Annotated in this window: 57 protein-coding genes, 9 tRNA genes, 1 rRNA gene, 2 riboswitches and 1 other annotated feature; of the genes, 20 read left to right on the top strand and 47 right to left on the bottom strand. The window is 42.2% G+C overall.

Features of this window, described 5'->3' with window-relative positions:
* The first annotated feature begins 126 nt into the window (after positions 1 to 126).
* Together ACOSV2_RS20830 and ACOSV2_RS20825 are read left to right on the top strand one after the other, a co-directional pair.
* Complete coding sequence (locus ACOSV2_RS20830) at positions 127 to 678, top strand: GNAT family N-acetyltransferase (RefSeq protein WP_428976728.1); 552 nt, start codon at positions 127 to 129, stop codon at positions 676 to 678.
* Positions 679 to 690: 12 nt separating this feature from the next.
* Entirely contained in the window at positions 691 to 1,779 is a 1,089-nt protein-coding gene (locus ACOSV2_RS20825; RefSeq protein WP_428976727.1) for an NAD(P)/FAD-dependent oxidoreductase, read from the top strand.
* Here ACOSV2_RS20825 and ACOSV2_RS20820 read toward each other — a convergent pair.
* From ACOSV2_RS20820 to ACOSV2_RS20785, 8 genes are all read right to left on the bottom strand, one after another.
* Positions 1,712 to 2,731, bottom strand: coding sequence for a nuclease-related domain-containing protein (locus tag ACOSV2_RS20820; protein WP_428976726.1), 1,020 nt, complete (start codon positions 2,729 to 2,731; stop codon positions 1,712 to 1,714). The genes ACOSV2_RS20825 and ACOSV2_RS20820 overlap by 68 nt on opposite strands.
* 295 nt (positions 2,732 to 3,026) lie before the next feature.
* Positions 3,027 to 4,451, bottom strand: a complete 1,425-nt coding sequence (locus tag ACOSV2_RS20815; protein ID WP_428976725.1) for a dihydrolipoyl dehydrogenase family protein — start codon at positions 4,449 to 4,451, stop codon at positions 3,027 to 3,029.
* Between the two features lie 12 nt (positions 4,452 to 4,463).
* Positions 4,464 to 5,045, bottom strand: coding sequence for a CDP-alcohol phosphatidyltransferase family protein (locus tag ACOSV2_RS20810; protein ID WP_428976724.1), 582 nt, complete (start codon positions 5,043 to 5,045; stop codon positions 4,464 to 4,466).
* Positions 5,046 to 5,059: 14 nt separating this feature from the next.
* A complete protein-coding gene (locus ACOSV2_RS20805; RefSeq protein ID WP_428976723.1) occupies positions 5,060 to 5,719 on the bottom strand; it encodes a TVP38/TMEM64 family protein in 660 nt (219 codons plus the stop codon).
* Between the two features lie 12 nt (positions 5,720 to 5,731).
* Positions 5,732 to 6,700, bottom strand: a complete 969-nt coding sequence (locus ACOSV2_RS20800) for an ABC transporter ATP-binding protein (protein WP_428976722.1) — start codon at positions 6,698 to 6,700, stop codon at positions 5,732 to 5,734.
* Complete coding sequence (locus tag ACOSV2_RS20795) at positions 6,697 to 7,332, bottom strand: ABC transporter permease (RefSeq protein WP_428976721.1); 636 nt, start codon at positions 7,330 to 7,332, stop codon at positions 6,697 to 6,699. Before ACOSV2_RS20795 ends, ACOSV2_RS20800 begins: the two co-directional genes overlap by 4 nt.
* 172 nt (positions 7,333 to 7,504) lie before the next feature.
* The gene (locus ACOSV2_RS20790; RefSeq protein ID WP_428976720.1) at positions 7,505 to 8,368 is read right to left on the bottom strand and encodes an ABC transporter permease; all 864 of its coding nucleotides are present in this window, start codon (positions 8,366 to 8,368) and stop codon (positions 7,505 to 7,507) included.
* Positions 8,346 to 9,578, bottom strand: a complete 1,233-nt coding sequence (locus ACOSV2_RS20785) for an ABC transporter substrate-binding protein (protein ID WP_428976719.1) — start codon at positions 9,576 to 9,578, stop codon at positions 8,346 to 8,348. The genes ACOSV2_RS20790 and ACOSV2_RS20785 overlap by 23 nt, the downstream gene beginning before the upstream one ends.
* Before the next feature lie 214 nt (positions 9,579 to 9,792).
* Between ACOSV2_RS20785 and ACOSV2_RS20780 the strand changes: the two genes are divergently transcribed.
* A complete protein-coding gene (locus ACOSV2_RS20780) occupies positions 9,793 to 10,284 on the top strand; it encodes a BsuPI-related putative proteinase inhibitor (protein WP_428976718.1) in 492 nt (163 codons plus the stop codon).
* Positions 10,285 to 10,329: 45 nt separating this feature from the next.
* Here ACOSV2_RS20780 and sfsA read toward each other — a convergent pair whose 3' ends face one another.
* Both sfsA and ACOSV2_RS20770 read right to left on the bottom strand, forming a co-directional pair.
* The gene (gene sfsA, locus ACOSV2_RS20775; protein ID WP_428976717.1) at positions 10,330 to 11,055 is read right to left on the bottom strand and encodes a DNA/RNA nuclease SfsA; all 726 of its coding nucleotides are present in this window, start codon (positions 11,053 to 11,055) and stop codon (positions 10,330 to 10,332) included.
* Positions 11,056 to 11,079: 24 nt separating this feature from the next.
* Positions 11,080 to 11,859 (bottom strand): hypothetical protein, encoded by a 780-nt coding sequence (locus ACOSV2_RS20770; RefSeq protein ID WP_428976716.1) that lies wholly within the window; start codon positions 11,857 to 11,859, stop codon positions 11,080 to 11,082.
* Positions 11,860 to 12,317: 458 nt separating this feature from the next.
* Between ACOSV2_RS20770 and ACOSV2_RS20765 the strand changes: the two genes are divergently transcribed.
* The 3 genes from ACOSV2_RS20765 (at position 12,318) to ACOSV2_RS20755 (ending at position 16,287) form a co-directional block, all read left to right on the top strand.
* A complete protein-coding gene (locus ACOSV2_RS20765; RefSeq protein ID WP_428976715.1) occupies positions 12,318 to 13,493 on the top strand; it encodes an FtsW/RodA/SpoVE family cell cycle protein in 1,176 nt (391 codons plus the stop codon).
* 51 nt (positions 13,494 to 13,544) lie between these two features.
* Positions 13,545 to 13,748 (top strand) — a binding site (T-box leader).
* A gap of 51 nt (positions 13,749 to 13,799) precedes the next feature.
* Positions 13,800 to 15,482 carry an arginine--tRNA ligase gene (gene argS, locus ACOSV2_RS20760; RefSeq protein ID WP_428976748.1) on the top strand — a complete coding sequence of 561 codons (1,683 nt, stop codon included), beginning with the start codon at positions 13,800 to 13,802 and terminating at the stop codon, positions 15,480 to 15,482.
* 223 nt (positions 15,483 to 15,705) lie between these two features.
* The gene (locus ACOSV2_RS20755) at positions 15,706 to 16,287 is read left to right on the top strand and encodes a YqaA family protein (protein ID WP_428976714.1); all 582 of its coding nucleotides are present in this window, start codon (positions 15,706 to 15,708) and stop codon (positions 16,285 to 16,287) included.
* A gap of 48 nt (positions 16,288 to 16,335) precedes the next feature.
* On the opposite strand, the gene ACOSV2_RS20750 is transcribed toward ACOSV2_RS20755, so the two are convergent.
* From ACOSV2_RS20750 to ACOSV2_RS20740, 3 genes are all read right to left on the bottom strand, one after another.
* Entirely contained in the window at positions 16,336 to 17,235 is a 900-nt protein-coding gene (locus ACOSV2_RS20750; protein ID WP_428976713.1) for a diacylglycerol/lipid kinase family protein, read from the bottom strand.
* Positions 17,236 to 17,401: 166 nt separating this feature from the next.
* Positions 17,402 to 17,683: a hypothetical protein gene (locus tag ACOSV2_RS20745; RefSeq protein ID WP_397554412.1), complete on the bottom strand. Its 282-nt coding sequence runs from the start codon at positions 17,681 to 17,683 to the stop codon at positions 17,402 to 17,404.
* Between the two features lie 83 nt (positions 17,684 to 17,766).
* On the bottom strand, positions 17,767 to 17,916 hold the full coding sequence (locus tag ACOSV2_RS20740) for an Lmo0850 family protein (protein WP_181778163.1): 150 nt from the start codon (positions 17,914 to 17,916) through the stop codon (positions 17,767 to 17,769).
* 166 nt (positions 17,917 to 18,082) lie between these two features.
* Here ACOSV2_RS20740 and safA point away from each other — a divergent pair, with 166 nt between their 5' ends.
* From safA to ACOSV2_RS20705, 7 genes are all read left to right on the top strand, one after another.
* Entirely contained in the window at positions 18,083 to 18,703 is a 621-nt protein-coding gene (gene safA / locus ACOSV2_RS20735; RefSeq protein WP_428976712.1) for a SafA/ExsA family spore coat assembly protein, read from the top strand.
* Between the two features lie 130 nt (positions 18,704 to 18,833).
* Positions 18,834 to 19,247: a CBS domain-containing protein gene (locus ACOSV2_RS20730; protein WP_113970217.1), complete on the top strand. Its 414-nt coding sequence runs from the start codon at positions 18,834 to 18,836 to the stop codon at positions 19,245 to 19,247.
* Between the two features lie 222 nt (positions 19,248 to 19,469).
* Complete coding sequence (locus tag ACOSV2_RS20725; RefSeq protein ID WP_181778162.1) at positions 19,470 to 19,637, top strand: hypothetical protein; 168 nt, start codon at positions 19,470 to 19,472, stop codon at positions 19,635 to 19,637.
* 261 nt (positions 19,638 to 19,898) lie between these two features.
* Positions 19,899 to 21,101, top strand: coding sequence for a DUF819 family protein (locus tag ACOSV2_RS20720; RefSeq protein ID WP_397554414.1), 1,203 nt, complete (start codon positions 19,899 to 19,901; stop codon positions 21,099 to 21,101).
* A 309-nt stretch (positions 21,102 to 21,410) separates the two neighbouring features.
* Complete coding sequence (locus ACOSV2_RS20715) at positions 21,411 to 22,844, top strand: alanine/glycine:cation symporter family protein (protein ID WP_428976711.1); 1,434 nt, start codon at positions 21,411 to 21,413, stop codon at positions 22,842 to 22,844.
* A 117-nt stretch (positions 22,845 to 22,961) separates the two neighbouring features.
* Entirely contained in the window at positions 22,962 to 24,410 is a 1,449-nt protein-coding gene (cls, locus tag ACOSV2_RS20710; RefSeq protein ID WP_428976710.1) for a cardiolipin synthase, read from the top strand.
* Positions 24,411 to 24,498: 88 nt separating this feature from the next.
* Complete coding sequence (locus tag ACOSV2_RS20705; RefSeq protein WP_428976709.1) at positions 24,499 to 24,765, top strand: YpbS family protein; 267 nt, start codon at positions 24,499 to 24,501, stop codon at positions 24,763 to 24,765.
* Positions 24,766 to 24,875: 110 nt separating this feature from the next.
* Here the strand turns inward: ACOSV2_RS20705 and ACOSV2_RS20700 are convergent, their stop codons facing one another.
* The 3 genes from ACOSV2_RS20700 to ACOSV2_RS20690 all read right to left on the bottom strand — a co-directional run bounded on the left by ACOSV2_RS20700 (position 24,876) and on the right by ACOSV2_RS20690 (position 26,886).
* Positions 24,876 to 25,148, bottom strand: a complete 273-nt coding sequence (locus ACOSV2_RS20700) for a DUF2187 family protein (RefSeq protein WP_113970213.1) — start codon at positions 25,146 to 25,148, stop codon at positions 24,876 to 24,878.
* A gap of 238 nt (positions 25,149 to 25,386) precedes the next feature.
* The gene (locus tag ACOSV2_RS20695; RefSeq protein WP_428976747.1) at positions 25,387 to 25,581 is read right to left on the bottom strand and encodes a hypothetical protein; all 195 of its coding nucleotides are present in this window, start codon (positions 25,579 to 25,581) and stop codon (positions 25,387 to 25,389) included.
* Positions 25,582 to 25,713: 132 nt separating this feature from the next.
* Positions 25,714 to 26,886 (bottom strand): MFS transporter, encoded by a 1,173-nt coding sequence (locus ACOSV2_RS20690; RefSeq protein ID WP_428976708.1) that lies wholly within the window; start codon positions 26,884 to 26,886, stop codon positions 25,714 to 25,716.
* A gap of 461 nt (positions 26,887 to 27,347) precedes the next feature.
* Positions 27,348 to 27,452: riboswitch (SAM riboswitch) on the top strand.
* Positions 27,453 to 27,538: 86 nt separating this feature from the next.
* On the opposite strand from ACOSV2_RS20690, the gene ACOSV2_RS20685 reads away from it, so the two are divergent.
* Entirely contained in the window at positions 27,539 to 28,855 is a 1,317-nt protein-coding gene (locus tag ACOSV2_RS20685) for a Na+/H+ antiporter NhaC family protein (protein WP_428976707.1), read from the top strand.
* An 84-nt stretch (positions 28,856 to 28,939) separates the two neighbouring features.
* On the opposite strand, the gene ACOSV2_RS20680 is transcribed toward ACOSV2_RS20685, so the two are convergent.
* The 8 genes from ACOSV2_RS20680 to ACOSV2_RS20645 form a co-directional block, all read right to left on the bottom strand.
* Positions 28,940 to 29,695: a (S)-benzoin forming benzil reductase gene (locus tag ACOSV2_RS20680; RefSeq protein ID WP_428976706.1), complete on the bottom strand. Its 756-nt coding sequence runs from the start codon at positions 29,693 to 29,695 to the stop codon at positions 28,940 to 28,942.
* 163 nt (positions 29,696 to 29,858) lie between these two features.
* A complete protein-coding gene (locus tag ACOSV2_RS20675; RefSeq protein WP_428976705.1) occupies positions 29,859 to 31,226 on the bottom strand; it encodes an LVIVD repeat-containing protein in 1,368 nt (455 codons plus the stop codon).
* A 201-nt stretch (positions 31,227 to 31,427) separates the two neighbouring features.
* Positions 31,428 to 32,213, bottom strand: a complete 786-nt coding sequence (locus tag ACOSV2_RS20670; protein WP_428976704.1) for a divergent polysaccharide deacetylase family protein — start codon at positions 32,211 to 32,213, stop codon at positions 31,428 to 31,430.
* 125 nt (positions 32,214 to 32,338) lie between these two features.
* Entirely contained in the window at positions 32,339 to 32,812 is a 474-nt protein-coding gene (locus ACOSV2_RS20665) for a helix-hairpin-helix domain-containing protein (protein ID WP_428976703.1), read from the bottom strand.
* Between the two features lie 15 nt (positions 32,813 to 32,827).
* The gene (locus tag ACOSV2_RS20660; RefSeq protein WP_428976702.1) at positions 32,828 to 34,804 is read right to left on the bottom strand and encodes an ABC transporter permease subunit; all 1,977 of its coding nucleotides are present in this window, start codon (positions 34,802 to 34,804) and stop codon (positions 32,828 to 32,830) included.
* Positions 34,805 to 34,944: 140 nt separating this feature from the next.
* Entirely contained in the window at positions 34,945 to 35,655 is a 711-nt protein-coding gene (locus tag ACOSV2_RS20655) for an EAL domain-containing protein (protein ID WP_428976701.1), read from the bottom strand.
* Between the two features lie 58 nt (positions 35,656 to 35,713).
* A riboswitch (cyclic di-GMP riboswitch) is annotated at positions 35,714 to 35,794 on the bottom strand.
* A gap of 98 nt (positions 35,795 to 35,892) precedes the next feature.
* Positions 35,893 to 36,477, bottom strand: coding sequence for a DNA-3-methyladenine glycosylase (locus tag ACOSV2_RS20650; RefSeq protein WP_428976700.1), 585 nt, complete (start codon positions 36,475 to 36,477; stop codon positions 35,893 to 35,895).
* 116 nt (positions 36,478 to 36,593) lie between these two features.
* On the bottom strand, positions 36,594 to 37,646 hold the full coding sequence (locus ACOSV2_RS20645) for a DmpA family aminopeptidase (protein ID WP_428976699.1): 1,053 nt from the start codon (positions 37,644 to 37,646) through the stop codon (positions 36,594 to 36,596).
* A gap of 172 nt (positions 37,647 to 37,818) precedes the next feature.
* Between ACOSV2_RS20645 and ACOSV2_RS20640 the strand changes: the two genes are divergently transcribed.
* Together ACOSV2_RS20640 and liaG are read left to right on the top strand one after the other, a co-directional pair.
* Positions 37,819 to 38,580 carry a CAP domain-containing protein gene (locus ACOSV2_RS20640; protein WP_428976698.1) on the top strand — a complete coding sequence of 254 codons (762 nt, stop codon included), beginning with the start codon at positions 37,819 to 37,821 and terminating at the stop codon, positions 38,578 to 38,580.
* A 167-nt stretch (positions 38,581 to 38,747) separates the two neighbouring features.
* Entirely contained in the window at positions 38,748 to 39,611 is an 864-nt protein-coding gene (liaG, locus tag ACOSV2_RS20635) for a LiaG family protein (protein WP_428976697.1), read from the top strand.
* Between the two features lie 39 nt (positions 39,612 to 39,650).
* Here the strand turns inward: liaG and ACOSV2_RS20630 are convergent, their stop codons facing one another.
* On the bottom strand, positions 39,651 to 40,382 hold the full coding sequence (locus tag ACOSV2_RS20630; protein ID WP_428976696.1) for a YqcI/YcgG family protein: 732 nt from the start codon (positions 40,380 to 40,382) through the stop codon (positions 39,651 to 39,653).
* Between the two features lie 156 nt (positions 40,383 to 40,538).
* Entirely contained in the window at positions 40,539 to 42,737 is a 2,199-nt protein-coding gene (locus ACOSV2_RS20625; RefSeq protein WP_428976695.1) for an FUSC family protein, read from the bottom strand.
* Between the two features lie 534 nt (positions 42,738 to 43,271).
* Between ACOSV2_RS20625 and ACOSV2_RS20620 the strand changes: the two genes are divergently transcribed.
* The 3 genes from ACOSV2_RS20620 to ACOSV2_RS20610 are packed head-to-tail and all read left to right on the top strand — an operon-like array spanning position 43,272 to position 45,032.
* The gene (locus ACOSV2_RS20620) at positions 43,272 to 43,586 is read left to right on the top strand and encodes an NIPSNAP family protein (protein ID WP_428976694.1); all 315 of its coding nucleotides are present in this window, start codon (positions 43,272 to 43,274) and stop codon (positions 43,584 to 43,586) included.
* A gap of 19 nt (positions 43,587 to 43,605) precedes the next feature.
* Positions 43,606 to 44,391, top strand: a complete 786-nt coding sequence (locus ACOSV2_RS20615; RefSeq protein ID WP_428976693.1) for a DeoR/GlpR family DNA-binding transcription regulator — start codon at positions 43,606 to 43,608, stop codon at positions 44,389 to 44,391.
* On the top strand, positions 44,391 to 45,032 hold the full coding sequence (locus ACOSV2_RS20610) for a YdcF family protein (RefSeq protein WP_428976692.1): 642 nt from the start codon (positions 44,391 to 44,393) through the stop codon (positions 45,030 to 45,032). Before ACOSV2_RS20615 ends, ACOSV2_RS20610 begins: the two co-directional genes overlap by 1 nt.
* 48 nt (positions 45,033 to 45,080) lie before the next feature.
* Here the strand turns inward: ACOSV2_RS20610 and ACOSV2_RS20605 are convergent, their stop codons facing one another.
* From ACOSV2_RS20605 to sigW, 10 genes are all read right to left on the bottom strand, one after another.
* Positions 45,081 to 45,959 (bottom strand): TnsD family Tn7-like transposition protein, encoded by an 879-nt coding sequence (locus tag ACOSV2_RS20605; RefSeq protein WP_428976746.1) that lies wholly within the window; start codon positions 45,957 to 45,959, stop codon positions 45,081 to 45,083.
* Positions 45,956 to 46,105, bottom strand: coding sequence for a TnsD family Tn7-like transposition protein (locus ACOSV2_RS20600; RefSeq protein WP_428976745.1), 150 nt, complete (start codon positions 46,103 to 46,105; stop codon positions 45,956 to 45,958). The genes ACOSV2_RS20605 and ACOSV2_RS20600 overlap by 4 nt, the downstream gene beginning before the upstream one ends.
* Before the next feature lie 283 nt (positions 46,106 to 46,388).
* Positions 46,389 to 46,571, bottom strand: coding sequence for a TniQ family protein (locus ACOSV2_RS20595; protein WP_428976691.1), 183 nt, complete (start codon positions 46,569 to 46,571; stop codon positions 46,389 to 46,391).
* Positions 46,540 to 46,950 (bottom strand): hypothetical protein, encoded by a 411-nt coding sequence (locus tag ACOSV2_RS20590; protein ID WP_428976690.1) that lies wholly within the window; start codon positions 46,948 to 46,950, stop codon positions 46,540 to 46,542. The genes ACOSV2_RS20595 and ACOSV2_RS20590 overlap by 32 nt, the downstream gene beginning before the upstream one ends.
* Before the next feature lie 150 nt (positions 46,951 to 47,100).
* The gene (gene glmS / locus ACOSV2_RS20585) at positions 47,101 to 48,903 is read right to left on the bottom strand and encodes a glutamine--fructose-6-phosphate transaminase (isomerizing) (RefSeq protein WP_428976689.1); all 1,803 of its coding nucleotides are present in this window, start codon (positions 48,901 to 48,903) and stop codon (positions 47,101 to 47,103) included.
* 547 nt (positions 48,904 to 49,450) lie between these two features.
* Positions 49,451 to 50,800 carry a phosphoglucosamine mutase gene (glmM, locus tag ACOSV2_RS20580; protein WP_428976688.1) on the bottom strand — a complete coding sequence of 450 codons (1,350 nt, stop codon included), beginning with the start codon at positions 50,798 to 50,800 and terminating at the stop codon, positions 49,451 to 49,453.
* Between the two features lie 25 nt (positions 50,801 to 50,825).
* Positions 50,826 to 52,067 carry a CdaR family protein gene (locus ACOSV2_RS20575; protein ID WP_428976687.1) on the bottom strand — a complete coding sequence of 414 codons (1,242 nt, stop codon included), beginning with the start codon at positions 52,065 to 52,067 and terminating at the stop codon, positions 50,826 to 50,828.
* A complete protein-coding gene (gene cdaA, locus ACOSV2_RS20570; RefSeq protein WP_113970160.1) occupies positions 52,060 to 52,896 on the bottom strand; it encodes a diadenylate cyclase CdaA in 837 nt (278 codons plus the stop codon). Before cdaA ends, ACOSV2_RS20575 begins: the two co-directional genes overlap by 8 nt.
* 235 nt (positions 52,897 to 53,131) lie before the next feature.
* Positions 53,132 to 53,764 carry an anti-sigma factor family protein gene (locus ACOSV2_RS20565; protein ID WP_428976686.1) on the bottom strand — a complete coding sequence of 211 codons (633 nt, stop codon included), beginning with the start codon at positions 53,762 to 53,764 and terminating at the stop codon, positions 53,132 to 53,134.
* A gap of 15 nt (positions 53,765 to 53,779) precedes the next feature.
* On the bottom strand, positions 53,780 to 54,343 hold the full coding sequence (sigW, locus tag ACOSV2_RS20560; RefSeq protein WP_113970158.1) for an RNA polymerase sigma factor SigW: 564 nt from the start codon (positions 54,341 to 54,343) through the stop codon (positions 53,780 to 53,782).
* Positions 54,344 to 54,513: 170 nt separating this feature from the next.
* Here sigW and ACOSV2_RS20555 point away from each other — a divergent pair, with 170 nt between their 5' ends.
* On the top strand, positions 54,514 to 54,675 hold the full coding sequence (locus tag ACOSV2_RS20555) for an aspartyl-phosphate phosphatase Spo0E family protein (RefSeq protein WP_098351124.1): 162 nt from the start codon (positions 54,514 to 54,516) through the stop codon (positions 54,673 to 54,675).
* A gap of 61 nt (positions 54,676 to 54,736) precedes the next feature.
* Here ACOSV2_RS20555 and rocF read toward each other — a convergent pair whose 3' ends face one another.
* The 11 genes from rocF to rrf all read right to left on the bottom strand — a co-directional run bounded on the left by rocF (position 54,737) and on the right by rrf (position 57,090).
* Positions 54,737 to 55,639, bottom strand: a complete 903-nt coding sequence (rocF, locus tag ACOSV2_RS20550) for an arginase (protein ID WP_113970156.1) — start codon at positions 55,637 to 55,639, stop codon at positions 54,737 to 54,739.
* A 397-nt stretch (positions 55,640 to 56,036) separates the two neighbouring features.
* Positions 56,037 to 56,112, bottom strand: a tRNA-Ala gene (locus tag ACOSV2_RS20545).
* 56 nt (positions 56,113 to 56,168) lie between these two features.
* Positions 56,169 to 56,241 (bottom strand) — tRNA-Lys (locus tag ACOSV2_RS20540).
* 4 nt (positions 56,242 to 56,245) lie between these two features.
* Positions 56,246 to 56,320 (bottom strand) — tRNA-Gln (locus ACOSV2_RS20535).
* Positions 56,321 to 56,386: 66 nt separating this feature from the next.
* Positions 56,387 to 56,470, bottom strand: a tRNA-Tyr gene (locus ACOSV2_RS20530).
* A 12-nt stretch (positions 56,471 to 56,482) separates the two neighbouring features.
* Positions 56,483 to 56,558, bottom strand: a tRNA-Thr gene (locus tag ACOSV2_RS20525).
* A 61-nt stretch (positions 56,559 to 56,619) separates the two neighbouring features.
* Positions 56,620 to 56,695, bottom strand: a tRNA-Val gene (locus tag ACOSV2_RS20520).
* Positions 56,696 to 56,720: 25 nt separating this feature from the next.
* Positions 56,721 to 56,795: transfer RNA gene (locus ACOSV2_RS20515), tRNA-Glu, on the bottom strand.
* A 20-nt stretch (positions 56,796 to 56,815) separates the two neighbouring features.
* Positions 56,816 to 56,888 (bottom strand) — tRNA-Thr (locus ACOSV2_RS20510).
* A gap of 2 nt (positions 56,889 to 56,890) precedes the next feature.
* Positions 56,891 to 56,965, bottom strand: a tRNA-Asn gene (locus tag ACOSV2_RS20505).
* Between the two features lie 8 nt (positions 56,966 to 56,973).
* Positions 56,974 to 57,090 (bottom strand): 5S ribosomal RNA (gene rrf / locus ACOSV2_RS20500).
* Positions 57,091 to 57,341 lie beyond the last annotated feature (251 nt).

Genomic DNA, 57,341 nt, shown 5'->3' with positions numbered 1-57,341 from the left:
ATCCTACAACAGTGATTCGTTCATATCTGGCACCCTTTCTTTTTATTCGATTAAACGAGCTTTCCTCATGAGAACGCTATTTTCTGTATAATGGAAATATTAACATATTAAAGGAGTGCTCATGAATTGAAAATAACCGGTCAGCGTGTAACACTTAGAAAAATAGAAGAAAGAGATCTTTCTACTCTATGGGACTATATTTATAGGGATCCTTCTCCTGAATGGAAAAAATGGGATGCCCCTTATTTTGAACATAAACGCTTAACACGTGAAGAGTACATAGAATCATCCATAAAAAATAAAGGTCGCAGCGATGAATTCCAGCGCATCATTGAAGTAGACGGAACCATCATTGGAACCATCGGATATTATTGGGAGTACGAACCCAGCAGATGGCTTGAAGCCGGCATCGTCATTTATGACCCTTCTTATTGGAACGGAGGCTACGGAACAGAAGCGTTATCCCTCTGGGTGGACCACTTATTTCAAACAAAGGAAATCGGCCGTGTTGGCATCACGACCTGGTCAGGGAATGAACGGATGATGAAGGCCGCAGAAAAAATCGGGATGAAACTCGAAGGAAGAATGCGAAAATGCCGTTATTACAATGGAGTATACTACGACTCCATCCGTATGGGCTTGATTCGAGAAGAATGGGAGGAACAACGTCCTCTATAAAGGAGATTCATTATGAAAACAATCATCTTAGTCGGTGGCGGACACAGTCACCTGCATTGCTTAAAAAAACGGATAAAAAACCAGGATGATAACGTGAAGTGGGTCCTCATTTCCCCTTCACGTTTTCAATATTATTCAGGAATGTTCTCCGGATATACGGAAGGGATCTATTCTTTAGAAGAAACGCGAATCGATTTAGAGAGATTGTGTGAGAACGCTCAGTGTGAATTCGTCGATAGAACCGTTCTATCGATCGACCCTGATCAGCAGCATCTTCTAACGGACAAAGGGGATATCTTCACTTACGACTTTGTTTCCTTCGACATTGGATCCCGTAATGACTCATTGAAAATCGAGGGCTTACACGAACACAATCTCCCAATCAAACCAAACTATCGTTTCCCTGAGCAAATAGAGAAGTTACATAACAGCAGGAAAACCGTCTTTATCGGAGGCGGGGCGGCGAGTATTGAAATGGCATTGTCATTGAAGGCATGGAAGGTAGACAACGGCTTTAAGGATCATTTGGTAACGGTTGTTCATTCCTCCCCCCTCTTAGGAAAAGCCGGTTCCCATTCTTCGAAAAAAATAACAGGGCTTACTCTTTCAAAAGGGGTTGAGCTACATCAGGGGCGCGCAGAAAAAGTAGATGAGACTCTCGTATATGCAGAAGACGGCACAAGCATCGGCTACGATGAAGTGATTTTTTTAGGAGGACCTAAAGCACCTCCCCTATTCGGGAGCAGTATTTTACCGACAGATGAAAAAGGTTTTCTGCTGGTGAACAGCTACCTTCAATCAGTGGAATATCCCAACGTATTTGGAACCGGGGATTGCGCGACTTTAAAGGACTTCCCGGATATTCCGAAAAATGGGGTGACAGCTGTACGCCAAGGACCTGTCCTGTGGAAAAACCTGAACGGAGCAGCGGCAAACGGAAAAATCATTCCCTTTGAGCCTCAGGAACGCTACCTTGCGATTATGTCAGTGGGAGATAAGCGAGGCTTTTTGACGTACGGTTCGTTTTCATTGGTCAGCGGCTGGGCTTGGCGGTTGAAGAATTGGATTGATGTGCGGTTTGTGAGGCGGTATGGTGGGTGAAATGATAGGTTTTATTGTTCGTTTCCCCTGTTGAGTGGAGGTTCATGGAGCGGAGTATGTTTAGTGCAGTCTTTCTCGATTCCAGATGGAGGAACTTTCTTGCCTTTTTGTTTGTAATTTGGTGAGATAATAACAAGGAATAGTCCCGTAGTGCCGAAATATGTGCGTCTTTGGATTTACCACTGCACTTTGGGCAATGCCAATGACCGTATTTTCTTAACATAGGCAAGTGTCGACACTCTGGACATTGTACCCCCGTTATCATTTCCCCTGGTAATATTCCATATATTTCATCAGGAAAAGCTATTAGAGGTGTATGCTTTTTCACTAATAAGTTGGATACTTTTCTTACTTGTTTAATGGGAAGATATTCTTTTTGGTGGTAGGTGAGAAGGGAGAGGATTCGTTCTTCTACATTTCCCCCCCTGACAACATTAGGATATTTTTCATGTTGTGAAGTGGTATTCAACACAGTGGATCGATTTGTCATGACTACAAGGGTGGCGATTGGTATTGAGGAGACATTCATTTTTGTGAACCATCGAATCAACAGCTTTTTCTGCCGCTCAACCTGGGTGACAGGATGGCTGAAAGCTTCCTCTTTATCTTCCAGCTTACGAATAGCCTGGTCGAACCTTGAATCTAAAGTGTAGGTTCCAGATATGTGCTTCACTTCTAAAACTAAGACGAGATTTGAAGTCAGGATGAGGGTATCAATTTGAAAGTAACGGCCATCTATTTCTAAACGGAGATCATTCAAGATCATTATATTCTTATCTTTAGAAATAAACTGCAAATGGTAATCTAACTGCAACTCTCCTCGATAACCTGCCTTTCGTTTTGCCAGATCTGATTTAATGACCTGAAAGAGATAATGGATTGGCGTAAGCCTCTCTATTAATGCTTCATTCATTAAGATTCTACGTGGGATTTCTCTGTTTTTAGCGATCAATTTATCAACTCCTTCTTTTTCTTATCTTATCCTATTCGACACCAGCATGAAAAACCATTTATAAATCCAAATATAATGGGTTTTTTAGGCTATGCTGTTTTGTGTTGTGCCACTTTTGCTCAAACTTGTGCCACTTTCTCACAAACTTGTGCCACTTTTGGCGTTTGTTGTGCCACTTTCGTTATTTATTGTGCCAAATTGTGAACACACTCCACATCCCCCTTAAAAAACCACCATAACTTTAATCCACCAAAAAAACGCAACCGCCTCCCAGCAGTCGCGCCTCCTACATCCATCATCTGAAAATTTCAACAAACTTCTTACTAATCACAGGCAGCACACCATCAAACAGCTTCTCTCTCCAATACAGATCCGCTACCTGCTGGACGGCTGCAGCGTGATTCGGGTAAGGATAGACCATATTGGACAGTGCGCCGATTTTGCTTCCTTTTTCCATGGCGAACACGACGGGTTGCATCCAATCTCCTGCGCCGGAACCGACAGCGTGGGCCCCGAGGATCTTCCCGCTTCCGTCTGTGATGATTTTGACGAGGCCCTCTGTTTTGTGATCTGCTACGAACCGATCGACTTCGTCTAATGTTTTTTTATAGACTTTGTACTCTAATCCTTGTTCCACAGCCTCTTCCTCGGTTATCCCGATATGAAAGATCTCAGGTGTGGTATAGGTTGTCCATGGCAGTTTGTTGTAGGAAATTTTACGTTTCAAACCGAATACGGCATTTTGGACAACAAGCTTCCCTTCCATTCCTGCCCCGTGGGTGAATGGATATTGACCATTGACATCACCAATGGCGAATATGTGAGAATGGTTCGTTCTTAGTTCATTATTCACTTTGATGAAGCCCCGACTGTCCACACCCACTCCGGCAGCAGATAGATTTAAAAATTCCGTACCAGGCTTTCTGCCGGTAGAGAGGAACAATAAATCGCCTTCCACCGTGTGTTCTACACCGTCCCTCACATAGTGGACCACTTTCTCACCGTTCATCTCAGAAACACGTTTAATGTCCGCTCCATACACAAACTGAATATCCTTCTCCAATATACCTGTTGCTGCTTCACGGATTTCCTTATCTTCCTTCACCAGTATCTCATCGTGCTTCTCCAGGACAACGGCTTCTGATCCCAAATGAGAGAATGCTTGTGCCAGCTCTAAACCAATCGGACCTCCCCCGATAAACACGACTCGACGGGGCAGTTCATCTACTTCAAATACCGTTTCATTCGTGTGATATTCCACATCTTCCAAGCCTTCAATTCCAGGAATGAGGGGACTTGATCCTGTTGCAACGACTATTCTTTTCCCGGAGATCCGGTCCTCTTTTTCCACTAAAATTGTGTGAGCGTCAAGAAACTCTGCTCCCCCGAAATAAATATCAACCCCTAATTGCAGGAATCGATCGGGATCGTCATGCTGTTGAATGTGGGCAATGGCTTCTTTGACTCTGTCCCTTACCATTTTCATATCGACGGAGCCCTTTGTTTCGAAACCGTAATCTTTGCTTGTCCGGATCATAGCCACTTCTCTCGCCGATTGGATGAATGCCTTGGATGGAACGCATCCAAAGTGCAGGCAGTCTCCACCTAGAAGTCCGCTTTTTTCGATGAGGGCCACTTTTGCTCCAAGAGACGCGGCTCCCGATGCGACGGTCAGTCCACCTGCCCCTCCGCCTATTACAATTAAATCGTATTGATCCATCTTAATCTCTCCTTATGAAAGTAATCGTTTCGCTTCTAAAAATCGCTGTAAGCCCGTGTATAATTCCACTGCAAAAAAAAGTAGGGTGGTGAACAGGACGATGGACGGAAATAGCATCATGACGCTGAACAGAATGAATCCTTCCGTCCTTTCAGCAAGTCCTGCTTGATAATAAAAGGATTTCATCCCCTGTTTCTCTGATACGGCTCCGACTGTCAGGAAAATGGTCATGGAAATAATGATGGATACGCTTAGTAAAAGGAGCGCCCACATAATCTCAGGGTGTAAGAAAGCAACGCTCAGAATGACACTGATCTCGACGATTCGATCAAAAGTGACATCCATGACTGTTCCAAACGGAGATGGTTTGGTTAATCGGGCCATGGTACCATCCACCGCGTCCAAAAAGCCGGATAACCATAATAAGAGGACGGCTAAGATCGGGAATCCAAAATAATAGACCAGACCTGCAGCTGAACCTACTATAAAAGCAATCAACGTCACCTGATTGGCTGAAAATCCCTTTTTCAAAAATAAACGTGCTGTTCCCTCTATACTTGGCTGCACCCACTTACGGGCATGCGTATCTAACATGTGTTTCCCATCCTTTACTTGTCCTCTTTACTCGATAATCCCAGCCATGCTTTCATTTTTTTCTTAAAGATTAACGGCAAGATGATCATCATCAAGAAAAAGCCGATGGCAATATATAAATTCGTTCGATCTTCCCCTACCAAGCTTGATCCGAGAAATACATACCCAAACGTACCAGGTAAAATCCCGATGGCTGTAGCAATGATGAAAGGGGTGTATCTCACCTTCCCCATGCCGGCAAGGTAACTGATGAGATCGAAGTTCAAAAACGGCACAAGCCGTAATAGTAATACATAAACAAAGCCGCTCTCCTCCATCTTCTCGCGGATCTTGATCATACGTGGAGACGGTCTTTTTAATAGTTTTTCCCCAAGGAAGCTTGCAGTATAATAGGCTACCGTTGCTCCACCTAAGGCCCCGATCAGAATGTAGATAAAGCCCTCAAATGCACCGAAAGCAAGACCTGCAGCTAATGAGAGGATGGAAGCTGGAAAGAGAATCAGCGGACGAATCGTATAGACGATAATAAAAACAATGGGTGCCCAAATACCATAAGACACGATCCAATCTCTGATGTCATGAGGCTTTACGTAAAAAAAATTCCGACTCAGCCACATGAGGAGCAGTAATATGGCAATGAACAACAGGATCTTACCGATTTCCTTCCTCTTCATTCTTCTTCCCTCCTATTCCTCTTTCTGAAACGTTTGGATGCTCTCTTCCTCTGCATAAAGCCAGATGTCTTCAGTAAAAGCCTCTAGTTCAATTGGTAGACTTAGCTTCTGCTTTAGTTCATCCACCCATACTTCATAGAGATTGGTACCTGCTACAAATAACTTTTGGATCACAGTTCCTTTCCATCGTGGCAAAGAAGAGTCAGAGACATCGCAGCTTACCTTTATGCGGGAAGCGTGAATATATTGTTTCTGATTCAGGGTGAGACCGTCACTCATGAAAGATGCCACAAATGGAGTGTTTGGACGATAATAGATATCCTCCGGTGTTCCTATCTGCAAGAATCTGCCGCTCTGTAAAACAGCCACCCGATCTCCAAGTTCATATGCTTCATCACGATCATGGGTGACGAATATGACGGTTGTTTCTTCTTCTTTAAAAATCTGCCGTACCCATTGCCTCAATTCCTTCCTTAGCTGCAAATCCAGACTGCTGAAAGGTTCGTCCAATAGCAAAAGCTTCGGCTTCAAAACCAGAGAACGAATCAGGGAAACCCGTTGCTGCTGACCACCGGAAAGCTCAGAAGGATAATGATGCATCACTTCTCCCAGGCCGACTCTTTCAATATAGTTCATGGCTTTTTTCTTGTTTTCCCTTTTATTTCTTACCTTCATTTCTAACCCGTACATGACATTTTCAAGGACATTCATATGAGGGAATAATAATGGCTGTTGAAAGACCATCCCAATCGGGCGTTTTTGAGGTTTTAAAGAGGTGATATCGTTCCCATCAATATACGTATTCCCTTCTGTCGCAGACTCTAACCCGGAGAGAATGCGAAGGAAAGTTGATTTACCAGACCCGGATGCTCCAACCAATGTAAGAATCTCCCCTTTTTTTAATGAGAACGTAACGTTGGTTAAAATCTCTTTATCTTTAAATGATTTGGTTAATTGATTAATTTCTATGAATGAACTCAAAGGTTCTTCCTCCCTCTTGGATGTTGATAAGGGAGTAAGAATTTCAAACACCCTTCCAGAATGATGTAAAGCAAGATGGGAATGAAGGCGAACACGATGGAGAAGGCTGCCATCACCGCTTCATCTGCCGTATCGGTAAAAGGATAATAGACCATCGAGAGCGTCACGACATTCCCTCCCCCTATAATCGCTGTAAGCACATATTGGCTCAGGCTGATGACAATCGTCAGGAACAAAACACTCCGAATGCTTGGAAGAAGCAAGGGCATTTCAATATGGTAAAAACGTTGAAATGCTCTGCCTCCAAGCATAGCTGATTGCTCGATTAATTTCGTACCGATCCTCTCATAGCCTGTTTTGAACATTTTGATACTATACGGAATGGTGGGTACTAAGTGAACGAGAGCCACGCCGGTCCAGTGATCAGCCAGTCCATATCGAATGAACGTAATATGAAGTCCGATCGCCACCACCAATACGGGTAGGAAAAGCGGCAACATAAGAAGTGCTTCCACGATGGACTTCCCTCTGAACGACGATAATGAAAACACTCTTCCTGAAGTAACGCCAATCAGAAGATTGATCGCGAGTACCACAATGGCGATCCAAATGGAGACACCAATCGAATTCACGAATTCCCCCTCATTTATTAGCACCTGCCACGCCCTTAAACCAGGTTCAACAGGAACAGGACTCCCCCATCTCCAAACACCGAAAAAACTTTTATAAATTAAAAATAAGAGGGGAAACACAAAAAGAAGGAAGGATAGGATATAAAATAACGATTTTCTCATGTGAACACCTCTAATTTCCAATCCCTTTTGTAATGTGCATTCGTTTCTTGTTTGTGAAGTAAATAAGGAGCCACATCACGAACCCAATGCCAAGCCCGACTAATACGAGTGAGGCGAAAGCCATGGGACGGTCACTCCAGCTGCCACTGTAAAACCAGCCGTAAACAAGGATGGCAAGCATTTGCGGTGACGTCACTCCCAGAAGCCGGGGCACTTCAAATGCTGTAAAAATGAAGGCGAACAGAATCGCTCCGGTTTCCACGAGAACAGGAAGGATAAATGGCCATTCTGCCACCCAAAATGCTTTATAGGGACCCGCGCCCAGTAAAGAAGCGATCTCTTTATAGCTTTTAGAAAGCGTCGCGTAAACAGGTAACAGCATCAGGATAACAAAGGGTACCTCCTTCCATACATACGTTAGAATGATTCCGATCCCATTCCGCTCCTGGACCAGGATCGGGAATTGACTTCGGTCGTCGATCCAACCGGCCATGCCGAACACATTGGAGAAAAAACCACTCTGATTAAAGAGCAAATAGACGAGATAAGCCCCTACAAAATGGGGAACCAGCATGGGAATCCATACAAGAAGTTTATGTTTATTTTCCTTTAGTAAAGGTGAGAATGCCTTCACAATCCCCAATCCAATGCAAAGAGATAGAATGGTCGAGATGGAAGTCACAGTCAAACTGAAGAGAAAGGATGTCACAAAACGCTTCTCTTTGAATAAATCAGCGTAGTGCCCGAATGTGATTGTTCCTTCACTCCTAACGCTTTCCAGTAAAGCAAGCACGATACCAAGTCCAGGAATGAAGATAAAAAAGAGTAGGGCGGGAATGAGGAGAAACGTGTTATTGACTCTCTGCCACTTCACGAATCCAGTTCTCCTTTAACCATTCCACGTACGCCGCATCCAGTTCTCCCCTATAGGTCTCTTCGAGTATAGATGCCTTCAGTACACTTCCTCCCCGATCCACGCTCATAAATTTATTTCTCCATTCCTCATTCAGCTTTTCATAGGAAATAGGTGAACTTTCCCCCCAGTAGTCAGGCTTTACTTTCTCAAACTGAGCTTCAGGAGAGAGTAGTTCATTGATGGCCACCAGCGCTCCTTCTTTGTTGGGGCTATTGAATGGAATAGCCAGGAAATGAGTGTTCCCGATTGATCCCACATCCTTTAGTACGAATGACTTTGTGCTTTCCGGGAACACCCCATCTTTTATCAAATGCTCTGCTCTCGCTTCGTTGTATCCCATCGTCATCCAAACCTCTTCCTGGCTATATAGCTTATCAAGGTCTGTTAATGTGGCGGGGTACGTTTCTCCTTCTCGCCACAAGAACGGCTTCATGTCATTCAGCTCTTTCCATACCTCTTCCCCCATCTTCTCTGCTGTTCCTTCGTCGAATGAAGACTGAGCTAAATCACGGTCCGATTTCGCATAAAGAACATGTCGAAGAAATGCATTCCCGGTAAAATCGGCCGGATTAGGATAGGTGAATTTCCCCGGATGCTCTTTCATGAATGCTTTTAATTCATCGAAGCTGGAGGGGGGATTTTTCACTTTCTCGCTGTTATAAAAGAAGACAAATTGAACCTTTCCCCACGGTGCCTCATACCCTTCTGTTTCCGTCCCGAAGTCATAATGAAACGCTTGACTTTCTGTAACATAATATTTCGTGAAGTTTGGTAACTTATCTGTAAACGGACCTGCAAGTAAGTCATTTTCTTTTGCATTTTTAAAGTTTTCTCCATTAATCCATACGATATCAATCGTTCCTTTCTCTTTGCCCGCCCGCTTCTCCGTTTGTAGCTTTTGCAGAATTTCCGGTGTATCCAAAGGTACTCGATTTAACTCGATACTGTTTTTTTCTTTCAGCATAGGAGCAACCACGTCATCAATATAACGGTTAATCCCATCGTCACCGCCCCACATGAAGAGATTCACTTTCGTTCCTTCTGCTACCGACGTGATGGTTTCCCAATCTTCATCGGGAAGTTCCCCGCTATCGGTTGCATTTGAAGGACCACAAGCAGATACTAATAGTAAGGAAATAAAACCAATAATAGCCAACCATTTTTTCATACACCTTGCTCCTCTGCTCTTTTTCTATAATTCTATTGTACTGAACCTCATGATAGAAAAAAGTAATCTGCCTTACATATGTAAATCTATGCCCTTGTAAAGGAAGAAAGAAACAAGTTCAGCACATCCCCATGTGTCATCGTGCTCATATTCGGGAAGACTTGTAACCTTTTGGGATAAACCCTGTCTAATACGGTAAGGAGGTGGATTTGGCATGAAGCGATTGATCATGTTATTTATAATACTTGTGGCAGGAATAGCTGGCTGCGGTACGGCTGACAAGGAGAACAGCAGTCAATCCAAAGAGGATCAAAACTCAGGAGCTGGTGAAGATATTTCTGTACAGAAAGGGATTGTTGCAGGCGAAATGGAACCTTCATTAACGAAACAAGATGGAAGCGGTCAGGTTGTCTATGTATATTCGATTAAAAACCAAACAGAGCAAGAGAAAACCTTCGTTTTTTCATCAGGACAAACCATTGACTTTGAACTTAGAAACGATAAAGGTGAAGTAGTGTATAAGGACTCAAAAAATAAGATGTATACCCAGGCAATCCAGGAGATCACCGTGAAACAGGGTGAAGAATTTTCCCAGAAGGTTGTTCTCCCCAATGTCGGGAGCGGTACCTATACATTGACCGTTTGGTTAACGGCTAAAGGAGACCAGAACTATCAAGCTAAAACAGAGGTACAGGTGGATCAGTAGAACATAAAAAAGGATTAATCTTCACATGCTCAGATGACAGTGAGATTAATCCTTTTTTGCATATACAGGCAAAGGGCCATTTAAGGAAATCCGCTCTGGCGTCACAATACAGCTTCTCCCAAAAAATCGGACACCCTGATTTTGGGCTTCTTCCATGACCCGGGAAAAATGGGGGTCGATTTCAGGAGCGGAAGTGATCCCCCGCAAATCCGTTCGCTGAGCAATAAACAGGACGGCTGTTTGATAGGTTCCTTTCGCCTGAAGATGTGTAAGCTCCTCTACATGCCTTGCACCTCTTGACGTGACGGCATCAGGAAATTTCCCTACTCCTTCTTTTACCATGGTGACACTTTTTACTTCAAGCAGTAATTTTTGTTCATATTGTTTGTGGGTGAGCAAGAAGTCAAAGCGTGAGCTTCCTACTGTATATTCGGCTTTTACCAACCGCCAGTCCTTTAGCTCTTCCAGTACTTCCAACTGTAAGGCTTCTAGTACTAACCGATTCGGATACTGGGTATTCAAAGACACATACATATCGTTAGAAGCATCATACGTCATGACGGCTGACCATTTTGTTTTTCTTTTAGGATCGGTTGATGCCTGAAGCCAGATCGGGTTTCCACGCACCAATAATTCTTTTAATCTGCCTGGATCAGGTAAATGAACTTTCTCTATTGAACCTGAAGGGAGCTGACACTCGAGGACAAACCGATTGAGGCGCTCGAGAAACACTCCCCGAACCAAGTTGTCATGAAACTGAATTTCAACCAAGCTTTCACGCTCCTTCTTTCCTCGTTACCGAAGTAAAGCACTCCAGCTTTTCGTTTTACGATCATAGGATAATAATCCGTTTGCTGGTGATTTTCGGATTTGCTTATAATCTTCCGCCATCTCGTCCATATCGTAATAATCACCGATAACCCATATAGGGATTTCTATCTTGCCTCTCGTTAGTATGGCTCTTTCCAACGAAATGACCATACCTTCTTTTAATTTGTCTCTAAAGGAATGAATCACTTCCTGACCGATGATAGGATAGTCTTTCTCTTTCTTCATACCAAATAAGCCTTTTCCGCCTTTGACTGTACTCAATTTCGAAGAAACCGTCGCTCCTAACATATGATAGAAGTCTTCAAATTCCCGATAATAAATCTTATTAAACCACCCATCATCATGGGAAAGGTACGCGTAACGATTGTTCAACTTTGAATAAAAAGGAGGGTTAAGGGGTTGCTTGACGTGTCCCATATAAAGAAGCTCAGCGATTTCCTGACCGTTCAATTCGTTGACTCCCACTTCTTCATCAAAGTCAATCCAACAGAAATCACCATAGCTCTGTACCCCATCATTCATGATCTTCTTCATTTCATCCTGTTCCACATACTCCATATGCGTATGTATATTAAAAGCGCCATGCTCGTACTGATGCTTTATGAGAAGTAGATTCTTCAATGGTTCTCGGGCATTTGAAGCAAACTCGTTGAAATTGATCCCGTAGGAAACGACATACTGACGTTCCGTATTCTTGTGAACATAGATGATATCTTTAACCTGATTATTTGCCTTCAAGAACATTCCCTCCATCTGATTGACACGATGCACAACTCGTAGTTTCTATTTTAGCAAATATGTATGGTACTTGTTCTTTTCTATTTCATTTCAAAATGATGACAAAAGTCGCAGGTAATTGTCGAAAATAGTCATATTGCAGGACCGTTGGCTTTCATTATTTCTATTTAGGTTGCCGGAATGGAAGGAATCGCGGTCACGCTTTTAGGCCACAGCACTTTCTTCTCATATTCTGAAGACAAATAATGATCAAAATTATGTAAAAAATGGTATTCTTCTTCCCTCTTCATCTGTCTGATCCCACTCCTATAGGCTTTATCATTGATTTCATTTCGACAAATGTCGTTTGATGCCTGTCACATCCCGTCAGAACTTCCGTATTTTATCAGGTCATGAGTAGAAATTTCCCTTCATTTCTATTAGACTAGGAATGTGAAATCTTTAGAAATTCAGGTGAATTGATTATGGAAACTCGCCAGCGATTTGCTGACAAGATCGATTGGGGTCTTCTCTTTTTATTAATGTTGTTTTTTATCGTCAGTGCTATGGGAATAAGCAGTGCCCAGACCTCAGGTCAATATGGGACAAACTTTGTGATAAGACAGGCTTTTTGGTATGTCGTAGGTGGAATTATTATTGGTGGAGCCTTATTCCTTGATTCCGATCAGTATAAGCGACTTGCCTGGTACATATACGGTGCAGGGATTTTCCTGCTACTAGTATTGCTCATCTCACCGGAAAGCATCGCCCCTTACAGAAACGGAGCCAAAAGCTGGTTCATGCTTGGACCGCTTGGTTCGATACAGCCTTCAGAATTTATGAAGACGTTCTTAATTCTTGCTCTGGCACGAATCATTACGAATCATCATGAGCTATACCCAAGTAAAACAGTGCAAACAGATTTTCAGTTGTTAGTGAAAATCGGGGTCACGACTCTCCTTCCCCTTGCTTTTATTATGCAGCAGCCGGATTTAGGGACTTCCCTTGTTATTTTAGCCATCATGACCGGAATCATCTTAGTTTCAGGTATTACGTGGAAGCTGATCGTTCCGATATATGCTTCTATAGGCGTGCTTGGGGGAATCATCCTTTCACTTGTGATTTGGGCCCCTGAGCTGCTTGAAAAATATTTAAATGTAAAGCCTTATCAATTTGGACGTATTTATGCTTGGTTAGATCCTTATAACTACGCAAAATTAGAAGGATTTCACTTAATTAACTCACTGAATGCCATTGGCTCCGGGCAGATCTTCGGGAAAGGCTACAGTGATGGAGAAGTATATATCCCGGAAAATCATACCGACTTTATTTTCAGTGTGATCGGGGAGGAATACGGATTTATTGGCGCAAGCGTCGTGATCAGCTTGTACTTCTTGTTAATTTACCATCTGACGAAAACGGCCTTGGACACGAAAGAACCATTCAACGCCTATGTATGCGCAGGGATTATCAGTATGGTTACATTCCATGTGTTCCAGAACATCGGAATGACGATTCAATTACTTCCGATCACCGGGATCCCCCTTCCTTTTATCAGCTATGGGGGAAGCTCTCTTATGGGGAATATGCTGGCCCTCGGACTTGTATTCAGTATGAGGTTCCACCATAAAACGTATATGTTTTCATCAGAAGATTCTTAATTACAGGTTGCATTCATCTCCAGAATGTGTAAAATAATAGTAATTATATACGAATATTCTATGATGAAGAGAGTAATTCCGACGTGGATCAAAAGCGAACCGGGGATGGTGTAAGCCTGGTGGGAAGCCTGGGATGAACCGCACTTCTGAGAAGTTTTTCTCGAAGATAGTAGAGAAAAACCGGGATCTCCCGTTATACAATGAGCGCCCTTTTGGGGAATAAGAGTGGTACCGCGAGCTAAACTCGTCTCTATGTTGGATAGAGACGGGTTTTTTTGTGTTTGATTTTATCAGGAGGTGTAGATGATGGATTTGAAATCAATAGTAGCCGATAGGCTCACGCATGTGCTGTCCGATTGGAACAAGAATGATCTTTATGAGTTGATTGAAACGCCCAAACATTCTCATTTGGGGGACCTTGCCTTTCCGTGCTTTCGGCTTTCGAGATCATGGAAGAAAGCACCCCACGTCATTGCCGAAGAGATTGCCGATGCCCTCTCCTCTCCCTTTTTCAGCAAAGTAGAAGCTGTGGGCCCTTATGTTAATATCCGATTTGATGGATTGAAAGCAGGGAAAGAAATTGTTTCAGCCATCTTGGCGAAAGGCACGGATTATGGAAGTCATGAATTTGGGAAGCAAAAGACCATCGTATTGGATATGTCCTCCCCTAATATTGCGAAACCTTTTTCTATGGGACATTTACGCTCTACAGTCATCGGAAATTCCATCTCTACCATTGCCGAAAAATGCGGCTACACAACGGAGAAAATCAATTATATCGGTGATTGGGGTACACAATTCGGAAAATTGATCGTCGCATTCAAAAAGTGGGGAGATCAACAAAAAGTGAAGGATAACCCGATCGCTGAATTGTTTATTTTATATAAAAAATTTCATGAGGAGGCAGAAAAGGATCCCTCACTTGAGGAAGAGGGAAGAAAAGCCTTTAAGCGATTAGAAGATGGAGACCAGGAAGTAACGGAGCTTTGGAGATGGTTTAAAGATGAATCACTTCATGCCTTTAAAACGATTTACTCTTTGCTTGGAGTGGAATTTGATTCCTATAATGGCGAAGCGTTCTTCAATGACAAAATGGAAGAAGTCGTGACATTGCTTCAAGATCATGACCTTCTCGAAACTTCTGAAGGTGCGAAAGTCGTTCGTTTAGAGGGGAATCTCCCACCTTGCCTCATCAAGAAGTCAGACGGAGCCACCCTATATGCTACGAGAGATCTGGCTGCAGCACTGTATCGCCATCGTCAGTATGACTTTGATGAAGCTCTATATGTTGTCGGACAGGAACAGACCATTCACTTCAAACAAGTGATGGAAGTACTGAAGAAACTCGGATTTAACTGGGCGGATAATATGAAACATATCCCCTTCGGACTTTATCTGAAAGATGGAAAGAAGATGTCCACCAGAAAGGGCAGAGTCATTTTACTTCAAGAGGTTCTTCAAGAAGCGATTCATATGGCCGAAGAAAATATTAAGCAGAAGAACCCTGATTTAATTAATGCTTCAGAGGTGTCGAAAGATGTTGGGGTAGGCGCCGTTATCTTTCATGATTTAAAAAATGATCGGGTGAACGACATTGAATTCTCCCTGGAACATATGCTGACCTTCGAAGGTGAAACAGGTCCATACATTCAATACACGTACGCCAGAGCTCAATCCATTCTGAGAAAAGCGGGTGGATCCCTTCCATTGACGTTTGAGGGGCTTGACGATGCTGAAAGCTGGGACGTGATTAAACAGTTACGCTTATTCCCGGAGATGGTAGAGAATGCGTGGAAACACTATGCGCCTTCAACCATTGCCAAATATTTAGTCGATACCGCACAAAGCTTTAACCGTTACTACGGAAAAACAAAAATCATTTCAGAAGACTCCCAGCAGGCCTCCCGTTTAGCCTTGGTTCACGCTGTTTCGACTGTACTCGCGGAAGGATTACGATTATTGGGAATGAAGTCTCCTTCAGAAATGTAGAATAAATAAGATTTCTGTCACTATTTCCCGAGAAATTATTTCGCTTAAAGCTTTATCAACCTTTGTTATTAGTTACATCAATTGTATATGTTACAAAACTTCCGTGAAGTGGTTTCATCCATACAGGATAATTCATGACTCCTTTTGTGAAAAGTGATATACTTTCTTATGTTCCATTAAAATCGAAAATTACGCTTGATCAATAAAGGAGATTACTGAACTTATGTCTGAACTACTTCACGCTTTCGAAGCTTGGTTATTGGATTATGGTGTATGGGGTCTGATTCTTGTTTCCTTCGCCGATTCATCCTTTTTCCCCATTCCACCTGATGTATTACTGATTCCATTAGCGATTGCCAATCCGGAGAACGCATTGCTTTATGCACTTTATACAACGATCGCTTCCGTTATCGGTGCCCTTTTTGGCTGGTTGATCGGAAAAAAACTTGGAAGACCGATTCTTGTGCATTTCTTCTCTGAAAAAAGGATTCAAAAAGTAGAGGAATACTTTACTAAATATGGAGCAATGGCTCTTTTAATTGCAGGATTGACACCTATCCCTTATAAGATTTTCACCATTTTCGCAGGGGTTTCAGGTGTTAAGATCAGAGTACTGGTGATCTGGTCGATTATCGGGAGAGGAATTCGTTTCTTCCTTGAAGGTGCAATCATCTTAGCACTTGGAGCTAAAGCAAAACCTTTCATTGAAGAGAACTTTACACTTCTTACACTTGGAGCCGGTGGCGTCTTAATCGCCGTTTATCTTTTATACTTGGTCATAAAGAAGAGAAAACAAACTGTTTAATCACAAAAAAAGAGAGCAAGGGGACAAATAAGCCCCCTTGCTCTCTTTTTATTCTGACATTCCAACTACAAATCGCAGGTGCTTATTTAACACTTGAAGAGATTGCCTGGTTCCTTCATATAATTCCCCATCCATATCAAGCTTTTCATTCTGTCCAAGTTCGATATGGGCTTCCCTTGCTTGAATGTGCATAATATCGTCATATTGCTCACTGATATTGCCTGTACTTTTGATAACGAGAAACTCCTTTAATAACGGAAATCCACTTTTCTTGACAACGTAGATATCCATTAACCCATCTTCCATATCAATGCAGTCGGGCAGAGGATTAGAGCCTATCGATCGTCCGTTAGCGGCCAATAGCATCACCACTTCCTCTTCGATCACTTCATTTTCCGTTGTTATCTTTACATTTAAGAGTGGGGAATCCTGAATGGATTGAAACGCACTAATATAATAACTCAGTTTTCCCAGGACACTCTTTGATCCCACGTCGATATTATCGCTCGTCTGAGAGACCAGCCCCGTTCCCCAGAAATTACTGAAATACCGCTCGTCCGCTTTGACGATATCGATATCCTTTTCGAAAGGACGCTCGGTAATGAGTCGGACAGCTTGTCCAATATTCATGGGAATATGTAACGAGCGCGCAAAGTCATTACACGTCCCTCCTGGGAGGAGGCCCACCAATGGCCGTTTTTCTAAGACTGCCAATCCGTTGATGGCCTCATGAATCGTTCCGTCACCACCCATGATGACCACCAGTTCATATTGACTACCCGTTTCCTTACAAATTCTTTCTGCATCGCCTTTCTCTTTCGTTTTATGAATAATTAAGTTCGTGCAGATATCTAATAAAGGGGGCACAGCATCTTTTAACAGAACTTCTAACGTTCCTTGACCTGCCTTCCCATTACAAACCAACAATATATCCGAAAACCTCGTCATGAATATCGTCACCTAACTTTTAGAGTAGTAAATAAAAAGAGGCTGACCCAAAACGATGAGTGATGTCATCCTTAAAGGACCAGTCCTAATACTTTCAGAGTTTCTGATTTATATCTATAATGTTCTTGACTTAGAAGCCCTTGAATTCTTGGGTCAACCTCTTTTACTATGCTGTATTGGAATCTTCTTGAGGGACTTGGAGAACAGATCGATAGGCAATCCCAAGACGACCTTTAATATAACTTTCGGGGTCATAAGGAATATGGTGATTTTCCATTCGATGAATTTCCGTTTCTGCAAACATAGCAAGTGCACGACACACCTGATCTAACGCCATGCTTGCACGATGGGGATCTGGCTGTTCCCGGCTCATACAGTAGTATGAAATTTCATCTGCCTTCTTTCTGATTTCCTTTAATGCCTGTAAATCAAACATCATTCTCTCCATACCTACCCCTCCTCTTCACTACTACTTAGTATATCGTGAAGAAAGGCGGAATATGTCTGTCCAACGTTTCTCGAGGAGTAAGTTTAATAGTCTTGGGTTAACGTCTTAGGTAATGGCTGATACTGCTTCAGTGAATGAAGAATTTCACGTCTTGATTTCGTCTTTGATATATTAACACCAACGTTCGACAATTTCGTTATCACTTTTTTTAAGCGATCGTTCTCCTTTACCACGTTATTCACCTCTTTTATAAAATGTCGTTACCTATTTGTACGTTTATTCTAAAGAAAAGTTTCACTTTATGGTTAATGGTTTTCCTTTTCCCTAAAAATGAAACTATAATCCTATTTCCATACTTTTTCTTAGAATATTTTGTCCCTGATTACACATTTTAATATCATGAAAACAAAACTGACTCTCATCATTGTTGTACTATCCATTGTCATTAGTCTATTGGGTCTATATGAAACGTCTGCTGCAAGTGCTTATACTGTCAGGAAAGGAGATACTCTCTGGACAATTTCTAAGAAGTTGAGGATCGGACTGTCTGAACTAATTGAAGCCAACCCTCAATTGTCGAATCCGGATTTAATTTATCCCAATCAAAAGCTTAACATCCCGACGCTTCAAAAAGCTAAATCGATTGAAGGTCAAGTCATTGATTTAACCAATCAGGAGAGGCAAAGGAACGGCCTTTCTCTTCTTCAGCTTGATTGGCAGCTAGCCAGGGTTGCCCGGTATAAATCACGTAACATGAGGGACGTTGGATATTTTTCGCACAGGAGTCCGACGTACGGATCCCCATTTGATATGCTGAAAAGCTTCAACATCGAATATAGTCAGGCCGCTGAGAATATTGCAGCCGGTCAAACAAGTGCTGAGCAAGTTATCCGTGAATGGATGGATAGTCCGGGACATCGAAAAAACATTCTCACTGGATCCTATACTCATATCGGGGTGGGATATGCCAAGGGAGGATCTTACGGGACGTATTGGACTCAAATGTTCATTACTAAATGATAACCAAGAAAACACTCTATGAAGGTCCGTCCCTCTCATTTGAAAATAATGGCTGAACGCATTAAGAATAGTTGAGTGGATTTGTTGAATAATAATCGTGTACTGCCAATTTGATTAAGGGGGAATTTACATGCAAGTACGTGATATTATGTCGACAAATGTGGAAGCTGCTTCAAATCAGGACTCACTTCAGAGCGTCGCTTCTAAAATGAGTTCCAAGAATGTCGGTTCCGTTCCCGTTGTTGAAAACGGACAGGTTGTCGGTATGGTAACAGACCGTGATATTGCTACTCGTGGACTGACTCAAGGTGCACAGGGAAATGTCTCTCAAGTTATGTCACAACAGGTTGTGACAATCTCTCCGGATGCCTCGGTTGAAGAAGCATCAGCTTTGATGTCTCAACACCAGGTCCGTCGTTTGCCTGTCGTGGAAAATGGACAGCTGGTCGGAATGCTGGCTCTGGGAGATTTGGCAGTACAACAGCAATCGGATCAAAGTGCCGGAAGCGCCCTTAGTGGAATTTCACAAAATCACCTCCGCTAACTGAGGCTACAGGTGCTCGCTCACTTCTAAGCTTTCTTTATCCAAATAAGAGGCTATCTTTGCATAGCCTCTTGTTTGTGTTGAAAATGCAAAGAAGGTCCGTCCCTCCATTCGACTTGGTTATAGGTAAGTCGGCATATTTTTCACTTTCAGGAAGGATTTTCTTGGATTGTGACGAATATGTGTAAATACAAATGATGTTTATGGAGGAGGAGGTTTTTTATGAGTCGTGCTGCACGATCGTATCGCAAGGAAGTACGTCATTTTAAACGTGAGAACCGCAGGAGAGTCTTCGCCGACAGCATTTTTGATTTCTTATTTATGTTATTTGGAATTTCAATGATTACGGGTATTTTACTATTCGCTTTAGGATTCTGGAATTATTATTAAACCTTATCCCATCTTTCTATATTAAAAATCCTCATGACCAGCATTCATACATCTCTACTTCATATGAACAATCAAGATGTAGCCATGGATTCCTGTGGCTTTTTTTGTTGAGAAAAATGATCTATAACTCCTCCCTGGTTCTTGTATGCCCCTTCTTATATTCAGTATTGATCAAAGATTAGCACTTATTAAAATTCTAAATAGTAAACGTTTTCAATGTTATAGTAAACCTTGTTATCTATTTTTTAAGGAGGTTTTACTATGTGGTGGCGTTTTGACACTATCTTAATTCAAGAACCTATGGCAATCTTTTCATATTTAGCTGCCTTAGTAGGTCTTGTGTTCATTCTTGGGGAGTCGAAGAACCCTTTCTTACAGAAGTTCTTTCACTATGCTCCACCATTAATCTGGACTTATTTCCTTCCGATGTTATCTACAACGTTTGGAATCATCCCGGATCAGTCATCTTTATATGACTTTACATCGGCTTACATATTACCAGTCGGATTATTATTGCTGCTTCTTTCTGCGAATGTTCCAGCAACATTAAAGCTGGGTCCGAAAGCGATTACGATGTTCCTTGCCGGGACTCTTGGTGTCGTGATCGGTGGCCCCATCGCTTTAGCCATATTCCAGCCATTTCTTCCAGAGGATGCATGGACTGGCGTAGCCGCTCTTGCCGGAAGCTGGATTGGCGGGAGCGCCAACATGGCAGCCATGATTGAAGCTACTGGTACACCGAAAGAAATCCTTTCTCCTATTATTGTCGTCGATACGGTTGTCGGTTATAGCTGGATGGGAATCATGATTGCCCTTGCAGGATTCCAACATAAATTCGATAAATGGAACAAAGCGGATAACTCGATCATCCGGAAGGTGAATGAGGATATGGGAGAACTTCAACGTAAAAATTCCAAGCCTATCGAGGTTCCTTACCTTGCTGCCATTATTGGTTTAGGATTCGGTGTAGCTTACGTTGTACGAAAGTTCTCAGAAACGTTACCGGTCACCAATGTACTCTCAGCTGGAACGTGGACGATCATGATCATCTCCGCAGTCGGGATCATCTTCTCCTTTACCAAAATTCGCACCCTTGAGAACTACGGTGCAAGTAAAATCGGATACGCAGGAATTTATCTCCTGCTTGCAACGATCGGAGCGAAAGCCGATCTTGCTTATGTATGGGATTCCCCTCAATACGTCGCAATGGGGATTGTATGGTTAGCCATTCATGTGATCATCATTTTCTTAGTCGCACGCTTACTACGGGCTCCTCTATTCTTCGTAGCTGTAGGATCTCAAGGAAATATCGGCGGAACAAGCTCGGCTCCTGTTGTAGCCTCTGTATTCCAGCCTTCTCTTGCCCCTGTAGGTTTATTGATGGGGATACTAGGTAACGTCGTGGGAACTTATGCCGCCGTTGCATGCGCCTGGATTGCCGAATGGGTGAGCAGGACACTATAACCAATGTAAAACGGATCACTGACCATCAGTCAGTGATCCGTTTTTATGTGAATTCTGAATTCCAGTACGTATCTCCCTTAATAAAAAATAATGATTCGGGTAGAGTGAAATATATTATTTCAGAATAATTTTATCAACCACTACTTTGGTCTCATAACTACAAAAGAATCCTTTATTACTATGACAAAATAGTTCGACCTTCTAAATAACTCCTGGTAATATTTTAATATTCAGATAATAACTTGACTTTTATTTGAAATTTTCAGATAATATTAAACGTAACCGACACAAATTTCTGAGGGGGTTATCATGGATATTTTAAACAATTTAGTCACGGAAGCAAATTCAATATTATGGGGATATATTTTAATAGGCGTACTCCTCATTTTAGGATTGTACTTCACAATCGGATCTAAATTCGTTCAAATTCGCCACTTTGGTGAAATGCTTCGATTATTAGGAGATAAAGATGTGGTCGAGGCGGAAGGGGAAAAGCAAATATCATCCCTGCAGGCATTCTTTATTGGAGCAGGTACTCGAATTGGTACAGGTAATTTAGCAGGAGTAGCCATTGCCTTAGCAATTGGGGGACCTGGAGCAGTCTTCTGGATGTGGCTTGTCGCCATTCTGGGAGGAGCCAGCGCGTTTGTCGAAAGTACACTGGCCCAAATTTACAAAGAAAAGGATAAGGTGGGATTCAAAGGCGGCCCTGGCTACTATATGAAGAAACAACTGGGCAAGCCATGGATGAGTTCGATCTTCGCCGTCACCATCATCCTTTCCTTTGGGACAACCTTTAATGCGGTTCAAAGTAACACCATCGCAACAGCTTTCAGTAATTCATTCGGAATTAACACGTTTGTTATTGGAATTGTGTTAGCTGGTTTGACTGCACTCATCATCTTCGGGGGCGTTAAACGTATAGCGACCTTTTCTTCCATCATTGTTCCAATCATGGCGGTCTTCTATATTGTATTAGCTTTATTTGTAGTCATTACGAATATTACAGAAATGCCGGGAGTCATTGCACTTATTTTCAAAAGTGCCTTTGGATTTGAACAAGTGGTCGGGGGCGGAATTGGGGCCGCGATTATGAACGGTGTAAAACGCGGACTATTCTCCAATGAAGCCGGTATGGGTAGTGCGCCGAATGCTGCCGCTACAGCATCTGTTTCTCACCCTGTCAAACAAGGCTTCATTCAAGCACTTGGTGTATTCTTTGATACGCTGCTCGTATGTTCTGCAACCGCGTTTATCATCTTAACTTCAGATGCGTACGGTTCCGGACTGACGGGTATCGAGCTATCTCAAGCAGCCATGTCAGAGCACTTTAACTCATGGGCTGGTATTTTCTTAGCGATTGCCATTTTCACCTTTGCCTTTAGCTCCATCATTGGAAGCTATTACTACGGGGAAGCCAACCTTCCATTCATTAATAAAAGTAAGACTGGACTTCTGGTTTATCGCTTCATTGCTTTAGGAATGGTGATCTTCGGTTCAGTTGCAAGCCTTGATATTGTTTGGAGCTTAGCAGACTTCTCCATGGCATTAATGGCTCTTACCAACTTAATTGCCATCGGTATTTTAGCACCAATTGCTTTTAAAGCCTTAGACAATTATATGTCTCAGCGTCGACAAGGTTTGGACCCGATTTTCTATGCAGATGATATTCCTGGTTTAAAGGGTGTCGAAAGCTGGCCAACACGTGGACGGGAAATGACTAAAAAAGCTGTGAATGAATAAAGAATCCTACCGAACAGAGCAGGCTGAAAGTCTGCTCTGTTTTTCTTTGTCATTTTTTTCTATTCCATTCTCAGGTATACTACTTATAGAAAGCTAGTTAAAGGAGCCTTACATACTATGAGTATCCTATCTTCTCTTTTAGGGGTTTTATTTGTTCTTAACTTAGTCCTTGCTGGGGCCATCATTTTCCTGGAGCGAAAAGATGCCGGAGCGACCTGGGCATGGCTTATGGTTCTGTTTTTCATTCCCCTGCTGGGCTTTATTCTTTATTTAATCTTCGGTCAGAACTTAACCAGAAAGCGATTATTCGACTGGGAAGATATGAAGAAAATCGGCATTGAAGATTTGATTCAAAAGCAGATACACTCCCTGAAAGAACACCGATTCCCTTTTAAAAATGAAACGTCCTCCCGCTATCAGGACCTTATTTATATGCACCTCATGAATAATGAAGCACTTTTGACCCAGGATAACGAAGTACAATTGTTCACCCACGGGGAGGACAAATTCGAGTCCTTATTGAAAGACATGGACGCAGCACAGGATCATATTCATATTCAGTATTATATTTTTAAGAAAGACCACTTAGGCAAGCGGATCCTGGAGAAGCTTACTGAGAAAGCAAAGCAAGGCGTAAAGATCAGGGTTTTATATGATGAGATGGGCTCCCGGAGGACAAGAAGACGCTTCTTTAAAGAACTCCTTGCAGCCGGCGGGGAAGTGGCCGTGTTTTTCCCTTCGAAAATCCCCTTCATCAATCTCCGCCTAAACTATCGTAACCACCGAAAGCTCGTGATTATTGACGGGAAAGTAGGCTATGTAGGCGGATTTAATATTGGAGATGAATACCTGGGCTTGAATCCTAAGTTCGGTTATTGGCGTGATACTCACCTGCGGATCCTAGGGAGTTCAACACTTGCCATGCAAACCCGGTTTATTCTGGATTGGAATCAAGCCAGTCGCTCGAAGAAGATCGCCTACGATTTACGATACTTCCCACAGCCTTCCTTTACTGGTCATGCCGGAGTACAGATTGTGACATGCGGCCCCGACTCTGAATGGGAGCAAATTAAAAATGGATATATTAAAATGATTTCATCTGCCAAACGATCCATCTATATTCAAACTCCTTATTTCATACCGGACGTCAGCCTGCTGGATTCGCTTAGAATTGCTGCTCTTACAGGAGTCGATGTCCGGATTATGATTCCAAACAAACCGGACCATTTATTTGTGTATTGGGCGACCTATTCATACATTGGTGAGTTACTGAAGGCAGGAGTGAAGATTTATATATATGATAACGGCTTTATTCATGCCAAAACCATTGTAGTGGATGAAACCATTTCTTCTGTGGGAACGGCAAATATTGATGTGCGAAGCTTTCGCCTCAACTTCGAGGTAAATGCCTTCTTATATGATCAAACTATTTCTGAAAGTCTGAGCGCTGTGTTCAGGAAAGATATGGAGAAGAGCAGAGAATTAACCATGAAAGAGTATGAAGAAAGACCTCTGAAGATCAAATTGAAAGAATCAATTTCAAGGCTCCTGTCCCCTATCTTATAGATAGGGATATTCTAAGACATTGCCATGAGGGCCTGGAAGAAGGCATAATAGAGGGTATAATGCGTAATTGATAGAGAGGGATGAAATCATGAGTGTACATAAAGACATTACGAAGCATTCAAGTAAGCAAAATCAACTGGTACAACAATTTATGATATTGGATGAGCATAGAGAAAGAGCGATCGATGAAGCCGTTCAGCTTTGTTTGAATGAGCAGCCGTTTACAACGGATGCCATTAATCAAGTGACGAATGAAATCAACGTCCTTGCCCGTCAAGGTGTCGTTCCACAGAGAAAGCTTGTCACAATTGAAATGGTGAAGGAATATGCAGCTAAAATAAATGAACCACGTTGAAGTTGATTTATTTCATTAACGAGTGTCAGACTCCACATAAAAAGACCTTGAAACGTCTAATCCACATTAATGGTAGGCGTGTCAGGGTCTTTTACTTTGAATGCTGGAATTTAAGCTTTTAATGCGCTATTCCACCCATCATATACAAATACAGGTTGTGTACCAATTTCAGCACGTTCTATGACGACATAGTTTTTATGTGACACGACGGTTTGATCGTCCGGTAAATCCAACTTCTTCGCAACATCCTGGTCCATTTTAACAATGACCGTGTTTTCTCTAAGGGTAGTAACCACACCATTGATTACATGTTTCTTTCTTTTGAATTGAACGGTATCTCCAAGGTTTGCATTATCTTTTGAGTACACGAATGTATTTTCCATTTTAATATCCCCTTTTCAAATAATGTAATAGGTTTCTTAGTTTATATAATTGAGAGAATTTTCTAATAATATTATTCTAACTGGTATTTATATAATTATCAATGAATACTTATCCTTCTTCTACCACAATTCATGTTTATCAAAACCTTTTAAGAAAACTTTTTTGTTTGCTTATTCTTTCTCCCTCATTATATCTATTGGCTACTACAATAGGGAAATCCTTCCTTTTAATATTTTTTTACAAAAAACCAGACTGGGACAAAAAAACCACGATATAAAGACGAAAATTAGTAGTGTAGGTTCTTAATACCGCTAATGATTTCCGTGCAAGACTACGCTTTCCGCGGGTAGCGCGTGAGCCTCCTCGGCAAGCCTGCGGGGTCTCACATAAGCTACTTTTCCCGCAGGAGTCTTCGTCTTGCACTCCAATCAACCGCTGGAAAGAGCTAAAATCATATGTACCGTAAATAAATAAAAAACCCGAACAAATCTGCCTACTAAAAAGCAGAATAGTTCGGGTTTTACTTAGACTAAAACACTTTTGTCCCAAGCTCGCTTTGATGTATTAATAAGCGAGTGCATTTTTCTTTTCTTCTTTCATGAGAACGAAGCAAAGGAAAATACCTAATAGGGATAGTACAGCGAAGAATAAGTACACCGTGTAAATGGAGTACGTTTCATAGATAAAGCCGCCAACAAAGGTACTGAACCAATTCCCCAGTCCGTTTCCGATTGCTGAATATACCGTAACGGCTGTTGCTGTAATGTGGGAAGGCGTGATTTCTTTAATGTAGCGCAATCCGGCTGGGATGAACAAGCCAATGGCAAGACCTTGCATGACAGCCGATGAATAGACAAGCCACAGACTAGGTTCTGTAAAGTAAAAGAGCCAGCGGAGCATGGATGCAGCACCTGCCAAGGCAGCGACTGTTAACAAACCGAATTTATCAATCCATCCACCGGCGACCTTCATAAAGGGAACCTCCGATAACACTGCAATCAGGAACGCGAGACCAATTCCAGCATACGTTCCGCCTGAATCTTCAACAAATAATCCGAAATACACATTATTTGCTAGATTCGGACCGAATACTAAGAAAGTGACCGCTAAAAAGATGAGGAACTTTTTCATTGTGAATAATTCTTTCATTCCTGCCTTTAAATCAAGCTTTGCTGCCGCTCTCTCTTTCGGAAACCGGAAGGAAAGGAATCCGGATAGAACTAAACAGATAAAGAAAGAGTAAAAAATGATGGTAGGCCCGATAAATCCTTCTGAAAGTCTTCCCATTATAAAGACTGCTATACCAAAGCCCAAAGAACCGAACAAACGGATATTTCCGTAGTTATACCGGACCTTACTTGTATACTTCAAGCTGATACTATCGGAAACGGGAATGATCGCACTTTGGAAAATGGCAACTAAAATGGCCACGATAAGCAGGCCATAGTAAAAGTCCATAAACAAGTAACCGAGTGCAAAGATTCCCGCCACTAAAGAGGTTAAACCAAGAACCACGGTGGGACGATTGGTCGTGTCACTCACCATTCCCCAAATAGGCTGGAAGAAAATCATCATGATGGGACCTACAGACATGATCGTTCCAATCTGATAGCCATTTAACCCCACGCTTTCGCTCAAGTACACACTGAGTAAGGGATATAAACTACCAACACCAAAGAACGTTAATAAGTAAAATCCTTGTAAAGTAAAAATTTGATTTCGTACTGTTCTTTCCACTACCGTATCCCCCAAGATGTTTTTTGTCTTCCTTATAGTAGACCTTGAACGTTCAATTGTCTATGAGTTTATGCCTTATTATGGATAAAGTCATGCTTTTTCGGAGTATCTGGTGCCGGGAAGGAATGTATCGTTCAGCTACGGCGGCTAGTCCCTCGAGGTCATAAGTCAATAACGCCATAAAGGCAAAAGGCGCCTTTCCGGCGTTCTCGCCTTATGCTTGTCGGGCCTGAGCAAGCCGCCTCCGCTTCTGTTTCATCCAGCTACGCCGGCTAGTCCCTCGAGGTCATAAGTCAATAACGCCATAAAGGCAAAAGGCGCCTTTCCGGCGTTCTCGCCTTATGCTTGTCGGGCCTGAGCAAGCCGCCTCCGCTTCTGTTTCAAAAATTTCCCGTTTGACTTTTTCGAGTAAACCCTTTAAAGTATGGAAGTATATTTTAAATCAACTAAATACGATATTCTTCTTATCCAGAGAGACGGAGGGACTGGCCCTGCGATGTCTCGGCAGCGGACTCATATTGAGTGCTGTGCCACATCCAGCAAGCGAAATGCTTGAAAGATAAGAGGAGTGTTTCGTTCTTTTGAAACCTCTTCTTATTCCGGAAGAGGTTTTTTGTATGTTAGTAAATTGGACGATAAAGGAGTGTTAGGAATGAATCAAGAAAAAGGAAATCTATTGGCGTTACTGCCTTTGATCATATTTGTTTCTCTGTTCCTTGGAGCAGGCATCATTTCAGGAGACTTTTATGCTTTTCCTGTACTAGTATCAATTATCATCGCATCCGTTGTAGGTCTGTTGATGAACCGAAAAGAGACGTTAACGGCTAAGATTGAGCGTTTCGCTAAAGGATCCGGTCACCCTGATATCATGATCATGGTCTTTATCTTCCTGTTAGCGGGAGCGTTTTCCGGAGTAGCTGAAAAGATGGGAGCCGTTGATTCAACTGTAAACTTCGCCCTATCCGTGCTGCCCGGTAACTTGATCATTGTGGGATTATTTATTATCGCTGCTTTCATTTCGTTATCAATGGGTACATCCATGGGAACGATCGCAGCACTCGCGCCAATCGGTGTCGGGATTAGTTCAGGAACAGATATTTCTATGCCCCTTGCCATGGCGACCGTCATTGGAGGAGCGATGTTCGGAGATAACTTATCGTTCATTTCAGATACGACCATTGCAGCTGTTCGTACACAGAAAACGGAAATGAAAGACAAATTTAAAGTCAACTTCTTCATTGTATTACCTGCCGCAATCGTGACAATGATGATTCTCCTTGTTCTTACTATGGGGAATCAATCTACTGTCGGAGCGGAAAGCTTTAATTGGATTAAAATCCTGCCTTACCTTGGAGTTATCATCGGTGCTCTTGCAGGATTAAATGTGTTTGTCGTTTTATTAGGCGGAATTGTTTTAGCTGGAATCATTGGATTCATCGATGGAAGCTTTACTCCAGCCAGTTATTTTGGTAGCGTGGCCGATGGAATGACAGGAATGGCAGAGATTGTGATCCTTTCCGTGCTGATCGGCGGGGTTGTAGAACTTATCCGTCATAACGGCGGAATTCAGGCTTTACTTTATCACGCCACTCGCAAAATCAAGTCTCCTCAGGGAGCACAGCTTGCTACTGCAGGATTAGTGAGTTCTACAAACCTGTGCACAGCGAACAACACGATTTCAATCATTATTGCCGGCCCGCTTGCCAAATCGATTAGTGAAAACTATGGGGTGGACCCCCGTAAATCAGCCAGTATCCTTGATATTTTCTCTTGTTCGATTCAAGGATTAATCCCTTACGGAGCACAGGCCCTGTTAGTGGCTGAAGTCGCAGGCATATCACCAATCAGCATCATCCCATATGCCTTCTACCCGATCTTGATTGCTGTTTGCGGTCTGATTGCCATTCGATTTGCACTACCGAAATTCACACGCAAATCTGCACCGGAAGCAAACCCGGTTCGATCTTAAATTTAGAGAGACAAACCCTTTTGGGCTTGTCTCTCTTTTTGATAAGAAAAAAGCAGATTCCGTTTCCGGTAACCTGCTTTCTTTTTATAACAAATCATTTACATGATATAGCTTACCACTTTCAATTTCGCTTTCTGTTACAAGTTTAACCAGTGCACTTGCGACTGTATCGGTTTCACGAAGCATTCCTTCCTCTTTATAGCGCTGGAAGGATTCGACATCGGCAAAGGCTTCTTTAGAGGACGAACGGATTTCACCTTGCATATCTGTATCCATGACACCAGGGCTGAAGGCAATCACTTGATGTCGGCTATGTTTTTTAGAAAGCTCTAAGCTTACGGTTTCTGTCAACATATTCACTCCGGCTTTGGTTGCGCAGTAGGTACTCCAGCCATACACAGGGCGACTTCCCGCTCCTGAGCTGATATTGATCATAATCATCTTCGAATCAGATCCCCGGGCAGCTTTTATCATCTCATTGGTTGCGATCATGGGAGATAGTAAGTTGACATGTACACTCGTTTCCAGAGCTTGATTTTCCACTTCACCAGAAGGGTTGATTGGTGTCACCACACCGGCATTTTGGACAACATATACTCTGTCAGGTTTGTATTCAAATACTTTTGCACCGGCTTCACGGAATACAGCTTCGGTTTCTCCTGATTGTGAGAGATCGCACGGGAAGAATTCATACGATACCTCATTTTCCCAGGCTAGCTTTCGCAGTCTTTCATTATCTGACCGTGAAACATTGATCAGACCTATGCCCTTTTCGATAAATAGCTTGGCAATCGACTCGCCTAAGCCTCTTGTTGCTCCCGTTACAATTGCATAATCCATATCGACTCATCTCCTTCTTACCTTCTGATTATAAGGGAGAGTCTTATTTTCACAAAAAAATCAGCCTCATTTTTACATAACATTTACAAATGAGATCAACCTTTTCCGCATAATAAGGAAGCTCCACGACAAAGAACGATTTTATCGCAGAGCCAATAGGGATTTACTCTGATTTATTATTTTTCTGAATCACTTTTAATCCTGTTCCCATGTCGGAAGCAAGTATATAGTTCCGGTTAGCAAATACGCCCCAAATAAATGAGTTTTCCGGTACATATCTTCCTATTTCTTCTGGTGTTGAAGGGTCGGAGATATCAACCGCTCTTACTCCTCCTGCATAGTGGGAGAGGTAGAGGGTGTTCCCTACAACTTTAGGGTCATGAACTGTATTTGCAAATGTAACCCCATCCTCGACATTGTCGACTAAATCCGTTTTGAAATTACTTAATAATTTAGGATTGGATCTATCTTTAATATCAAAGATTCTCGTATAGCCGTATGATTCTTCATACCCTTCCCTTTTAGGAGCATAGACCTCTCTCGTCTCAATAAGCACGGTTCCCCCTTTCGCTACTTGAGCAGAGTGAGAAGACCCTTGTTGTAGTGAAGCAAACTCAGTACGTCCTAAGTACTCAGGATTGTCCGGGTCGCTTATGTCCAGCATGATTGTGCCTAAGTCCCAAAATGAGAGAAATGCGGTTTGTGCATTCTCATCCGTCATGACACTATGATTGAAAACAGGGCGGACCTTGCCGTCGGGTGCATTCCAATGATAGCCATTAAAGTCATCCGGAACTTCATCAAGTTGCCTTGGATCAAATTCATAAATCGTTTTCGGGTTGGCAGGGTCCGTTACTTCTACTAAAGAGAAATCCTTCTTTTCCCCATGTGTGTAGTAATCCGCATAATTACTTGCTGCAAGTACAAATGCGCGGTCTCCCTGCTTCGCCAGGTAGAGCTCATGGGTACCCGATGCTCGCTGATCAACTGCCCAGAAACCTAATTTTTCAGGATGATATGGGTCTGTTACATCATACAATAGTACTCCACCAACCGAATCAGGATTACTGCGGTCGAGTCGTTGTACACTTACTGCAGCTAAATCACCATTAAAATCCTTCGTATTCACTTGCTTTACTACAACTTTTTCCTGCCATGTACCAGGAATTTCATCTGCAAAAGAAGAGACTTCAATCGGATTTGAAGGATCTTTCAAGTCAAATACTCTTACGCCTCCGTTCCCTCCATTACTTGTATGGGTTCCAACATAAGCAAAATTTTTATGGGCATAAACATCTGCCGTATTATTCTGAACTCCATCCTTTTCTTTTAATTGGACAGCCGCTACTTCGTTCCAGCCGCTCACGTTTTTACTTCCTTCTAACTGCGGAATGACAGCAAGACTACCGGCTTCCGCTCCTTTTTCAATTGAAACATCGTCTAATACGTCGTGGGCAGATGCGGTTGGCGAAATCATAGCTAAGCCTAATGCACCAATAAAAACAGATTTTAGTAGTAGATTTTTTTTCATGTTACTAACAGCCTCCCAGACTTTTTTACCATTAATTTCTTTTTATGGTTTTATATGTTTTAACATACAAGAGAAGGCTTGTCACCCAATCCATATGAAAACAGATGAAAAGAACTACTTATTTTCGGAATGTTCAGAATGTTTAGTTCAATTGATAGGGATTGAACTAATCCTTTTTGACCACAAAAAAAAGCACACCATTCAAGGCATGCTCTCATCAATCAAATGATATTCAGGGATTAAATCTGACAGTGGGACAATGGAAGCTTTTTTCTCATAAAGAGGAAGAAACTCTTCAAGCATGGTGGCAACCTTGATTCCTGTGACCCCGACATGACCTATGGCAATGGTTGAAGTGTCACTATCTAATTCTTTAGAAAGGAGCTTGGCTTGCTTTCCGATATGCTGGATAGTATAGACATCATCAAAGAATAATTCGTTCTCAAGATAGGGAACATCCAATTCCTTCGCAAGCTTCGGAATGACACTCTTTCCTGTTGTTTTACTATCAAGATAAAATAACCCCTTTTCCTTGCATACCTCTAAAACGATTCTCATGACCCTCTCATTGGCAGTGGCTCTTGAGCCCATATGGTGATTGACTCCTACTGCATAGGGAACCTCTTCGATCGCCTTTTCTACTCTTTTCCGGATTTCGTCATTTGAAAGCGAAGTGGTGATTGCCCCGGGTCCAAGCCAGCTTGCTTTCCCGGACATCGGTTCCATTGGAAGGTGTACGATGACCTCATGGCCCCGCCCATGTGCCTTTTCCGCATCTTCCCGTGTTGTTGGCAGAAAGGGCATAACTGCAATCGTCAAGGTGACGGGTAAGTTCAGGATTTCTTCTGTTCCCTTCATGTCGTTTCCTAAATCATCAATAACGATCGCGAGTTCATTGTGATGGGCTGGAAGGGGCAGAATGTTTCTTGCAGAAGATGAAGCATGAAAAAAGAACGTCAATAGTAAACAGAAGAACAGGATTCTCATCTTTCATCACTCCTTTTTCTTTATCATGTCCATTTTGAGGAGTAAATACGAAAGAGATCCGTCCCTGAAGAGTACGCATATAAATATAGGCAGGAAGCTGATTCTTTGCTTCCTGCCTTTTTAGTTTATGAGGTCCGTCCCTCATCCCAGCCTTTGGTGGGGCGGTCGCCGGGGTAGCCGTGGGTTTGGCGATAGGTTTTTCTTTGGGTGGTGAAGTCCCACCAGTTTTTGGTGGAGGATGGATGGTTGGCGTGATGGACGACACACCTGAGGGAGTCTTCTACGCAAGGGTCCATCCAGACGCCGTATTTCTTTTCCAATTCTATAATCAGGTCTTCTCCCTTTTCGTTCTTTATATCTTCGTAAGAATAGAAACCAAGATCTTCAACGACGTTATGCGCCATATTCGGTCCGATTGACGGAATTCGTTGAAATATGGACATGCCGACTAAGTATCGGGCTCTATCCAGGGAGATATTAAGTTTTTCACTTAGTGCATCGGGAGACCATTCGAAGATGTCTTCCAATCTGATCTTCTCTTTACGAAGCGATGATCTCTCTTCATCAGTCAGTGGCAATTTTGGACTTTTTCTATTCAATCTTTGTTCCCTCCTCTATCCCTTAAAGGATTGTTGTCGAACCAAATGAAAGTCTTCCACTACTGGATGGTAGGTTTTCTTCTTCACCAGCTTATGCTTGTTCTTAATTGGAGTGTTGTTCACCAGTACCCCTACCTTTGTTTGCTGGATTTCCTTCACACCTTGTACAATCAACTGCATGGCGATGATGGCAATCATAAAGGCTGCTAACGGAGCAATGACAATCCAGTACTTTCCGGTCATTAGGGAATCTTTAGTGGAACTAATCAGACCTGACCATTCAAATGTTCCTGATTTCGGAGGATCGGGTACCAGTCCTCCTGTGATGATCGTACCTCCCAAGAACAGATGAAACAATCCCAGATGGACAAGAATGAGAAGCGTTTGGATAAACTGCTGCCCCCATATAATGAATAATCTTGGTGCCAGATGAGGGAATAGATGCGTCCACAATAAATGACGATTAGTTCCCCCTAAGAGCTTCGCCGACAGAACAAAATCCTGTTTTCCTAATAACTTCAGTTCATTCCCTATTAAAACCGTCGTTAACGGGAGCACAAGTATCGTTAACACGACAGCTTCAAAAACGAGTCTTTCAAAGATGGAGTGATCCCATCCTAACACCGGCAATCCCCAAAGTACCGGCCTTAATAGAAGATACGCAATGAGGCTCAGTGGCAGGAAATGAATGGAATCCACCATACGATCAAGCCAATTCTTCCTGTTTTCTTTTAAATGAAAATGATAGACTATTCCAAGATAGAATCCACCTATCACCCTTAGAGACGCGACAACCAGTGCAAAGAGGAGGGTATACTTTGCCCCGACAATCAGTTGATCGAGGATGCTATACCCGAAGAAATCGGACCCCAATATCATCTCCCCAAATGGCTTATGCGGAGGTGCACTGATGATTCGTCCCTCATCGTTCTTCATGAACTGAATTTGTTTAATCGGATCTTCTTTCATCATTGGATAAAGGAAACTGACAGCAATCAAGAGAAAGATGACACTAAACCCTATGGCAAACTTCCCATTATGCATATGCTGCCACCAAAGCCGTCTAATAGTAGAAAGCCAGCTCCATATCTTCCATTCTTTCCACTTCGTTTTATCCTTTTTATATTTGGTGTGATCGACGCTTCCCTCCCGATTAATCCATAGATATACACCTTGATACACGACAAAAAAAGGCGTGTATATCATAATCAGTGAGATGGCTATGACCATTGGTCTGAAGTCCTGGATATAATACGTGATTCCCCTCATATTAAAAATCGTTTCAATGATGAATAAGCTCGAAAGCATCCCCCATATGATCAGCTTTCCATGATAAAACAGGCTGGGAGAAATATTTTTCAATACGTGAGCAAAGAGGATTCTGCCTTTCGACATTCCTTTACTTTGGGCAAACTCAATATGTGGTTTAAGCATTTCTTCTTCCATAATAAAAAGAAGAATTCGAAAGAAAGAGATCATGGGAATGATCGATAATGTGATGATTGGTGCAAGAAAGATCTTTTCTTCCCCATACTCCGTGAAATTCATCAGTTCCACACCAAAATATTTAATGACATAGACAATGAGAAGCTGAAGCATAAACGCAAACATTAAGTCAGGCACCGTCTCAAAGAGATTTAATACTTTCTTTAGAGAAGACGTAACCCATCGGGGCAAGAACACTGTGAAGATGGTAAGGATGAAGGCTATTCCCAGGCCTAAGCCCAATGCTCCACCGATAATCTGTAAAGAATACAGATAAGGTCCCCAAAGCATGTCCAGAAAATCGACGGTTATCCCTTTATAGGAATAGCTCCAATTTTCCCCGTCCATAAATACAAAAACAAACTTAAAAAACTCTTCCATGAACCCGACAAAATTATACAGACCCTTCTCCTTAAATACTTCAGGAGCAATACTCACGGCTAAAATACCGATTAATCCGAGAATATAATAGAACATAAATTTCAGCGGAAATGTGAGAAGCCTCATACCCTGATCCCCTTTTTTTCTCTTTTTCCTCAGTTTAATGGAAATGTAAAATATTTTCAATTTTATTTTAATTCGGACAATCCCATGGCAGATGGCCACGAAAAAAGGTGACTCCTACATTTCAGAGTCACCCTTCCTGTTTAAGCTAATAATCGACTCGGCCTACCCAGATAATAGCCTTGCCCGATTGTAATCCCAATATCCTTTGCCACTTGCATATCCTGTTTGGTTTCAATGCCTTCTAACACAATTAACGTATCCTTACCGTAGAATTGATTGAAAAAGGAAAGGAATCGTTGTTTCTTCTCATCTTGAGCCAGATTCAAAGCAAAATAACGATCGAGTTTAATGATTTCCGGTTCATATTCAATGGATTTCTTGATCGAGGAGGTCCCTTGCCCGAAGTCATCAATCGCATACCAAACGCCATATTGCTTAAGTTCTTTAAGAGACTCTTTTAATATTGGGTTCTGCCACAGCTCCTCTGCACTCGACTCATTAATCTCCAGCACGAGACGCCCCAAGATGTCCGGGTGTTTCCTCATCAGGTCATAAAAATAGGTATGAAAGCTTGGGTGAAGAATCGTTGTGATATAAATATTAAGAAATAACTTACAATTCTTCAGCCCCTTCTCTGTAAAGCTTTCAAGAGCTTTTGAAATGGATAAGGTATCAAGCTTATACAAGATGTTGGCTTTCATCGCAGACTGAAAAACATTTTCGGGATTTTCGTTATACTTGTTTCGTAACAGGCCCTCATATGCATAGAGGGATTGATGCTTGCCCATTTCATATAAGGGCTGAAAATCATGATAAATATAGTCGTTTTGAAAAATAGTAAAGATATTCATAGGACCCCTATACTCTCTATAGTTTATAAAAAAAACCACACAAAAACGTATTCCTACGTTCGTATGTGGTCGGTTGCGCTACTAGCTCCCCTAAATGTAAGCGCCCATCTATCATTTAGGTTCAAAGCTCCCATTCGAATTGTCAGTATATGTTTTTATCTTATAAGAAAAATATACCACAAACCTAGTACTTATGGGTTATTTTTTAATGGATTATTAGAAAATTCTCAAAAATAATCATCTTGATACATAAGGATTGTCCTTTACCCAGAACCTCCACGGATAATCCCTGGCTTCTCCGGAGTTATCTATCCCAATTCGTTTTCCTTCCACGATGTCTTCAGGCTGGTACCCTTTTGAAATGATGAGAGGATGTTCCAAAAAGCTGCCCCCGTAATCCTCCATGGTAATGCCTAACGCTTTTGTCAGCTTTCCTGGACCACTTGTCCAATTTTTTCTTGCATGACCCGGTCTTCTTCTTTCCATTAGCTCCAAGCCATCAAGGGGTTCGACCGCTCTAATGAGAATCGCTTCGGGTTTTTCTTTTTCCCCGCTCACTACATTGACCAGGCAGTGAGTATGCATAACATATGTATAGATCCTGCCGGCTTCCTGAAACATGACTTCCGTCCGCTTCGTCCGTCTATTCCCATAGCTGTGAGCCGCCCGATCCGCTGGCCCTAAGTACGCTTCCGTCTCCACAATATAACCTGAAGCTGTTCCCTCCTCCGTCTCTTTCACTAACACACATCCCAACAAAGACTTTGCAAGTTCCAAAGTGGGCTGTTGGAAAAACGAAAGAGGCATAGGGGTATCATTCATGACTGTCACTTCCTTCAACAAAAAGTTCGTACGTATATGTATGGTATACCCCATTTATCTGATGGTTAAATACATTTACATTAAAGAAAAAATCCTAAAGAGGAAACGAACAGTTCTTATTTCATCAGTCCATAAAGTAAATCTAAAGGTATCGCTTCCACTTTCTGTCCATCCCTCCCCGTTGTGGTTTCCGCTTTACAGAGAGAGTTCCATATGGCTTCTTCTACGCTATCCACTGCCATTTCAAATAGAGTAGAGATGATCGGTCCGTCTTCTTTAATGAAACCGTACGGAATCGTATTATCACTGGAAGGCTGATGTGGAATGCGGTGTGCAGTGGAAAATGCCAGAACAACATCACCACTCCCATGAGCTGCATATGAGCCCGTTCTTGAAAGGCCGAATGAAGCACGTTTCGCCAGTCGTTTAAGCTGTCTTTCGTTTAGAGGTGCATCCGTCGCAAGGATGATCATGATTGATCCATCAGGTGCATTTTGATCCACCCCGTTGTTAAGCATGGGAACCCTTAGATCTTTCCTCTGACCGAAATTTGTTAACACGAGGGCACCCACCGTATACTTCTCACCTCCAAAAAAATACTCCCTGGAACTCGTCCCTATTCCACCTTTATACCCGAAACAAAGCATTCCCGTCCCCGCTCCAACGCACCCTTCATCGACAGGCCCCGACTGTGCATGAAGAATGGCTTCCCGTGCATCCTCGGGCTTCACATGAAGGCCACGGATATCATTGAGGAAGCCATCATTGCATTCTCCCACAACGACATTTACTGTTCCCGTTGTGTCTCCGATTTCAGGTGTCTCGTCCAGCATATATTGAACCGTCCCTTTTAACACATCCCCTACTGAAAGAGTATTCGTCAAGAGAATCGGACTTTCAATGACACCCAGCTCCTCCATTTGAATCGTCCCGACTGTTTTTCCAAAGCCATTGATCACATGGCAACCCGCGAATATCTTATCACGGAAGAGATTGCCGGAATGAGGTAAAATCGCTGTTACACCCGTTCGTACCACGGTACCCTCATTCTCATAGTGAAGGGTTTTATGTCCGACCTTCACTCCCTCAATATCGGTTATGCTGTTATACTTCCCACTTGAATAAGAACCGATACTGCCTCCCATTTCCCGTAATCTCTTTCGTTCCATGGATGAATTACCCCCTTTTTTTCTTATCAATACTATTCGTGCCTAAATCACAAATCCCTCTTTAAGAAAGAGGCAAACCCTATTTTTAACAGGATAAAGAGCACGTAGAGAGTACATATTAAAGACTGTTAAATGCTAGTAAAAGGCAATAAAAAACATTGGAGGACCTGACATGAGAAAACGATTTTTTACTATTACAGCCTGTGCTGTCATCCCGTTTATGCTGATGACTGCCTGTAACAATAATGATGCAAACGATAACCTGATGGATACACAAAATGTGAATTACGATCCTGTTACTTATGACAACGATGGCAGAGATCGGATGGATGGAATGCAAGGAAACCAAACTCCCCTTCACCGTTTCATGGCTCCGATAGACCCAAATGGTGACTTACGCGAATTTACCCACTTAGACCCCGGTGAGGAAAATGCGCCAGGTAATGAACAAGCACGTCAGCCGAATCAGCCTGCACAAGAGCCGAATACAGCACAACCGGAACCACCTGCAGAGGGTCAGCCCAAACAGGATGCACAGGCATCCGACGCTAGTGGATTTGTGAAGCAGGTAGTTGATTTAACTAACCAGGAACGAAAGAAAAATGGACTTGGTGCCTTGAAAATGGATGGAGAGTTAGCGAATGTGGCGGAGATGAAATCAGAGGACATGAAGGAAAATGACTATTTCTCTCATACTTCTCCAACGTATGGGTCTCCTTTTGAAATGATGGAGAACTTCGGGGTCGATTACTCCACGGCAGCTGAGAATATTGCCGTTGGACAAAAAACACCTGAATCTGTCGTTAACGCTTGGATGAACAGTCCCGGACACCGCAAAAATATTTTAAACAGACAAGTCACTCATATTGGCGTGGGAACAGCGAAGGATCCCAGCCAGGGGATTTATTGGACGCAGATGTTTATCGCGAAATAAAGGCTAAGACCGGTCACTTGTGATCGGTCTTTTTCTATTACATAGCCCACTCCGGACTCGGCCTCTGGTCTGATTCAAAAATAATCCTATGGCTCATTGTGATGAACCGGCAGCTGCATTAAAATAAAACTATAAAATGGAAAAACAAACCAAAGCGAGGGATTTTAATGAAAAATGCTTTTGCCGTGATCATTGCACTGCTTGCACTTGGAACGCTATATGTCATCCTGAATGACAATACATCGTTATTTGCTAAAGAAAGTCAGTCAGGGGAACGTATCGGGGTAACGGACAAAATCGATCACATCGATCTTAAAATGGAAGGCAGCGATACAGAAGTCATTCCTACAGACCAGAATGAAGTCAAAGTTGATATTAAAGGAAAAGGAACACTGACTTTAGCTGAAAAAGGTGACACCATTGAAGTGGCTGTAAAGCATAAATGGTATGAATGGGTAGCATTCAACCGCAAATCGAACGTAACCGTATACATTCCAAAAGAGTATGATCGAAGCATGGAAATCGATATTGGCTCGGGTTACTTGCAATTTGCCGGAGCATCCGAAACGAATCGAATGAAGCTCGATGAGTTATCCGTGGAGATGGGTTCCGGAAACATGATTCTCGAAAATCTTGAGACGAATGCATTCGAACATGATGGTTCTTCCGGAGACTTGGTCGTGAATGCTCTCTCTACAAAAGAAGGTAATGTGGACATCAGCTCCGGGGATGTAGAATTGTCGAACTACGAAGGTCCTCTGGAAGGTGACTTATCATCTGGTGAATTAACAGTCTCGATGGACACTCTAAAGGGAGACCTGAATTTTGATGTAAGCTCTGGAGGTGTCAACCTGGATCTGCCGGAAGACGCGAGCTTTAAGCTGAACGGAAAAGCAAGCAGCGGAGACATTTCCTGCACTCTTCCATTAAAGAATCAGAAAGTAGACGCTGGGGACCTTTCAGGTGTGGCTGGGTCTGGAAAATACGACATCAATGTTTCGGTCTCTAGTGGGAATGTCGATATTTATTAAAGAAAAAGAGTGTCAGGCGGTGGCCCGACACTCTTTTTCTTATTTATGGTGAAAGGGGCATTTTCCATAGATCGGTTTCACATCGTCCCCGATGAAGTATTGCTTCCATTCACGGTGTTCAGGATCCCCGTAATGGCTGATATTCGGATGCTTCGGTAAGCCGTCCCACTTCTCGACCCGCTCCCTTACTTTCTCACGGGACATAATGCCACCCTTTGACGTTCCTTCCAACCCTTCAAAGATCCTTCTCGGCTGAAAGCCTAATACCAAGCTATTCCCAAGATCTCTCGTCTTTCGCTGCTTATAAGCAGGAGCATTCCCAAACACGAAAAACGGCTCCCCGGCAAACGAAAACGCCCACAAATGATGATCCGGATCCTCCGGATAATCCTCTGGCCAAGCCTCCTCATCCTCCTCATGAAGAAACTGCAGAATCTTCCAGAAATACTCACGATAATGAGGGACGGACCTCTCCTCATCCTCTGGTTCCACAAACAAAAAGAATCCGTGACGAATCAGCCGCTCTCCTTCTGGTACATCGAACAAGTCGATAAACTCTTGAATCGTTTCGGGCAGATGCTCCCAATTATCGTGACTTATATACGAATACCGAAGCTCTCCTTTTTTCTCTCCGGTCATACCGAAGTAACAAGGAAACGTTCGATCTGTTACTACCTCGTGAAAATTCTTATATTCTTCCATCACCCATTGGGGAACAAGATCTGGGTTCTTCATATCTTCTTTGGTCAGCAATAAGCTTTTGTCTGCCATTTCCTCCACCTCACGATCATATAAATGTATTGTATTGATGGTATGGTTTTCCCGAAGAGTGACGGGTTAAAACAAACTCTGACAAGAAGTTATCTAAAACGACTATCCCGACAGGTGAAATAAGCGCAATAAACAAAAGGGTAAAGCGAATCCGCTTTACCCTTTTGTTTGAGTTTCCTTCACTTCCGCCCCCAGTTCCTCTCCAAGTGCCACAATCGATTGATTGATTTTCCACACATAGTAGAGGTGATGAATCAGATCCATTTGTGACTTCAGTCTGCTCGGTGCCAGAGTTTCGATCTTTTCCCGTTCCTCACTTAAACTCCAAAAAACTCGTGCGCTCTCTTTTTCTTTTAGCAGCTCACGTAACGTTTCAATGTTATAAGTAATTTTCTCTTCTGTCTGCTGAAAAACGCTATTTAGTTCATCTGAAACCTTTGCAGGTACTTTTCTATGGGACGAAGCAAGCAAATGCTTTGCATAATAGTTTATGGCTATCACCACCGTGATCCAACGTCCAATCCCCGATCGTGTCATGGAACCAGGTCGTTGCAGAAGCGATTGTGCTTCATCCTTTATACCCTGAAGCTTCTGATCGAGATCAAAGGCTTGATCTGTTAATGGTTTGTCTTCAATATTCGTAAAGGTTTTTATATAGGAAGAAACATATCCTCCAAGCTCTTCAAGAAAATCATCAAAGGCGTCTGCCACCTTGTCCTTTGTTTTCTTTGGAAATACAAACGCCGAGACAGAGAGGGCAATCGCGGCTCCAGCAATGGTATCAATGACCCGTGCCCCCATCAGCTGCATACTGATTCCGCCCAGGAGCAGGTCATACATAAAGGCGATGAGCATCGTAATGAACAAGCTCATAAGAGTATACGAAACCGTGAAAAGATAGAAGGCCAGAAACAGTACGACAAACAGAAGAAATACTTCAAGCTCAGAATTTCCTGAAACGAGCTTTGCCGCTCCGAATCCAAGTATGGCCCCGATCACCGTTCCGACCGAGCGCTGAAAGGCCTTCATATAGGTTCTTCCTACTGACTCTGTACCAATTTGAATAATAAAGGTCGTTAACAGTACCCAGTAGGGCTGTGCAGGTGCAATCAGCTCCCCTACAATAATCGCTAACGTACCCCCTACAAGAGCTTGAATCGCCTTACGGGTAGAAGGTTTTAAACTCTTGCTCTCTTCTTCAGGCTTATCCTCTTTATCCTCATCAAGAGACTCGTCATTATTCTCTATGTCCGTTTCCTTGCTTTCTGAAACCTTCAATGACTCTTGAATGGTGATGGCTGCTTCCAGCACATGATTGGCAATGGACTCGATGCGCCTTAGGAGATACACCCAGCCTTCAGGCTTTTCTTCCTGATTCAACATCTCTGATAAAAGAAGGCGAAGGCCCTGTATGGCTATTTCCGCTTCTTCAAGAGAACGGGGATCATAATCCTGGGCCAGCACCTCTGCATCACGGAGCGAACGGAGAACCCAGACCAGCAGGCGTCTAAGCTCCTTAACCTCTAAGGCATCCAACTCCTTGAGGCGCTTCAAAGAATCGGTTAACGTCTGAATCAACATCTCTGTATCAAAAACATAGAGACGCAATTGGGAGGGCTCGATACCAGGCCAAAGCTTCTTCAAATCATTCTCATTGATATCACCGGCTACGATTCTTGCATACTCATTCAGCCTTCGAACATTTCGATCGAGAAGCTTCCTACGTTTACTACTCGTGTCTGGATCCTCGATCATCTTCATCAAGATCGTAAACGTCAAGTTGGATTGAATATGAAACGAACGCATACTTCTTCTTAGCACATGAACCGAGCCTTTAAAAATAATGAAGTTATAAAGAAAGGCGTACACGACACCAATCACAATCCCAATATAGAACCATGATAGGTGCGCCACATCAAGCTGCAGAATTGACGAAATATAAATCGACATAAATCCTGCCATTCCCATGGAAAAATACCGGATGGCAAAGCGGGAGAAGTAAAAAGCGCTGAATATCGCTCCCACCAGTAGGATATTCACCACGAGACTATAATGGGCAAAGGCGGAGCCTAATGTGATTCCAACCGCTACCGCCACACCGATCAACGGGGTCGTCACCTTTTTCTTAGCCGTTGTGTCATCCATGACGACGAAGATACCGAGCATCCCTACCATCCCTGACACAATGGCCGGTGTAATGGCTGTGTAATCGAATAGTTTTAATAAAAAAAGCATCGTAAACACAGCAGAAATTAAACTGATCGTCGCCTTACCGGCCTGCTGAAATCTCTTCCGGCCCGGGTCTGACGCGAGGATCCTCCCCAGCCATACATGCTGTCTATGTAACTGTTTCATTTATCATCATACCCTTACTTTCACACCGTTTTTCATTCTCTATTATCGTACCCGTTCCAATAAAAAAGTAACCTGGACTGCGGAAGCAGCAGGTTACTCTTTATTCGCTGGTGCACGAAGAGAACTTGAATCTATTTGTATGATTATAAGGGTTTTACGTGGTTGGGTAAAGGAAAGTGCTTGGGATTCCTACTTTTATCTATTCTACGGTTTTTTTCTTCATTTCATCATTAAGCAAAATAGAAAAAACCGGCTAGCCCCTAAGGGACCAACCGTGTTTAATCATTTAATAGCTGCACCTTTTTATGCATGATTGTAAATTGAAAAAGATTCAGACGTCCTAAGAATCCAAATCCCCTTTTAAGATTTGTTTCCCATTTGATATCAATTAAATCACCTTCTGAAAAATTGATTTATGCAAGAAAGGATTTTAAAATAAAGCATAAATAAGAAAAAACAAGCACAAATAAGCAACTATATCTTGCAAAAACATGAAAAGGTAATATAATACAATTATGGAAAGGAAGTGTACTCTTGATCTATCGCATGCGAACTTACAAAATTTTTCCCGAACAATACGAAGTTTTTACTGATTTTTTTCATAATTACTTGTTGCCAAACCAACTAACATTTGGATCTAAACTTGTAGGACGTTGGACAAATGAAAAGAAAAATGAAATTGTAGCCATTTGGAAATATGACAGCATAGAAAAATACGAAAAAATTGAAAAGCAAATCCAAAAAACCGAACTTCACCGAGATGCACAAACGATAAAAAAACAGTTAGGTGAGTTATACATAGAAACGAATCAAACATTCTGGGAATCAACTGGAAAATATGAACAGTGATCAAATAGGAGGTGTTTAGTTGTTTTCGAGCGAAAGAAGAACGATTATTTTGGAACTTTTAAAAGAGAAAAAGAGAATCCTTGTAAATGAATTAGCTAAGGATTTTAATGTTTCTATTGATTCAATAAGGAGAGACTTATCTCACTTAGAAAAAGAAGGCTTGTTACAACGGACCCATGGTGGTGCCATTCTTAAAAGTTTTACAAAAATGCTTCCTCCACCTTCCGAAGAGAGATACTACAATATAGACGACGATATGAAGGCAATTGCAAAGGAAGCAGTAAAACACATATACGAAAATGAAACAATTTATATCGGTGGGGCATCAGTCCACTTTGCTATGCTTTCGTATTTAAAAGAACACTTTCCCTTTACCGTAGTTACAAACTCTCTTCAAATCGCCAATCACTTAAGGAATTTTAATAATATAGAGCTTATATTAATAGGTGGCAATCTGAAAAGTTCTGGTAATATTAGCGATTCTATCGCATTAGAAATGATGAAATTGTTCCGTTTAGATAAAGCATTTATTACTGGTGGCGGAGTAACCATCGATGGCATAGGCACCGCTACTACTAATGTAGCCTTTTTCACAAGACAAGTTGCCCAACAATCCAATAAAGTTATTGCTTTAATGCATCACACGAAAATAAATAAAAACGCTTTTGTTAAATCTATTGACTTAAAAGAGATTGATATTTTGATTACAAACAGACAGAAAACAGCAACTTTTATTCATGATGTGAAAGAATTATATGATCTAGAAATTATCAAAACCAATCCTATATACAAAGGAGACAAATAATGAAACCACTTATTCCGAAAGAACCTATTATTCCACATCTGAATCAAGAAGAAATCTGTTTTTTAACGAAAGTTACTTTTGAGGATGTAGTTCCTCCTAAAGAATGCGATGCACTCTTTATTTTTAGTGGCACTCATCAAGGTCATTGGGAAAAAGCCATAGAAGCGTTTAACAACAATTATACAAAGCGAATTATCGTTACAGGCGGAAGAAGTTTAACTGGGATACCCCACCCTGATTGGGAAGGGAATCAAGACGATGAAGTTTCAGAAGCTAAAGTTATCATATCGTATTTGTTAAAAGCTGGCATACCTTCAGAGAGTATTGTTTACGAAGAAAAGTCAACCAACTCACTTGAAAATGTATTATACGCTAAAGAAGTTTTTGATTTTACTTCGATTACCTCATTGATGGTTATTTGTAAGAGTCACACAGCTGGGAGACAGATCAGAACTCTTAAAAAGCATCTTCCGCAGGGAATCGCTTTTGTACCATATACGTTTGATACAACTTATAAAGAGACTGAAGTCAATCGTAACAATTGGATGAATTCTGAAGTCGGGAAAAAACGTGTGTGGGGAGAATATCTAAGAATTGATCACTATGGAAAATTGGGTCATCTTAAACCATTGGGTACATAATTCACACTATAAATGAAAAGAGCATTGAAGTGTCTCAATGCTCTTTTACTATTTATTAGAATCATATTCAGTCACACGTAAAGCAATTAGCCTTTTTACTTCACTTGAAACTGTCGACCGCAGCCCCGCTTCTCGGTAAATCTCCCAATCAATGATCGGTTCGTTATTTTCTTTTTTCTTTTGGACAAGAAATTCTACACGACGCTTTTGGAATTCAACGATTTCTTCTGTTACTTTATCCATATACTTCATTGTTCTTGGCAGTTTATCAGCCTTCTTTTGGATCAGCGAGAGCTTGTTGATTTTTTTAGCAATAGCACTGACGGTAATCCTTGTAGGTTTTGTCGCTTCTTGATCCCAATCTTGAACCGCCTCTTTTACTTGTTTCAATAGTTCATTGTCTCTTGCTTCCCAATCTATTCTTTGATACGTTGACGTTAAACTTTTTTTATTGGGTGAATGTACTTGTAGCCATTCTTTATCATATCGGTAGATATAAGCGTAAACATTTTTAGCCATATCTCTTAATTGCGTCTTAGATTTCTCTGGATACTTCTGTTGAAGTTCTTTCCATCTTTCTTTCTGTACAAGTAACATTGCATCGGTTTCTTTTGTACCTTGCTTTGATATGTTAATTTTCAACTTTGGCGGCTTCCATGATACATCTAAATTTAATTCCGCTGCATACCGCTTTACAGTGGCAATGTCAGCACGGATTTCTTTGGCGATACTATGCAAACCATTTCCTTCAATTACTAACGTTTTCAATCTTTCTTTCCATGTAGCTCCGTAATCCTTTATTGTACCGATTGTATATTGATCTGTTGATTCACCATCAGGACCTCTACGAGAAAAAACAAAGTCACAATGTTTACAATAAAACGTTCCAACAGGTTTTTTAGTGTTGTAACATCTTGTGACCGTTATAATGAAGTAACTGAACGCTTTTGGTATTTATCACAAGTGTGATTGAGACATAGCCATGGACCTTTTCCAAACGGTAGGTACTCTTCTTTATTAAACATATGATCTAGATCAGTTTCTAAAAACAACATGATCAAGATGTGACGAATTGGATGAAAGACTTACGGTGCTTTTGAAAGATCATTGTCAGCCAATTTGTTTCTTCATATGTAACAGGTGACTGTAATAAATCAAGATAGCGATCAGAAAACATAGAGGAAAACAGTTTGTATACTCTATCTCGTTCTACAAAACCATTAAGACTCGCAAGTGCTCTTTGCTTCAAGAACCTGGTACTTGTTTCGAATCGGATTGTTATCTTTTTGCAAGAGGTTTTCTTCAAGAAGTTTCTTTGAGCTTTTAGAAACTTTCAATAACAAGGTGATGTCGTCTTTACTTAAATCTCAGCAATATGTTTAAATTCGCTGGTAAATCCCAAACAGACCTTATGGAACGCGTTCCGAATAATTCCTCTGTTGTTATTTTAGGACTCGTATTACCTGATCGAACATGGTATCTCGCGAATACGCTGTAAAGCAGCTCATCAGGATACGGAGTGGGAAACCAAAGCAGCATGTTCATCATCCTTCCAAGACTCATCAAGTGGTGATTTTATAATATCCTTATCTAAGTACCACTCAAAAACGGATTTTTTCTGTTTTCTAGCTTTATTCATCAACTGACCAAGGTGGTTGATCTCCGCTGACGATTTTTTCTTTTTCCTTTTTGATTGCTCACTGTTCTCTTCTTTTTCAATCAAAATCTTCACAGTTTCTTTTAAGACTGTGGGTTTGTCAACCTCACCAACCTTTTTAAATACCTTTTTAACCGTAACTACTGGTATGACTAAATCTTCTGCTTTTGTACATGATGAATCCCCAGCATTTGGAGGTATGATACCTTCTATTGAGGAAATAGAATCTGACCTTAGAGATCTTGAAACGTTTAAGCACATGTTTAAAAAATAGTAGTAATTATAAAACCCTCATCTCCGAAATAGAGATGAGGGTTTTTAGTTACCAACTTTGTTGTCGAATTACCAACTTTGTTGTTCAGTTACCGACTTTATTGTAATTCAACAAACCAGTTTTCATCTATTTAACCCTTACTCAACCGTAACCGACTTCGCTAGGTTACGCGGCTTATCTACATCACAATCGCGGTGCAGGGCAGCATAGTAAGAAATTAATTGTAATGGGATGACAGAGATAAGAGGTGTTAACAATGGGTTAACCTCCGGGATGACGAAGCGATCTTCTTCGTCTTCTAAGCCTTTCATGGAAATGATACAAGGGTTTGCTCCACGAGCGACTACCTCTTTCACATTTCCTCTGATGCCTAGGTTCACTTCTTCTTGAGTTGCAAGTGCAACGATCGGTGTTCCTTCTTCAATCAGAGCGATCGTACCGTGTTTAAGCTCTCCTCCGGCAAAACCTTCTGCCTGGATGTAAGAGATTTCTTTCAGCTTCAATGCGCCTTCCAGACCTACATAGAAGTCCAATGAGCGGCCGATGAAGAAACAGTTGCGAGTCGTTGACAGATATTCGCGTGCGATATCTTCGAACTCTTCTTTCGTATCGCAAAGTGCTTCCATCGCAGTGGCAACAATACCAAGCTCTTGAACTAGGTCAAAGTCCTGGTTGTTTCCACATGCCTGCCCTGCAACGTGTGCAAGGATCGCAAGTACTGCCAGCTGAGCTGTGTACGCTTTGGTTGAAGCAACGGCGATTTCAGGTCCGGCATGAAGAAGCAATGTGTAATCCGCTTCTCGGGACAGCGTAGAACCCGCTACGTTTGTGATCGTTAATGATTTATGACCAAGCTCTTTGACTTGAACCAGTACGGCACGACTATCTGCCGTTTCACCACTTTGAGAAATAAAGATAAATAATGGTTTCTGAGAAAGCAAAGGCATATTGTAGCTGAATTCGCTTGCTACATGAACTTCTACAGGAATTCCTGCACTCTTCTCGATGAATTGCTTTCCAACAAGTCCAGCGTGGTAGCTCGTTCCACATGCAATGATGTAGACACGGTCCGCTTCTTTCATCGCGCCGACGATCGGCTCATCGATGTGAAGCTCGTTGCTCTCGTTTTGGTAAGCTTGAATGATTTTACGCATCACTAGTGGCTGCTCATCGATTTCTTTAAGCATATAGTGAGGGTATGTTCCTTTTTCGATATCACTCGCATCGATTTCAGCGGTGTAAGGAGCACGTTCCATTACTTCACCGATCAGATTTTGAATTTCAACCTTTTCTTTCGTTACGATGACCATTTCTTTATCCATAAGCTCAACGTATTGGTCTGTTACTTGAATCATTGCCATAGCATCACTTGCAACAACGTTAAAGTCTTCTCCAAGACCAACAAGCAGTGGACTTTTGTTTTTCGCCACAAAGATTGTCTCATCATTTTCAGCGTCTAAAAGAGCAATGGCATAAGACCCTTTAAGAAGCATGAGCGTTTGACGGAAAGCTTCCTCTACCGTGTTGCCTTCTTCTACAATCTTTTCAATCAGCTGAACGATAACTTCCGTATCCGTGTCACTCTTGAACGTTACATCCGTTAAATATTCACGCTTAAGTTGAGAGTAATTTTCGATTACTCCGTTATGAACGATTGTAAAACGGCCTGAGTTGCTTTGATGAGGGTGAGCATTCACCTTGCTTGGTACACCGTGGGTAGCCCAGCGAGTGTGACCGATTCCTGTGTTGCTTGATACACTCTCATCAACGATACCGCGAAGGTCGGCAATACGACCCTTCTCTTTAAACACATGGATGCCTTCATCATTTTGAACGGCAATACCTGCAGAGTCATAACCGCGGTACTCAAGCTTTTCAAGACCTTTTAAAAGAATTTCCTTTGTATCTGAATTTCCAATATATCCAACAATTCCACACATAATTAATATATCCTCCCTGAACATGCAAGGGGGCAAGTACTCTTTTGGGGACACCTTGCCCCCTTATCTCTGTTTGTCATTAGTATTTACATTAGCCACTTCTTTCTTCCCTTTGTCCATTAAGTTGCCTCAACGATTTAAGGAAGAAACTTTCGGTCCGGTGACACATGCGAACCGGGAGGCATCCGCCGAATGCTCGATAAACCTCCACCTCGTCAACTAAACGATCCTTGTCGTATCCATCGTTTAGCCCTGGCGCTTTATAAGGATGATTACTTACTATCCACCTTTCCTTCTTGACTCATTTCCATATAATTTGAAAACGAAAACAAAATCATCATACACTAGCATGTTTCCCTTAGTCAATATAAATCTTACAAGAACAAGAAGTTGTTATCCGATTGTCATGTTCCCGAAACAGAGCAGTGATAAACCCTTAAGGACCAACTTGCGTATTCAGAACGGTGGTTCGATGATACTCAAAAGCACTCTCTTTATTAAATATGCATAAGAGGCACGTATTGACCCCTTATGCATATTAATTCCACTATTCGTTCAGACCCATTTCTTCATCAACAACTTGTACGATTTCATTTACATATCGATCACAAAGTTCTTCAGTAGGAGCTTCTGCCATCACACGCACTAACGGCTCCGTTCCAGAAGGACGAACAAGGATACGGCCATTTCCGTTCATTTCTTCTTCAACCTTTTGAATCACCTTTTTAACCGTTTCATTATCCGTTACATGGTGCTTGTCTGTCACTCGTACATTCACAAGTTTTTGTGGGAACTTTTGCATTTCTCCCGCTAGTTCAGATAATGTTTTGCCAGTCATTTTCATAATGTTTACAAGTTGGATACCCGTTAACAGACCGTCTCCTGTTGTATTGTAATCCAGGAAGATGATGTGGCCTGATTGCTCACCGCCAAGAGTATAGCCGTGTTTCTTCATTTCTTCCACTACATAACGATCTCCAACCGCCGTTTGAATACTTTGGATCCCATGCTCTTCAAGCCCTTTATGGAAGCCAAGATTACTCATGACTGTAGATACGACTGTAGACTGTTTTAACTGACCTTGTGACTTCAAGTATTTACCGCAGATGTACATGATCTGGTCTCCATCGACGATTTGTCCATGTTCATCGATTGCGATAATACGGTCCCCATCACCATCAAAGGCAAGCCCCAGGTCAGCCCCTTTTTCTTTCACCATCTCAGCAAGTGTTTCAGGGTGGGTAGATCCTACTCCTTCATTGATGTTCAACCCGTTTGGTGATGCTCCCATCGTCGAGATGTCAGCGTCCAAATCAGCAAACAGATGAGTAGCCAGAGCGGATGTTGCACCATGTGCACAATCTAACGCAATATGTAAACCATCGAAATCTTCGTCTACTGACTGCTTTAAATACTGGAGATATTTTTGTCCGCCTTCGAAATAGTCACTTACTTGTCCTAAGTCAGCACCGATTGGACGAGGAAGCTGATCAACTGTTTGATCTAATAGATCTTCAATCTCATTTTCCTGGTCATCCGATAACTTGAAACCATCCGGTCCGAAGAATTTAATTCCGTTATCCCCTACAGGATTATGAGAAGCTGAGATCATGACACCAGCTTGAGCGCCTAACGCTTTTGTTAAGTAAGCTACCCCTGGAGTTGAAATGACACCTAAGCGCATCACTTCAGCACCAATTGATAGAAGTCCGGCTACAAGAGCTCCTTCCAGCATATGTCCGGAAATTCGAGTATCTCTTCCAATCAATATTTTGGGGCGCGTAGCATCCTTTGTCAGAACATAACCACCAAAACGTCCAAGCTTAAATGCTAATTCCGGTGTTAATTCTGTGTTCGCTACACCTCTTACTCCATCAGTTCCAAAATACTTACCCATTGTCATTCTCTCCTTTTTACAGCTCTTATGCTGATGTGTTCTTTTCTTTAATTTCTACTTTCACTGTTTGCTGAGACAGGGTCCATTCGATATCTTCCGGTCCTTCTGCCTCTATTTCCACCTCATGTTCACCGGGCTCGAGCCCTGAAAGATCAAGAGCAAGTGAGAAGTCTTCTTTCGTCACTTTGCTCACCTGTGCATTCTGACCTTTCATCGCTACATCGACGACACCTTCTTCAGGTGACATGATGGTATATTCATATTCTTCGGCTAATCCTTGTGGGGTGATTTCAAGACCTGATAGGCTCTTTTCCTCGGTTGTGTTGACATCAACCTTCACCTTAACTTCTTCAGGAGCCACTTTATTTAAGCCATCTTGCAGGGCGAGTGGTACCGTAATGGTTGAATCCTTAGTAATCTTAGAAAGGTCTATTTCTGCAAGCAGCTCTTCTACTGTGTCCAGAACATCCTGTCTGCCGAAAATGGTTGCTTCTTTAGGCTCAATTGATATCGACTCCAGCGTCGTCCCTTCTGGAAGACTGCCTTTTTGCTTAATCGTCACGGGCACACTCTTACTTTTGTTTACAACCGAAACGGTCACATCGACCACTTCCGGATCAATTTGAACATCTAATTTATTATACTCACGGTCTAAGACTTGCACCCTGGCTTCCCTTGTCACATTCTCATTGATTTCCTCATCAAGATCAAGGGTGGCTATGACATAGGCAATCTGTTCTACTTCTTCCTTAGAGCCTGTCACTTTCACCGTTTTCGGATCAACAGCCAGTCCTTCTGCTTCATATCCATTGGATAAAATACTCTCATTGAATTGAGGTTCAATCGTAAATTCTTCGGTTACCTTTTCTTGAACCGATATATTGACAGTATCCGGGTCGAGTTTCACATCGAGTTTTTCAGAAATATTATCTATCTTTATTTTCACCTGATGCTCACCGATACCGATATCATTCAAGTCTACATAGACTCTGAAATCCTTCACTTGTTTGGCTTGTTGCACAATGGCTTTAGATCCTTCTACAGTCACATTCACCGTATCAGGCAAGCCGCTTACTTCTAAATTCTCACGATCATAGAAAACTTCAAGCGGGACGTCCTGGATCGTTTCAATTGCATCTTGAGAGTTGCCGTTATTGTTGTTAGCCGTCTTCTGAATATCATCAAAGTTGACGGACAGATAGAGAATGAATGCTAACATCAGTCCCACAATACGCATGAACCAACGACTTTCCATGAATTTATCCATTTTCTTTCTTCCCCCTAAAACTCCATTTCGTCGAGGAAGCATTTGTCTTATCGCCAATGAGCTCTACCATAAGAATTTCTGTGAAGCGCTCCAAAGAGAGGTCGCGATGTAACTCTCCATTTTTCGTAATGGAGATAGCTCCCGTTTCTTCTGATACAACAATTGTAATACTATCTGTTACCTCACTGACGCCAAGTGCTGCCCGGTGTCTTGTACCCAATTCTTTCGAAATGAACGGGCTTTCCGATAAGGGAAGATAACAAGCCGCTGCAGCAATTTGATTTTTTTGAAGGATAACAGCTCCATCATGAAGAGGAGTATTGGGAATAAAGATATTAATGAGCAACTGGGACGTAATCTTGGCATCGAGTGGGATACCTGTTTCAATATAGTCACTCATCCCTGTTTCCCTTTCAAGAGTAAGAAGGGCACCAATTCGACGTTTTGCCATATAGCTTACGGCTTTCGTCATTGCTTCGATCATCTGCTCCTGCTCTTCTTCTTCCTGCAGTCCCGTCCTTGAGAATAAACGGCCCCTTCCCAATTGTTCAAGGGCTCTGCGGAGTTCAGGCTGGAAGATGATGATAATCGCCAGGAACCCCCATGTGAGGGCTTGCTCCATCATCCACCCCAGTGTATCCAATCCAAAGATACTACTAAGACCTCTTACAATGATAATGACAAAAATACCTTTTAATAATTGTACTGCTTTCGTTCCTTTTATCAGCATGATCAGTTTATAGATTACAAACCATACTACGAGTATATCTACTATATCCGAGACATAATCCAGCGCGGAGTAATCCGAAAAAATATCGATAAACGGCATATTACATCCTCCAATAGCTTAATCGAAAGCGTAAGCCGCCATGTGTGGCTTCTCCATTTTCGTAACGTTCCTATTATAGCATATTTTATCACTGTCAAATGAAAGACACCCACGGCTTCATGATTCTTTTTCGTCTATTCATGAACTCACGTTTTTACATAAAAAAACCGACATGGATTCATACATGTCAGTCCTTTTTAGGGACGGACCTTACTTCCATCCCCTCTATTTTATCCTACTTTTCTTCAAGTTGCGAATTTCCCCAATCCACCGTGTCTTTAGCCCCTTTTTTGATCTGGTACCAAAGCCACTCAAAGGCCGCATCGATTTCATGGATTTCTCCAGTCACGCTTCCTGCTGAAGCCAAATACTGCTTTCCGTTAATGACCGTGACATTCCCCGTTACTTTTCCTTCAATTTTCACATCACCATTCCGGACCGTCAGATCTCCATTCACGACTTCCCCCTCAGGCACCACAACCGTATGATCCTGAACCACTAACTTCGCATTCTTCGTAAATGAAAAATCCTGATCATCATTCCATGACGTTAAGAAGCTGCCGGTCATAAAGAAAAGGAATAGGGCCGCAGCCGTGAGTAGCGGATGGTGGCGGAACCACCTCTCGACTCCCACTTTCTTCTTCTCTTTCGGCAATCTTGACATGACTTTATCTGTAAAGTCTGCAGAAGCACTAATATGAGACGTGCTCTGTACAAACGCAATCGCTTTTTTCAGTTCATGGAAGTGATGCTGACACTCACTGCATTCCTGTAAATGATGCTTCAGCAGCTCTTCTTTTTCTCTATTTAAATCTCCATCTAAATAATCGTGCATATACTCGATGATTTCTTCAGGACAAGGTTTCATATTCACTCACCCTCTCTACAGTGATCTTAATTGTTTACGGAGAGCTTCACGCCCCCTATGTACTCTCGTTTTAACCGTTCCCAGGGGTAAATCCAATATCTCGCTGATTTCTTGAAGAGGAAGCTCCTCGATATATTTTAAAACAATGACCGATCGATACTTCTCAGGCAACTTAGAAATTTCCTTCTGAATGGTTTCCTGAAGCTCCATATTCTCTACTTCTTCTTCAGGCAGCTGAACATCCGCAGCCACTTGTGAGTACATCGTTAAGCCTTCAGTCCCCGCTACCTCTGCATCTAAGAAATAATCCGGTTTCTTCTTACGGATCCTGTCGATACAAAGATTCGTCGCTATTCTGAATAGCCAGGTCGAAAACTTTCTCTTCTGATTAAAGGTTTCAATATTGACATATGCCCTGATAAAAGCCTCTTGGGCGATATCCTCTGCTTCATGACGATTTCCAAGCATCCGGTAGCAGATTTGGAACACTTTATCCTTATAAAGCTCGACTAATTCGGCAAAGGCGTTCTGATCACCTTTCAATACTTGCTTAATCCGCTTTTTCACTAACGCTTCCATTTCACAACCTCCGCTCTATGCGGCTATATTTATATACGTAACTTCCTATCAAAAGGTTTCAATTTTTTTATATTACTATCCTAACAAATTTTTCGGGAAAAATGTTTACAATTATTAGAAAAGGGGTATAAAGGAACTAATTATTATTTCTATTGTAGGAGGATCTCGAAATGAGGGGAAGAATGAATGATTTATTATTTCAAATTGAAGACTGCCGTCGCCAAATGGTCGAACTAGCATTAAAGTCATCCTTTGCCGACGAACAAGTAGTCGATTTGAGTACTCGTCTTGACGATCTATTAAACCAATATCAAGTGGTCAAGCACCATTGAAGAGAAATAGATGAAGGCTGAGAACCTTGAAGGGTTCTCAGCCTTATTTTTTTGCTTTACATTATAGTAATTTCTCTCCAAATAGTGATCCCATCAACGCTACAGCAACAGTAGCGGTTTTATTCTTCTCATCGAGGATAGGATTTACCTCAACAAATTCCGCAGATGTAATCAATCCCGACTCTTCCAGCATCTCCATCGCCAAGTGACTCTCACGGTAGCTTATTCCACCAAGAACAGGAGTACCCACACCAGGAGCATCGCTTGGATCCAATCCATCTAAATCAAGTGATAAATGGACTCCATCCGTTCTGTCCTTCAAGTAGTCAATGGACTCTTCCATTACCTTTGTCATGCCAAGGCGATCGATTTCATGCATCGTGTAAACTTTAATGCCTTTTTCTTTAATTAACTCTCTTTCTCCCTCATCTAAGGAACGAGCTCCAATAATGACGATGTTCTCAGGCTTGATCTTTGGTGAGCTCTGCCCGATACCCGTCAACTCTTCATGGCCGATGCCCAGGCTTACCGCAAGAGGCATTCCATGGATGTTACCTGACGGAGACGTATCCCCTGTATTCAAATCACCGTGTGCGTCATACCAAATCACACCTAAGTTTTCATAGTGAGGAGACACACCAGCCAATGTTCCGATCGCAATACTGTGGTCTCCACCAAAGATTAATGGGAAATCTCCACTCCCGATTACATCGTTCACCTTACCAGCCAACGTCTCGCTGGCTTCAGCAACCGCTTTCAAATTACGCAGATTCGTATCAGGATTATTATGTACTCGCTCAGCCTGGCCAATCTCGATATCACCCAAGTCTTTAATGTCATATCCAAGGTTCTCAAGACGCTCAACAATCCCGGCGTAACGGATCGCACTCGGCCCCATATCCACGCCTCTACGCATTTGACCTAAATCCATCGGTACACCAATAATAGAAATATTTTTCTTCATGAAAAATTCCCCCAATTCGAAATTTATTTACATCTCTATTCTATCCATACTATGAGGCATGGTTCAACTGGACAGGATTGTGTATATATATGCGTGTGTAGAGGGGTTTTCTGTGGGTTAGTGTAAGATTATGTAGGCGGGTTTTAGACGAAGGTGCTAGTGTGGAATTATTGTGGTTGGCGGTCCGTGGTAAAAAGCGATTTAAAAATATTTCCTGAGGATAGAATGATTTTTGTCTATACAAACAAAAAAACCTCAAATCTCCTAAAAGATTCAAAGGTTTAATCATGTCGTATGTATGTATGGTTATTTTTACTCCGCTGACGCTTCGTAAGCGGATAGATATTTTGCTTTCGCAAACATAATGGACATTTATTTTGCTTTTGCAAAAAAAATCTGGTGGAGCCTAGCGGGATCGAACCGCTGACCTCCTGCGTGCAAAGCAGGCGCTCTCCCAGCTGAGCTAAGGCCCCATATGTTTTAAATTATAGAGAAATTCCCACACCTTGCGATGTGAGAAAATGTGTGATGAGCCATGAAGGATTCGAACCTTCGACCCTCTGATTAAAAGTCAGATGCTCTACCAACTGAGCTAATGGCTCGTAATGGCTGGGCTAGCTGGATTCGAACCAACGCATGTCGCAGTCAAAGTGCGATGCCTTACCGCTTGGCTATAGCCCAATAATTACTTTAATGGCATAAAAAAGGGACATTTATAGGATGTCCATTTTACACTTAAATATACAGTGGTGGAGGGGGGCAGATTCGAACTGCCGAACCCGAAGGAGCGGATTTACAGTCCGCCGCGTTTAGCCACTTCGCTACCCCTCCAGCTAAAAAAAATGGTGCCGGCAAGAGGACTTGAACCCCCAACCTACTGATTACAAGTCAGTTGCTCTACCAGTTGAGCTACACCGGCGTATATGGTTATCAAACATTTTTTCAAAAAATGAGGTTTATTTTGCATTCGCAAAAAAACTTGGTGGAGGATGACGGGATCGAACCGCCGACCCTCTGCTTGTAAGGCAGATGCTCTCCCAGCTGAGCTAATCCTCCATTATGTACTTCCGCAAAAGAACTTTGGTGACCCATACGGGATTCGAACCCGTGTTACCGCCGTGAAAGGGCGGTGTCTTAACCGCTTGACCAATGGGCCATTCTCAATAAAAATATAAAAGCTTCCAACCGGGCTCGAACCGGTGACCTCTTCCTTACCATGGAAGCACTCTACCTGCTGAGCTATGGAAGCAATGGCTCCGCAGGCAAGATTCGAACTTGCGACCGATCGGTTAACAGCCGATAGCTCTACCACTGAGCTACTGCGGAATGATATAGCCTGGCGACGTCCTACTCTCACAGGGGGAGATCCCCCAACTACCATCGGCGCTGAAGAGCTTAACTTCCGTGTTCGGCATGGGAACGGGTGTGACCTCTTCGCCATTATCACCAGACATATTGCTTGCAATGACAAATATTATTATATAATATTTTTGAAATTTTTCAAGGGGTAAATTAAAATTTATTCCCTGAAAACTAGATAAAGAATTGATGTCAAGAAAGCCGAATATCGACCAATGTTGCAATCTAGCTCCGGCGGCTAGAGACTCGAGGTCATTTCAGTTCAATCAGCTGAGGGTAAAAAGCACCCTCTTCTGATTGCCCAGAAATGCTTGTCGTCTCTGTTCAAGCCGCCTCCGCTTTA

The sequence above is a fragment of the Rossellomorea sp. DUT-2 genome, assembly GCF_052665285.1.
Note: the sequence above shows the minus strand (reverse complement) of the source record. Positions and strands in the feature narration are given on the sequence as shown.

Excerpts from the sequence above, each read along its gene's own strand:
- ACOSV2_RS20660 (WP_428976702.1), bottom strand. The coding sequence starts at position 34,804 with ATGAGGCTTCTCACATTTCCGCTGAAATTTATGTTCTATTATATTCTC.
- ACOSV2_RS20625 (WP_428976695.1), bottom strand. The coding sequence starts at position 42,737 with ATGAAACAGTTACATAGACAGCATGTATGGCTGGGGAGGATCCTCGCG.
- ACOSV2_RS20610 (WP_428976692.1), top strand. The coding sequence starts at position 44,391 with ATGAAACCACTTATTCCGAAAGAACCTATTATTCCACATCTGAATCAA.
- liaG (WP_428976697.1), top strand. The coding sequence starts at position 38,748 with ATGAAAAATGCTTTTGCCGTGATCATTGCACTGCTTGCACTTGGAACG.
- ACOSV2_RS20825 (WP_428976727.1), top strand. The coding sequence starts at position 691 with ATGAAAACAATCATCTTAGTCGGTGGCGGACACAGTCACCTGCATTGC.
- argS (WP_428976748.1), top strand. The coding sequence starts at position 13,800 with ATGGATTTGAAATCAATAGTAGCCGATAGGCTCACGCATGTGCTGTCC.
- ACOSV2_RS20555 (WP_098351124.1), top strand. The coding sequence starts at position 54,514 with ATGAGGGGAAGAATGAATGATTTATTATTTCAAATTGAAGACTGCCGT.
- ACOSV2_RS20785 (WP_428976719.1), bottom strand. The coding sequence starts at position 9,578 with ATGAAAAAATGGTTGGCTATTATTGGTTTTATTTCCTTACTATTAGTA.
- ACOSV2_RS20640 (WP_428976698.1), top strand. The coding sequence starts at position 37,819 with ATGAGAAAACGATTTTTTACTATTACAGCCTGTGCTGTCATCCCGTTT.
- ACOSV2_RS20575 (WP_428976687.1), bottom strand. The coding sequence starts at position 52,067 with ATGGATAAATTCATGGAAAGTCGTTGGTTCATGCGTATTGTGGGACTG.
- ACOSV2_RS20765 (WP_428976715.1), top strand. The coding sequence starts at position 12,318 with ATGGAAACTCGCCAGCGATTTGCTGACAAGATCGATTGGGGTCTTCTC.
- ACOSV2_RS20720 (WP_397554414.1), top strand. The coding sequence starts at position 19,899 with ATGTGGTGGCGTTTTGACACTATCTTAATTCAAGAACCTATGGCAATC.
- ACOSV2_RS20675 (WP_428976705.1), bottom strand. The coding sequence starts at position 31,226 with ATGAAAAAAAATCTACTACTAAAATCTGTTTTTATTGGTGCATTAGGC.
- rocF (WP_113970156.1), bottom strand. The coding sequence starts at position 55,639 with ATGAAGAAAAATATTTCTATTATTGGTGTACCGATGGATTTAGGTCAA.
- ACOSV2_RS20715 (WP_428976711.1), top strand. The coding sequence starts at position 21,411 with ATGGATATTTTAAACAATTTAGTCACGGAAGCAAATTCAATATTATGG.
- ACOSV2_RS20755 (WP_428976714.1), top strand. The coding sequence starts at position 15,706 with ATGTCTGAACTACTTCACGCTTTCGAAGCTTGGTTATTGGATTATGGT.
- ACOSV2_RS20805 (WP_428976723.1), bottom strand. The coding sequence starts at position 5,719 with ATGAAGAGGAAGGAAATCGGTAAGATCCTGTTGTTCATTGCCATATTA.
- ACOSV2_RS20780 (WP_428976718.1), top strand. The coding sequence starts at position 9,793 with ATGAAGCGATTGATCATGTTATTTATAATACTTGTGGCAGGAATAGCT.
- ACOSV2_RS20650 (WP_428976700.1), bottom strand. The coding sequence starts at position 36,477 with ATGAATGATACCCCTATGCCTCTTTCGTTTTTCCAACAGCCCACTTTG.
- ACOSV2_RS20770 (WP_428976716.1), bottom strand. The coding sequence starts at position 11,859 with ATGTTCTTGAAGGCAAATAATCAGGTTAAAGATATCATCTATGTTCAC.
- ACOSV2_RS20725 (WP_181778162.1), top strand. The coding sequence starts at position 19,470 with ATGAGTCGTGCTGCACGATCGTATCGCAAGGAAGTACGTCATTTTAAA.
- ACOSV2_RS20680 (WP_428976706.1), bottom strand. The coding sequence starts at position 29,695 with ATGGATTATGCAATTGTAACGGGAGCAACAAGAGGCTTAGGCGAGTCG.
- glmS (WP_428976689.1), bottom strand. The coding sequence starts at position 48,903 with ATGTGTGGAATTGTTGGATATATTGGAAATTCAGATACAAAGGAAATT.
- safA (WP_428976712.1), top strand. The coding sequence starts at position 18,083 with ATGAAAACAAAACTGACTCTCATCATTGTTGTACTATCCATTGTCATT.
- ACOSV2_RS20630 (WP_428976696.1), bottom strand. The coding sequence starts at position 40,382 with ATGGCAGACAAAAGCTTATTGCTGACCAAAGAAGATATGAAGAACCCA.
- glmM (WP_428976688.1), bottom strand. The coding sequence starts at position 50,800 with ATGGGTAAGTATTTTGGAACTGATGGAGTAAGAGGTGTAGCGAACACA.
- ACOSV2_RS20670 (WP_428976704.1), bottom strand. The coding sequence starts at position 32,213 with ATGAGAATCCTGTTCTTCTGTTTACTATTGACGTTCTTTTTTCATGCT.
- ACOSV2_RS20705 (WP_428976709.1), top strand. The coding sequence starts at position 24,499 with ATGAGTGTACATAAAGACATTACGAAGCATTCAAGTAAGCAAAATCAA.
- cls (WP_428976710.1), top strand. The coding sequence starts at position 22,962 with ATGAGTATCCTATCTTCTCTTTTAGGGGTTTTATTTGTTCTTAACTTA.
- ACOSV2_RS20730 (WP_113970217.1), top strand. The coding sequence starts at position 18,834 with ATGCAAGTACGTGATATTATGTCGACAAATGTGGAAGCTGCTTCAAAT.
- ACOSV2_RS20745 (WP_397554412.1), bottom strand. The coding sequence starts at position 17,683 with ATGGAGAGAATGATGTTTGATTTACAGGCATTAAAGGAAATCAGAAAG.
- ACOSV2_RS20655 (WP_428976701.1), bottom strand. The coding sequence starts at position 35,655 with ATGAATATCTTTACTATTTTTCAAAACGACTATATTTATCATGATTTT.
- ACOSV2_RS20590 (WP_428976690.1), bottom strand. The coding sequence starts at position 46,950 with ATGTGCTTAAACGTTTCAAGATCTCTAAGGTCAGATTCTATTTCCTCA.
- ACOSV2_RS20810 (WP_428976724.1), bottom strand. The coding sequence starts at position 5,045 with ATGTTAGATACGCATGCCCGTAAGTGGGTGCAGCCAAGTATAGAGGGA.
- ACOSV2_RS20595 (WP_428976691.1), bottom strand. The coding sequence starts at position 46,571 with ATGCTGCTTTGGTTTCCCACTCCGTATCCTGATGAGCTGCTTTACAGC.
- ACOSV2_RS20815 (WP_428976725.1), bottom strand. The coding sequence starts at position 4,451 with ATGGATCAATACGATTTAATTGTAATAGGCGGAGGGGCAGGTGGACTG.
- ACOSV2_RS20700 (WP_113970213.1), bottom strand. The coding sequence starts at position 25,148 with ATGGAAAATACATTCGTGTACTCAAAAGATAATGCAAACCTTGGAGAT.
- cdaA (WP_113970160.1), bottom strand. The coding sequence starts at position 52,896 with ATGCCGTTTATCGATATTTTTTCGGATTACTCCGCGCTGGATTATGTC.
- ACOSV2_RS20645 (WP_428976699.1), bottom strand. The coding sequence starts at position 37,646 with ATGGAACGAAAGAGATTACGGGAAATGGGAGGCAGTATCGGTTCTTAT.
- ACOSV2_RS20750 (WP_428976713.1), bottom strand. The coding sequence starts at position 17,235 with ATGACGAGGTTTTCGGATATATTGTTGGTTTGTAATGGGAAGGCAGGT.
- sigW (WP_113970158.1), bottom strand. The coding sequence starts at position 54,343 with ATGGAAGCGTTAGTGAAAAAGCGGATTAAGCAAGTATTGAAAGGTGAT.
- ACOSV2_RS20685 (WP_428976707.1), top strand. The coding sequence starts at position 27,539 with ATGAATCAAGAAAAAGGAAATCTATTGGCGTTACTGCCTTTGATCATA.
- ACOSV2_RS20565 (WP_428976686.1), bottom strand. The coding sequence starts at position 53,764 with ATGAAACCTTGTCCTGAAGAAATCATCGAGTATATGCACGATTATTTA.